The organism is Kineobactrum sediminis (genome assembly GCF_002868715.1).
GTDB classification, from domain to species: domain Bacteria; phylum Pseudomonadota; class Gammaproteobacteria; order Pseudomonadales; family Halieaceae; genus Kineobactrum; species Kineobactrum sediminis.
This window is the reverse complement of the sequence record NZ_PKLZ01000008.1, coordinates 459,633-517,303: the sequence shown is the minus strand read 5'-3', so window position 1 is coordinate 517,303 and position 57,671 is coordinate 459,633. Positions and strand designations below refer to the sequence as shown.

Below are 57,671 nucleotides of genomic sequence, written 5' to 3'. Positions count from 1 at the left end.
CGGTACTGGAGGTGGTGAGGAACAGACCATCACCACCACATGGGTTACGCTCGCGCATCACGGCATGGTGATTGTGCCTATCGGTTACGGAGCGTCCGAACTGTTTGATATTTCAAGCGTTAGTGGGGGTACACCCTATGGCGCCACCACTCTGGCGGGCAGCGACGGCTCGCGGCAACCCGATGAGCGGGAGCTGTCCATCGCCCGTTTTCAGGGCAAGACTGTGGCCGAGCTGGCGGTGAAACTGTTTGGCTGATAGGGTATACGGGTTGTCCCGGGTACTCGATCCTCTTGAATGCTAACGCTCCTCATTTTGACCGGACTCTTTGTTTCCGCGTTCGGTGCTGCAACTCTTTTCCCCTTTCAGTCCGAGGCCGTGCTCGTCGGCCTGCTGGTCCAGGGCACCTATCCGGTGGCTGTTCTGGTTGCCGTGGCGACGCTTGGTAATGTGCTGGGCTCAGCTGTTAACTGGTGGCTTGGCCGTTATATAGAACGCTGGCGTCACAAGCGCTGGTTTCCCGTCAGCGAGCGTAACCTCAACCGGGCGCAAGCCGGATACCATCGTTACGGCCGCTGGTCACTGCTGCTGAGCTGGGCGCCGTTTATCGGTGATCCGCTGACCCTGGTAGCGGGTGTCATGAAAGAACCTTTCTGGAGTTTCCTGTGGATTGTCACCCTGGCCAAGGCCGGGCGCTATCTGATTCTAACGGCGCTGACCCTGGGGGTCATGCAGTGGGGATGACAGGCGGATCAGTGCTGTCCATTTTTTGTTAAGAAATTTAGTGAAAGAGATCATCGACGCAGCATCCAGCGTCTAAGCTTGTTCGTAGGAGTTTATACGCTCATAAACTGTTTACGAGGTGACGATCCATGAAAATGCGTAATTTTCTGGCTGCTTCGGCGGCTGTGCTGGTCTTGTCTGCTTGCAGTGATAGCGATGATAACTTTGACGTCCCTGATGTTATCCCGCCGCCCCCCGTCATTGAACCCGCTGAGCTAAGGATTACCCATGCTGCCCCCGACGCTCCCAATGTGAATGTATACGTTGATGGTGAACTGGCGCTGGATGACGTGGCCTTCAGGCAAAGTTCCGGCCTGATCGTGTTTGATGAGCCGGGTTCATTTGAAATAGAGGTGAGGGGATTACTACCTGATGGTTCCGAGGTGTCGGTGATTGGCCCGGTCGATCTCGATCTGGAAGAAGGGATCAGGACGGATGTGGTCGCCTATGACACCTTGTTTGACGCCAATGGCGACCTGAATATCAAGGCAAAAATACTGGAACCGGTAGCAATAGAAAGTGATATCACGGATGTTCGTTTATCAGTGATGCATGCTGCACCCGCCGCGGCCGAGGTTGATATCTATGTAACGGCACCGGAAGATGCACTGTCTTCGGTGGACCCACTTGATGCAGCTTTTGGTGACGCCCTCGGCCCCCTTGCACTGGAACCGGATACCGATTATCGGGTCCGCATTACCGGCGATGGCAGTGATGCTGTGGTGTACGACAGTGGAACACTAAGTTTCACGGCTGGAACCGAGCTGCTGGTGCTGGCAGTCAACAACACCTACAAAGTGGGCACCAACCCGGTCAACCTGCTGGCGGTGGATGCCGAAGGTGCAACCGAAGTGGTTGATCCCACAATGGGGGTTGAGGTGCGTGTGGTGCACAATTCGGCAGACACCCCGGCTGTTGATGTTCTGGTAGATGATACCGCCGTGCTGGAGACAGTACCCTTTCCCGTAGCGAGTAATTACGACGATATCCAGGTGCAGGAAGGTACCTACAATGTCGTGGTTGCCGCGAGTGCAGACAACAGCATTGCGCCAATTGATACAGACCTGACTCTTGTAGAGACACAGAGCTATACCGTTCTGGCGATAGGTTCGTTTGCGGAAAACTCGGTTCAGGCACTGGTGACAGTCGATGATCGGCGCAGTGTTGCCTCGGAGGCGAAAGTAGAGGTAATACACGGATCATCCATTGTTGCGGGTGAGATCCCCGTTGATGTCTATCTCACCGCGGATGGTGTCATCGCCGACGCCGAGCCGGCGATAGAGAACCTGGCCTATGCCGACACTACCGGACAGCTGCCCGTCACACCCGGTGAATACTGGGTCACGGTTACCGCTACTGGCGACAAGTCGGTTGTCGCCTTTGACAGCAATGGTCCGATTGCGCTTGGTGGTGGCGTCAATTACACGGTGATTGCGAGAGATCCATCTTCCGCAGAGGTGTCGGGCAGCCCGCTGATTCGCCTGACAATACTGACCGACTGAGGAGGCCCCGAAGCTGACTGAAACCTCGTGAGTGGGCGGCTGTTACGCCCACTCACGAGGCAAGCGTTTTCAGGGTCCTGGCGGGCAACCCTGTCATCGGTTCGCGATCTGCTCCTTTTGCAGACCTGGTTTACCGTTCCTGCTGGCGTGCAAGTCCCTGAGGCCCTGATGTCCCACGTCATTTACTGCAGCGTCCATCGCTCGAGCCTGGCAACCTTGATAATCACGGTGCATGGGCGGATTTCGGCTATCCTCTCTGGGGGCACAGACGGCGCGGGATGCCTGTTCGAGGCGAAGGTAGAGCTGGTTCAATCCAGCCGGCCTGGCCAGGTTAAGATCCTCCCACGACACAATGGTTGATTGTTCCCGGGTAGCCTCAGCCAGCGCCTGTCCCGCGGTAAGTGGCATGGCCAGGGCCAGTATCAGGGCTACCCAGCCAGGTAGGCTGTTTGTGCAACCTCTCTTTCTCTGCAACGTTTTCATGGCTATTCCTCACTGTTGGTTGTCGATGTACGGCTTTTTGCCGCCATTACTGAACAGGGCCTATGGGGTGGCCCGGTGAGAAGCTAAGCATTGCCTGCAGTATTTGCCGGGATGGATTTGTGATGTATGCCTGATTTCTTTGTGATGCCGTGTAAAAACAGGCGGTTAGGCAGGAGCGTGGCATCTGGCGTATTCCCTGACTACCTTTAGGGATGTACCGCAGAGGTTGCGGGAGGGACTGTGGTATGAGTCAGCAAGTCCGATTCGGCGACTGGAGCTTTTGCCCTGACAGCTATGTGCTGGAAAGATCGGGGGTGTCAGTGGTACTGGAGCCTCGAGTTGCCCGTCTGCTGGAATGCTTCCTGGCTAATCCCGGCGAACTTCTCACCCACCAACAGCTGACCATTGCGGTCTGGGATGGCCGCGTCGTATCGGTTGACGCAATTCGCCGGGCGGTATCGTCACTCCGGCATGCGCTGGCTGCGGACGGTACCGATAAATGTATAACAACAGTGCTGAAAAGGGGCTATATCGCCCATTTTCCGCCGCCTACGATAACGGCTCCACAACCGCCTTCGGGTTTGCATCGCCTGGCGCGAGCGCGCCCTGTTCTTCTGCTGGGAATACTGTTGATTGTCCTGGTGTTGGTCGCTTTCGGTGCCTGGATGAGCCGGAGCGTTATTATGGATGACCCCGCAATCACCACCTTGAAGCCACCGCGGGGCGAGGGGAAGTATTAACGTCGTCGATCGTGATCGACGCTTAATGTATCATGTCTCTTTCTGCGCTGATCAGGGTCCGCATCGTTGCTGCTGGTGATAACGCGACGGTAGCGAGCACAGGCTGGTGCTGTTGCCGGATCAGCCCTCAAACAGAGAGTGAATCGTATTGATTATGATAACTGACATCCCGCGTTTTTTGCGTATTACCATCGCCGGCATGCTGCTGGTGTTCGCCCACAACGGGCTTGCCGATACCCGGCCGGATACCGGTCTTACCCCGGCCAGCATTGACCATGCCCGCCAGCTGCGGGATCTGGCGATGGGTGGCACCATGGCCTGGGATATTGTGGAGTCCCTGACCACAGAGATCGGGCCGCGCCTCGCGGGTTCCGAGGCGGAAGCCCGGGCGCGGGCGTGGGCGGTACGGCGGCTTACCGCAATGGGCTTCGACAAGGTGCGGATTGAACCGTTTGAGATCCAGGCCTGGACAAGGGGAGCAGAGCGCGCGGCATTGCTGGCGCCATTCCCCCAGCCGCTTGAAATCACCGCTTTGGGTGGGTCCGTCGCAACGCCGGAGAACGGAATAACCGCTGAGCTGGCGCTGTTTGAGGGGATCGACGCTCTCAAGGCGGCTGCCCCGGGCAGTCTGGAGGGCAAAATTGCCTACGTCAGCCACGCCATGCAGCGCAGCCAGGACGGTTCCAGCTATGGATTTTTTGGCAAGTTGCGCAGGGAGGGTGCCAGTATAGCGGCACAGAAAGGTGCCCTGGCAATCATGATCCGCTCCATCGGAACCTCCAGCCACCGTTTTGCCCATACCGGGCAGATGCGCTATGCCGAGGATGTTGCACAAATTCCCGCCGCGGCGCTGTCCAATCCGGACGCGGACCAGATTGAACGTATTGCCCGCCGTGGCCAGCCCGTCCAGGTCTACCTGAATATGAGCCCGGAGAGTCTGGGTACGGTCTCCAGCGGCAATGTCATCGCCGAAATAACCGGTCGCGAGCGGCCGGAGGAAGTGGTGATCATTGGTGGCCACCTGGACAGCTGGGACCAGGGCACCGGCGCAATAGACGATGGCGCCGGCGTGGCCATTACCACCGCCGCTGCAAAAATGATCCTTGATGCAGGCAAGCGGCCCCGGCGTACCATTCGCCTGGTTTTGTGGGGTGCAGAAGAGGTGGGATTACTGGGCGGTAAGGCCTATCTGGAGGCGCATCGCAAGGATCTTGATAAGCAGATTATTGGTACCGAGAGCGATTTTGGTGCGGAACGGGTCTGGCAGATGACCGCGCAGGTATCGGCGGAAGGGCAGCAAGTGGTCGATATAATGGGTGAATTGCTGGCTCCCATCGGCGTGGCCCGGGGCGACATGGATAAATCGGGCTCCGGCCCTGATCTTACCGCACTGGTAGAAGCGGGCCTGCCGTCGTTGCGCCTGGTTCAGAATGGAATGGACTACTTTGATTTGCACCATACCCCGGATGATACCCTGGACAAGATTGACCCGGTGGCACTGGACCAGAACGTGGCTGCGTATGTGGTGTTCAGTTGGTTGGCCGCGGACAGTACCGTCAATTTCCGCTCCGAATAGGTTGTGGCACCCATTTCATAGGGCTTTACGTGGGAAATATGTCGAAGGAAAAGGCGGAGCCGACCGCAGACGGGCGCCGCCTGCGCAGCGAGCGGAGCCGGCAGATAATACTTGATGCCATGCTGGCGCTTATCGAAGAGGGTAATCTGGTACCTACTGCCCAGCAGGTGGCGGATCGGGCAGGGGTTGGAATCCGCTCCGTGTTTCGACATTTTTCCGATATGGAAAACCTGTTCGCGGCGGCGGATGAACAAAGCCGGGAGTGGTATTTCAGCCTGTTTTCGGGCGGCGATCGCCGCGGTACCCTGAAAAAGCGTATCCGACATGCAGCGGAACGCCACGCCAATGGTTATGAAGCAATCTGGAATACCATTTTATCCACCCAGGCCCAGATGTGGCGCTATGAGCTTCTGCGCAAGAATTATGCGCACTACCAGCGCGGGCTGCGTAACGATCTTGATGACTGGTTACCGGAGCTGAAAACACTGTCCCGGTCCAGCCGCGATGCGGTTGATGCCATTGCCTCCTTCGAGATGTGGCACCGGCTGCGTGAATACCAGGGCCTGAGCAAAAAACAGAGTGTTGTAATTATCGTAGACCTGCTGACGGAACTGGTGCCGGCATCCTGAGCCAGAAGGAGGGCACTGAAACGTGAAATTCATTCATACGTCTGACTGGCAGATCGGCATGACCCGCGCCTTTTTGAGTCACGAAGCGGCTGCGCGTTACAGCCAGGCTCGTATCGACTCCATACGCACACTGGGTGAGCTCGCGCAGGCACAGGGTGCCCAGTTCATGGTGGTGGCGGGGGATGTGTTCGAATCCAACCAGCTGTCCCGGCAAACCCTCAGCCGTGCGCTGGACGCCCTCAATGCCGTGCCGGTTCCGGTGTTTTTATTGCCGGGCAACCACGACCCGCTCGATGCCAGCTCGATCTTTCACAGCGAGACCTTCCGCGGCAAGGCTGGTGACCACATTGTGGTTATTACCGACAGCCAGCCTGTTGCCGTGCCCGGTGTGGCCAATGTGGAGATCGTTGGAGCCCCCTGGTTCAGTAAGCGCCCGGCGGCGGATCCCTGTGCCCGGGCCCTGCAAACGCTGGTGCCGGCCCCGGGGGTAAGCCGGATACTGGTTGGGCATGGCCAGGTAGACAGCCTGGCGCCGGACAAGAGCCAGCCCGGTGTCATTGAGCAGGCGCTGCTGGAACAGGCCCTGGCCGACGGCACGGTGAATTATGTGGCGCTGGGGGATCGCCACTCCCTGACGAATGTGGGCGGCAACGGTCGCCTGTGTTATTCAGGTGCCCCGCTGGTGACCGACTTCGACGAGGTTGATCCCAACAAGGCGCTGCTGGTTGAGCTTGAGGGAGGCAGTTGCAGGCTTACAGAACTGGTGACCGGTCACTGGCAATTCCAGGCGCTGCAGCAACCGATCAACAACCGCGACGACCTGATCGTATTCGCGCGCTGGCTGGATGGTTTTCAGGCAAAGGAGTGCACCGTGCTGAAGGTCGGCTTCACCGGCAGCGTAAATCTGGCGCTGGCGGCTGAGCTTGATATCCTGATGCAGGAACAGGCGGAAGTGTTTGCCAGTCTCAAGCGCCGAGATCGCACCACGGATCTGGCGGTAATCCCCGACGCCCTGGATGACAGTACTATCTCCCTGAGCGGTTACGCAGACAGCACATGGAAGGCATTGCTGCGGCGGTCAATGGAGGACGAAACCGCCACCGATGCCCTGCGCCTGATGTATCGCCTTGCCGGTGGCGGGAGAGCCCCGTGAAGCTACTGGAACTGACGCTCAGGAACTGGCGCGGTGTGAGCGAGACATCCATTCGCTTTGCCGAGGGCGTTACCCTGATTGAAGGTGATAACGAAATCGGCAAGTCATCCCTGGTAGAAGCGCTGCGCATGCTGTTTCGCGAACAGGACTCCTCGAAAAAGAAGGGCGTGAAAGCAGTCCAGCCCGTGGGCACCGACGTCGGCAGCTTTGTCGAGGCGGAAGTGCGCTGTGGCGAATACCACTTTATTTACAGTAAAACCTACAACAAAAAAACCGCCACTGAGCTGCGCATACTGGAACCTGTGCAGGAGCAGCTGGTGGGCGGCGATGCCCATAATCGCGCCTGGGGTATTCTGGAAGGTGCTATTGATATTGCGCTGTGGGATGCGCTGCTGGTGGAACAGGGTAAAGAAATTGGCGGCGTTAAACTGTCTGATTCGGACGGTCTTGCGCGAGCGCTTGATAGCGCTGCCGGTGGTGCCGGCGCCAGTGGGGAAGAGAGCGCACTATACGACGCCGTACAGGCCGAATACGGTCGCTATTTCACCAGGACGGGCAAGCCCAGATTCGGCAGCGAACAGGAACAGGTTCAGGAATATGCAAACCGGGTAGAGAGGCTTGGCGAACAATTGCGGGAGCTGGAGGACGACGTGCACCGGTTCGAGAGTATATCCGCCGATATACAGCGGCTGCAGCGCTCGCTCCCGGTTCTGGAGCAGTCCCTGGAGGAACAGGGCGTTCGCTGGCAGGCGATCAGCAGCCTGCAGGCACGGCTGGCGGCCAAAGAGGAAGAGGGCAAGCCCCTGCGGCAGCTGCTGGCGAATGCCGAGACCGAGCTGGCTCGCCGGCATCAGGCGGTGGCGGATATCAGTCGGCGTCGAGCCGTGCTCGGCGAGCGCCGCGAGCAGCTGCAACCGCTGGCGCAGAAGGTGGCCGAGCTGGAGGCCAATGTGAAGGCAGGGGCCGAGCTGCTGAAAACCCTTCACGGCCAGCGCAGTAGCTTGCGGCAAACCGTGGCTCAGGCCCGGCAGGATGCAGATTACCTGAGCGACAGTGCGGAATTGTCGCGATTGCAGCAATTGCTGGAGCAGGTAAGTACCCGGCGGAAGGAAGTGTCAACGCTGCATAAAGCCCTGGCGGATGTCCGCATTGACAGTGCCGGTCGCAAGGCCGTACAGGCCGCTGCGAGCGCAGTGGAAGTGGCCTGTAAAACCCGTGACAACGCGGCTACCCGGCTCACGATTGCCGCCTACCGCGATGCGCAGTTTGTCTTGAATGATGAACCTGTGAGCATTGTCGCGGGTGAGCAGATCAGTCGCAGCCTGGCGGAAACCCTGGCTATTGATATACCAGAGCTGGCGCTGATGACTATTGCTCCCACCGCCGGCACCAGTGAGCTGGCGGCAGAGGTGGCCGCACAGCAGCGGCAGCTTGACGAGTTGCTTGCCAGGTACCAGGTGCCCGATGTGGAGGCGGCCATCAGTGCGGACGAATATCGGGAGGATGCCAGTCGTTCATTACGCGCGGCCCGGCAGCGCCTGGAAGATACCTTGCAAGGGGCCGATGAAGAGATATTGCGCGACCACGTCGTGCGTCTGCGACAGGCCTGCGAGGGTTATCCGGGTCTGCGTGGCTTGGCTTCCCTGCCCACCAGTTCGAGCGATGTTGCCAACCGTCTCGAGCAGGCGAACGAGGCACTGGAAGCTGTGGACGCAGAGCTTGAGCAGGAAAATACCCAACTGGAACAGCAGCGAGAGGCCCTTGCGCAAGAGCAGGCTGCGCAGCTTGGGGCCAGTACCGAAGTGAATGCGCTGGACAGTGTGCTGCAGGAAAAAGAGACAATGCTCGCCAGCGAGCGCAACGCAGCGCCCGATGCCGCTCTGGAAGAACGGGTTGCCGCCCATGCCGAAAAAGTAGACGCCATCAATCGCGAGTTGCAGGAATTGCGACAGCAACTGCGGGTGCAGGACCCGGACACTGCAAAGGTATTGCTGGATAATGCTACCCAGGCCTGCCGGCGCGCCGGAAAAGACCTGATAGACCGGCAACAGGAGCAGGCGATAATTAGAAGCCGGCTGGACCGTGCCCAGGCCAACGGTCTGTTTGAAGAACGCGAGGCAGCCGAGCAGGCATTGGCCGAAGCCCGGGAGCAGTTATGCGCCACCGAGCGTCGGGCCAGCGCGGTACAACTGTTGTGGCGCACACTCAATGAGCATCGCGATGCGTCCCGCCAGGCCTATGTGCGACCTTTGCAGGAAGGCATTCAGAGCCTCGGGAAAATCGTGTTTGGCCACGATTTTGAAGTCGCCCTGGATGAAGACTGGACAATACTCAGTTGCACCCGCAACGGCCGAACTGTGCCTTTTGAATCCTTGAGCGTGGGCGCGAGGGAGCAGCTGGGGATCATCACCCGCCTGGCGGCGGCGCGAATCATCGCCGACAGCGGGGGCGTGCCGGTGATCATTGACGACGCCCTGGGTTTTGCAGACCCCACCCGCCTGCAGGGAATGGGCGCCGTTATCGCAGCCGCGGGGCGGGATACCCAGGTGGTGATATTAACCTGTACACCGGGGCGTTTCATGTATGTGGGCGATGTGGGTGTGGTGAGACTGTAGCGTCTACCTGGACGGCACAGACTCTTTCTTCAACAACAGCCACGCCTGGGCATAATCTCCCCGATGGCGATTGGCTGCGTGATAATCCTCCCAGCCGTGGTAGTAACCGCTCAGCCAGTCCAGTTGATAGAGGTTATCGTGAAAGGCACCGCCGGTATCGGCCAGCACCGTCAGCCGCAACACCGGCTTTCCGGCTTCTTCGGTGCGCAATAAAATCAGCCGCCCAAGCCCGAGTTGGAAGATATCCCCTGCTACTGTTACCAGGGGCTTCACCGGGATTTTATAATCCGCATCCTTGCCATAACCCAGCACGCCCGGTACCTCCTTGAAATACCAGTAACGCTCCTGTTCTTCAGGTTTGCGGGTGCGGTCATAAGCTACCCCATTATTGCGGTGCACATTGAAATAGCGGCGCCGGCCGTCCTCATCATTAACGACTGCAGTGCCCTGCAACAGGGCGCCTTCCAGGTCTGCCCGGTTAAGCCAGACCAACGGTGGCGCCAGTCTGGCGAGGTGGCCTGCGCTATCGGCATTCTTCTCCAGTTCAATGATACGCTGCTTGCCATGGGCGTAGCGGGTGATTGTGTCCTTGCGGGCGTCGGCGACGCTTAATGACAACCCCGCTTCATCGTGGGGCAAACCATACAGGGCATGGGGCTTACTTGTGGTTTGCCCTGGGCTGCCTTCCGCCAGCCGCACATAATACTTGGTAAGTAGTAGCTTATCGGCGGGAAGCTTCTGCAAAAGCGGCTTGGCATCACTGAGCGCCGCGGCCCCGGCCTGGTCGGGGTGCCATTTTACCAGGTCAAAATGCTGTTCAATAAAGGTGGGGTCGACAAGGCGCGAGGTTTGGCCGCGGCTGCTGTCCTCGTCGTGGACGGCACAGATAAATGCCAGCGTATCCCGAATACGCTCGGCCGGCACCCGGCCAGCCTTGTAGGTGCCACCATGGATGGCGGCCGGGTCATACGCCTGTCCCCGGGCCAGGTAGGCGCCGGTTTCGTGCGCAACATCGCACAGTGCACTGGAGTGGTCCGGCCAATCGCCTTTGGGAATGGTGGCAGCCGGGGCAAAACCCGGGGCGGCAAATGTGTAAGCGCTGGCCAACAGGGTGGTACAAAACGCGAGCGGGGTAGCGTAACTCATTCGGGGCAATTACCTTTAAAAGGACTGGATAAACAATAGTCTACGCGATTACAGTACAAGTTGAGGGATAACATATAATGTTATCCGGAGATATTTGCTCAGGCGATAGGATTCTGTCCCAGGCGGCCTGGGGTCGTGACCGGAGACCATAATGCCCTCGCATTCAGAAAAGAATGACGCAACAGCCCAAGCTTCCACGGAAGGGAAAGAGTCTGAAGCCAGCCCTTTCCCGATTGTCGGCATCGGCGCCTCCGCCGGCGGACTGCCTGCATTTGAAGCCTTTTTTTCGGGTTTTTCGGATGGCGCCGTCCCAGGTATGGCTTTTGTGGTGGTGCAGCACCTGGATCCCACTCACAAGAGCATGCTCACCGAACTGGTGGGACGCTATACCAACATGCAGGTACTCGAGGTTGAGGACGGCATGGCGGTTAAGGTCAATAGCGTTCATATTATGCCGCCAGGTCGCGATATGGCAATAAATAACGGCGCTCTGCAATTGTTTGAGCCTTCTGCGCCGCGCGGTCAGCGTTTGCCCATTGATTTCTTCTTGCGCTCTCTTGCCGCTGACCAGCGGGAGTGGGCGGTGGCCATCATCCTCTCGGGGACCGGCTGCGATGGCACCCAGGGTTTGCGGGCCATCAAGGGCGAGGGTGGGATGGCAATGGCGCAAAGCCCGAATTCCTGTGAGTTTGATGGCATGCCGCGCAGTGCACTGGCTACCGGTCTCGTCGATTACGAACTGCCGCCCGGAAAGATGCCCCAGGAGCTCATGGCGTACGCGGAACGGGCATTCGATAAACTGGCCATAACGACTGCAAAGGCTCCGGGAAAGGCCCAGGCTTCACTTAAGAAAGTCTTTGGCCTGCTGCACACTCAAACCAGGCATGACTTTTCGCAATACAAAACCAGTACGATTTACCGACGTATCGAGCGGCGTATGGCGGTACAGCAGTTCGAATCGATCGACCGCTATGCGGCATACCTGAAGGAACATCCTGCGGAGGTAGAAGCCCTGTTTGGGGATCTGCTCATCGGGGTCACCAATTTTTTTCGAGATCCCGCGGTATTCGAAACCCTGGCAGCGAAGGTTATTCCCGCATTATTTGCCGACAAGTCTTCCAAAGCCGCTATTCGGGTGTGGGTTCCAGGTTGTTCAACCGGTGAAGAGGCTTATTCGCTCGCGATGTTACTGGTTGAATACATGGAAACGCTTAACACCGGGCGTACACTGCAGGTTTTTGCAACCGATATTGATCCACAGGCCGTTGCCACTGCTCGCACCGGTCTCTATCCCGCCAGCATTACCGCGGACGTATCAAGCGAACGCCTGGCCCGTTTCTTCAGGTATGACGAGGAAAATGACGGATACCGTATTAAAAAGGATATCCGGAGCCTGCTGATCTTTTCAGACCAGAACGTGATTCGCGACCCACCGTTTTCGAAAATGGATCTGATCAGCTGTCGCAACCTGCTGATTTATATGGGCGCAGAACTGCAGAAGAAGGTCATTCCCCTGTTTCACTATGCGCTGAAGCCCGGTGGTTGGCTGTTCCTGGGTACTTCGGAGGGGGTGGGAGAGTTTGAAACCCTGTTCGATGTGGTTGACCGTAAAGCTAAAATCTATCAGCGTAAAAGGTCTTCCAACGGTGGGGAGTTGGCAGCCTTTGGGCGCTTTGTGCCGTCAATCGACTCGACTGAACCGTCAGCCTCTGCACCGCCGATAGAGCACAGTGAGCCCAGGTCTTCTTTTGCGCCACGCGGTTCCCTGCGGGAGACTACCGAGCAGGCCTTGCTGCAGGAGATTGTTGCGGCGGGAATCCTGGTGGATAAGGAGGGTGATATTCTCTACCTGCACGGTCGTACTGGCTTGTTCCTGGAGCCGGCACCGGGTGAGGCCGGGGTTAATAACATCATCAAAATGGCCCGACAGGGTCTGCGTCCCGCCCTTGGCCCGGCCCTGCACCAGGCGGCAAAAAACAGGGACAGGGTTATTTCACCGGACCTGCGGGTCAAGACCAATGGCCATTTCACTACGGTTAACCTCACGGTGCGCCCGGTGACCAGCGGTTCCGGTGCCAGTCGCGAAGAGCCGTTGTTCCTGGTTATCTTGCAGGAGACGCAGCATCCTTTGCCGCTGGGGCTTGCGGCGGAACCGGTCGATTCCGCAACGACTGAAACGCCGGAGGCAGAGTCCGGGTCCGCCAGTGCGAAAGCGCGTATCGCGGCTCTCAAACACGAGCTGCGCAGCAAGGAGGAATATCTCCAGAGCACGATTGAAGAGCTCGAGACCTCCGGCGAAGAGCTCAAATCCTCAAATGAAGAAATGCAGTCTGTCAATGAGGAGCTACAATCTGCCAATGAGGAGCTGGAGACGTCCAAGGAGGAGCTGCAGTCGGTGAACGAGGAGCTGGCTACCGTCAATACCGAGTTGCAGACCAAAGTGACCGATTTGTTGCGAGCCAACAATGACATGAACAACTTGCTGGCCGGCACTGGTATCGGTACGGTATTCGTTGACCATGATCTGCGCATTCTTCGTTACACGCCGACGGCCAGCGTGATTATCAACCTTATTCCGTCCGATGTGGGTCGGCCGGTGGCGCACCTGGCATCGAATCTGGTCGGCTATGACAGCCTGGTGCGGGATGTGCAGTCAGTGCTCGATACCCTGGTAAGCAAGGAGGTGGAAGTGCAGGCCTCAGATGGTCACAGTTACACCATGCGTATTTTGCCCTATCGGACACTGGATAACGTGATTGAAGGGGCGGTGATTACGTTCCTGGATATCACTGAAATTAACCGCGCGCGCAATGCCCTGCGCGAGGCCAACCGTGAGCTGCAACGTCTGGCGGTCGTGGTGCACGACGCTCGCGATGCGATCACGGTTTACGATCTGACCGGCAAGACCCTGGCCTGGAACCCGGGCGCAGAGAAGCTTTACGGTTGGACGGAAGCCGAGGCACTGGTGATGAACCTGCGCGATCGTCTACCGTTGGGCCTGCGCGACGAGGTATTGCAGACCCTGGATCGCCTGAGTCGGGCTGAAACGCTGGAACCCTACCGTACCCGACGGCTGACCAAAAGTGGCGAGGAGGTGGAGGTATCGGTGATTTCCACCGCGCTATTCAACGATGCCGGAGAGATGTACGCTATTTCAACCACGGAACGCGCTATGGGGAGTGTTCCGTAATCTTCTGTGTACCGTATGAGTTTTCTGATGCCGGAGTTTCCGGGGTTGGCTGCGCGGGGTGCGCTCAATGACAGACGATGACAGGCAAACACCAGACGAGAAAGCCGAACTGCGCCGCCGCGCGGAGCGGGCTCTGGAGCAAAAGTCCGGCGAGCCGCCGGCAAGCTGGACCGAGCTGAGTCCGGAGACGATGCGCTCGCTGTTGCACGAACTGCATGTGCACCAGGTAGAGCTGGAGATGCAGAACGAGGAGCTGAGGAAGATCCAGCATGAACTTGCTCTATCCCGGGAACGGTATTTCGAGCTCTACGATGTCGCCCCGGTAGGGTATGTGTCAGTCAGTGGAAAGGGGCTGGTTCTCGAAGCGAACCTCACCTTTGCCAGGTTAGTGCGGCTAGCGCCGGAGGAGCTGGTCAATCGCCCTTTTTCCCGGTTTGTTCTCTGGGATGACCAGGATGCATTTTACCTGCTGCGCAAACAGGTACTCGATACCCCGGCCAGAGTGATATCCCGGGCCTTGAAGGGAACCGGCTTTGGTTTGGGCGGTATACGGAAGCCGGAGGAGTCGCCCTCCTGCGAGTTGCGTATGGTACGCAGCGATGGCAGCGAATTTTGGGCCAAGCTCATTGCTACGGTTGCCAAGGACGGCGAGCCGGAGGACAGTATCTGGGTCGTGGTGACCGATATTAGTGGCCGCCACATGGAGCGCAAGCTGCGCTGACAAAGTTGCAGGTAACAGTGTGTCGCCGACCGGTGTGGCACCTGTCGTTAATATTCACATCTTTACCATGAAAATATTAAAAAACTATAAAAAACAAGGCGTTAAAGTTCTTTTTTAGCGCTTTGACATGTCTGATATTAGCTTTTTATCTCATTATGACAAATCCTTCATGATCCGAAACGCGCGGGTTTCGGTATATGTGTTACCATTTGTGAATTGTGGTAACACTTAGGGTGCAGGCCGGGTTGTCCGGTGCTGGCCTCGGCAAGAGAAGGAGAACGGTAATGAGAAGGTTGGCTGGAATAGCCATGTACGGCGCACTGGCAGTCGCGGCTGCAACAAGCGGCATGGCCCTTGCGCAGTCCCCCGCGGCAGCTGAGTCTGCTCTGCAGTTGGCAATGAATGATGCCCCGGTAACAACGACCTGGCGCAAGCTGCAGGTGCGGATGAATGATTCGGTACCAACCCGGGTAATTGAGGTCCAGTTGTCCGACGCTGCCTTAGAGTTGACGGAAAAGCTGGATGCGCAGCTGGAAGCCCGACTTGCGCGCGAGCTTGATGTATCGATCTGATGTGATGTAACCATCCGTAACCCGGCGCCCAACGGCTCCGGGTTTTTTTTCGCCTGCTATATTCAGTAGTCATCAACGCAAAGGAGATTTGACATGCTGGAACCCCTGGGGGTGGAAGATGTTTACCGAGCCTGTTCAGAGGATACGCTCAACTTCGAAATCACCAGCGAGCTCGAATCGCTTGATCTGCTCTGTGGCCATGATCGAGCGCGGGATGCCCTGGGTTTCGGCAGCTCCATCAGGAGTGATGGATTCAACCTCTATGTGCTGGGTGACCCCGCTCACGGCAGGCACGATCTGGTGGGGCAGTTTCTGGCGGATCGCGCCCGGTATGAGACAACGCCCGGTGACTGGGCCTACCTCTATAACTTCGACAATCCCTCCAAACCCCGATACCTGGCGTTGCCACAGGGACTTGGCAGCAAGCTGCAGGCGGACATTGAAAAGCTGATTGACGAGTTGCGCACCGCGATCCCGGCCCTGTTTGAGAGCGAGGAGTACCAGAATCGTCTGCAGGAAATGAACCAGAGCACGAGCCAGCGGCAGCGTGAAGTGATAGAGGAGATTCGTCGCGACGCCCGTGAGCAGGGCATTCTGCTGGTATCAACCGCCAATGGGTTTACCTTTGCCCCGATTGATAACAAGGCGGATGACAAGGGTAATAACGAGGACATGATGACCCCGGAAGTTTTCCGTTCGCTGCCAAAGCAAGAGCGAGAGCGGATAGAGGCGACCGTTGAGGCGCTGCAACGCCGGCTCACCCAGGCTATCCGCCAGATGCCCATGCTGGCCAGGGAGCTGCGCGAAAAAATGGAGGCACTGAATGCGGAGATGATGGAAGCGGTAATTGGCGCACCGCTGGCAGAACTGGAGCGGCGGTACGCGGCCCAAGCGGAAGTACTTGCGCATTTCAAAGCTTGCCGCCAGGCCATCCTGTCCCACGTCAACATTTTTATCAGCGAATCACCCGAGGTGGCACCGGAGGGGTTGTTCAGCCGATTCCAGGTCAACCTGCTGGTTGATAACGCCGATACCACTGGCGCACCGGTGGTTTACCAGGATCTCCCCAGTCACCAGCATCTGGTGGGGCGTATAGAGCACCACGTACACAACGGTACACTCATCACCGACTTCTCCCTGATCCGCGCCGGTGCCCTGCACCGGGCCAACGGTGGTTACCTGGTTATTGATGTGCGCGCCCTACTGACCCAGCCCGGGGCATGGGAGACGCTGAAACGGATACTGCGAGCCAATGAAATCCGTACCGAGTCACTGGAACAGGCCTATGGCCTGATCAGTACCGTGAGCCTGGAACCGCAACCTATCCCGCTGGATGTGAAGGTGGTTTTGCTGGGTGAACGCCTGCTGTATTACCTGCTGTGCGAACACGACCCGGAGTTTCTCGAGTTGTTCAAGGTGCAGGCGGACCTGGAAGACCAGCTTGAGCGCAATCCGGCCAACCAGGGCTTTTACGCACGCATGTTAGCCACACTGGCGCGCGAGTCGGCGTTGCGGCCATTGGATCGCGGGGGTGTGGCTGCCGTCATCGAGCGCGCCAGTCGGCTTGCCAGCGACCAGTGCAAGCTCACTGCGCGACATCGCGAATTGCGCGATCTGCTGCTGGAAGCGGAGCACTGGGCCTGTGAAGCGAATTCTCCGGTGATTGGGCGCCCGCATATTGAACAGGCGGTTACCCAGCAATTGTGGCGCGCCAGTCGCCTGCGCGAGCGCAGCCACGAACTGATCCATCGCGGCACGGTAATGATCTCGACTACCGGTGCCGTTATAGGCCAGATCAATGGGTTGTCCGTGCTGAGCCTTGGCGATTTCGCTTTCGGCCAGCCTTCCCGGATCACCGCCACGGCGCGCCCCGGTAGTGGCCAGGTGATGGATATAGAGCGCGAGGCGCGAACCGGTGGCCGTATCCATTCCAAGGCGGTCATGATTATCTCCCGCTACTTCGCCAACCGCTATTCCGCAGACAAGCCCCTGTCCCTGTCCGCAAGTCTTGCCTTTGAACAGTCCTATGGCGGCGTTGAGGGTGACAGCGCCTCGGTGGCCGAGGTCTGCGCACTGATATCGGCGATTGCCGGAGTGGAGCTGAACCAGGCCTTTGCCGTGACCGGCTCTATCAACCAGCATGGGCAGGTGCAGGCAGTCGGTGCAGTCAATGAAAAAATTGAAGGCTTCTTTGATGTTTGCGCGGCGCGAGGTGATATCGAGGGTCACGCTGTACTGTTGCCCGCCACCAACGTGGAGCATCTGATGCTGAAATCGGAGGTGCGGACCGCGATCTCCAATGGGTCTTTCAGGGTTTACGCCATCGATAATGTTGACCAGGCCCTGACGCTGCTGACCGGCCTGGGCATGGACAGCATTGATGAAAAGGTGCGGGACCGGCTTGCTGCCTTCAGTGAAGCCGTAAAAGAGGCAAAGACCGATAACGGCGGCAAAGACCGGGAGGATGGCAATGACGAGTGAGATTGAACCCGCGCAACGCTCTGCTCGCAGAGTGCTGGCCCTACTCGATGCATCGCGGCACAGCCTGGCGGCGTTGCGTGCGGCTGTGGAACTCGCGACGCTACGCCAGGAAGAGCTGGTAGCGTTATTTGTTGAAGATATGGATCTGCTCCATTCCGCCGGATTTCCGTTTGCGCTGGAGGTAGGGGGACACTCGGGGCTGACCCGGCCGCTGTCACCGGAACAGGTGGAATCCAGCCTTGGCCGACAGCGCGAGCGAGTCACACATGCCCTGGCCGAGGCGGTGAAGGGCCGTCAAATTCATCACTCATTGCGCGTAAGCCGGGGCAGAATCGTGACCGAGGCCTTATCCCTGGCGGCGCCCGGTGATCTGGTGGTGCTCGGGAAAGCCAGTAGTGCAGGGCATTACGGCGGTGTGCGCCTGGGGTCAACGTGTCGTGCCCTGATTCTGCAGGCGCCGTGCATGGTGCTTATCTGGGATGAGCGCCGGCCGCTCAATCACGGCCCGTTACGGGTATTGTCGGATCATGTTCCGGAAGGCTTGCTGGGATTGCCGCTGTGTGATCGGGTGGAGCAGTTGCCAGCGCAAAATGCAGCCTCCCTGGAGCGCACTCTGGCGGACGCCCGCAGCGGCGCTCTGCTGCTGCATCGCGCGGAACTCGACCGTCTCTGCGGGCAGGACCCCGACCTGCTGGCGAGAATACCGGTGCCCATTATCGTGGTGCCGGATCCGTCGTAACATCGGCCATCCGCTGCCTGTAGTCCCAGGTGAACAGGCGTTCAGGTGTGATGGTCAGTAGCATTTCCTCGTCCTTGCGGGATAACAGCCAGTTGCCGACTCTGGACTCCTGGTCACCCAGGTAACGATCAAGCAAGGCCTCCAGCACATCGCTGTCGCCAAGGGGTGCCATGCTAACGCGCCCCTGGCCCCTGACGCCGTGATAGGGCGGATCGTTGGGTGCCAGCTCAAAGCCGGTGCGGGGGTCCCGCTCGATCAGTCGCACAAGTGCGGAGTTGCGGTGAGACACGCATTGCAGGGTGCTGTTATGGAAGCGGTACCAGACGGACACTACCCGTGGGTAGCCATCAGCGCCGGTACAGGCCAGGCGCAGCGGCCAGGAGCAGTTTTGCAAAAAGGCATCAGTTTCTGCCCGCGTCCACGGGCCTTTCAGTTTTACAGACATGGTTTTACAGACATGGTTTTTTTCCCGGGAGCTGGAAAAGGGCCGCATTATTAACGTACGGGATGCTGGACAGCACAGTAATGATCTATTAAATATTGATCAGGGACAATGTTATTCATTGGTTGAATGTTCATAGTGGCTGGAGCGAGCCTGGTTTTCCAGAATATCCGATAAAAATGGAGTAGTACTGATGAAAGCAGCACCTGGCTGTAATCGGTTTGTTAACAAGTCCCCCATGGTGTTGGCCCTGCTGGCCGCTTCAACAACCCTGCCGGCTGCCGCGGTGACGTTCGACCTGGGCCCGTTTGAAGGCAACCTGAGTTCTACCCTGTCGGTGGGCGCGAGCTGGCGAACGGAAAGTGCGTCCCTGGGAGTGCTCTCGCCGGGAAACACGAATGGCCGCGGCAGTGCCTCATCCAGTACGGCCGACGATGGCAACCTGAACTATGACAGTGGCGATATGTTCTCCCTGCTGTTCAAGGGTGTCCACGATCTTGAATTGAGCAAAGACAACTACGGGTTCTTTACCCGGATTAAGTACTGGTACGACTACGAGCTCGATCAAAGCACGGTGCCCCACGGCCATGCCGCCAATGATTACGTGCCCAATGCCACCCTGGATATGTCCGGCTTTGAGAATCTTGCCCAGGAACAGGGCATTGAATTCCTTGATTACTATCTTTACGGAGGCTTTGATCTCGGCACCATGCCGCTGGAGTTGCGGGCGGGCAATATGGTGTTGAGCTGGGGGGAAAGTACCTTTATCCAGAACGGCGTCAATGTTATCAACCCGTTTGATGTCACCGCACTGCGCAAACCGGGGTCTGAGGTCAAGGAAGCGCTGCTGCCCGTGGGCATGGTATATGCCAATCTGGGCGTTACTTTCGATCTCAGTGTGGAAGGCTTTTACCAGTACAACTGGGAGCGTACCATTCTGGACGAATGCGGTACGTACTGGAACTCAGCTGACCCTTACGGTGGAGGCTGTGATTACCTGACCATTTCGACTGCCGTACCCGACGGTGCGCAACAGGATCTGGGCCTGACTTTACCGCGGGGAGATGATCGGGAAGCGTCGGACTCAGGGCAGTGGGGCCTGGCCCTGCGTTATTTCGTGGAGCCCCTGAATTCCACGGAATTTGGCCTTTACTACATGAATTACCACAGCCGTACGCCAATCCTGAGTGCAACCAATGCCACGGAGAACTTCGGCCTGCCGGTAAACTTCGGCGCCAACCCGGACTTTTTCTTTGAGTTTCCGGAAGATATTGAATTGTGGGGCCTCACCTTCGTTACCAACCTGGGTAGCTGGGCGATATCGGGTGAGCTGAGCCACCGCCCGGACTTTCCCCTGCAGATCAACACCACCGAGATTCTACAGGCAGTCTCCCTGGGCACGGCAGCGGAGTGGTCACGGGTATTGCCGCGCTCGCTGGAAGCGGGCCCGGGCGGCACCTTGTCGGGTTTTGACAATGTCTCCTATACCCAATACCAGATGACCTTTATCCAGTTCTTTGACCAGGTTCTTGGCGCCCAGCGGCTGTCCTTCGCCGGCGAAATCGGTGGGGTATGGCTGGGTGGCATGGACAGCAACCAGAACTATGGCCGCTCACCGGCTTACGGTGTTGGTGAATTCGAGCCGTTTGAAAGTGACTTCTTTCTCTGGCCAGGCTCACCGGTAGCGTGTGACTCGCACCCGGCCGCCGAGGCATTCGCCGGTATACGCCCGAATACAAACAGCAGTTATTGTAATAGTGACGGCTTCACCGATGATTTTTCCTGGGGCTATCGCGTTCGCGCCAGTCTCGATTATACGGATGTCTTGGCGGGCATTAACATGACCCCGAATGTGGCGTGGTCCCACGATGTGAGCGGTAATTCACCGGCACCCAATTTCATTGAAGACCGAATTGCGGTGAGCGTCGGGGTGATCGCCGACTACCTGAATATTTATCGCGCGGAGATTTCCTACACCAGCTTTTTTAACGCGGACTATGATGAACAGGAAGATCGGGATTTCCTCTCACTGAGCTTCTCGGTAGCGTTCTGAATGGTAACAACTGGAGTGCATGCATGAATAAGACACTGGTAACCCTGGGACTTGGCGCGTTGTTGGGGCTCGGCAGCGGGCTGAGTCTGGCGAAGATCAGCCCGGAGCAGGCGGCAAAACTGGGCGGCGATGAACTCACCCCGGTGGGCGCGGAGCGAGCGGGTAATGCGGCAGGTACAATTCCTCCATGGGAGGGGGGGCTTCAGGAGTTTCCGGCGGCGTACCGGGAGGGGCAGCGCCTGATCGATCCGTATGCCGATGACGAAGTACTGTTCACCATTACGGCCGATAACCTTGATGAATATGCCGACAAGCTGTCCCCCGGGCAAATGGCGTTGTTCGATCGTTACCCCGACACCTACCGCATGCCGGTCTATCCCACCCGCCGTAGCGCCCGGCTGCCGCCCAGTGAATATGACCTGATCAAGGAGTGGGCAACCAAAACAGACCTGGTGGCGGGTGGCAATGGCCTGGTGGACTTCAAGGCCAGTATCTCCTTTCCCATTCCGGCCAACGGCCTTGAAGTGATCTGGAACCACATTACCCGCTATCGTACCCCGCTGGGTGTGAAGCGGCGTTATATCCAGGCCCCGGTACAGGCGGGGGGTGCCTTTTCCCCGGTGTTGTTCGAGGAAGAGGCGCTGTTCGCCAACCGGGTTCCCGACAACCCATATCCCAACCGCCTGTTCGTTTTTCTACAGAGAGTTCTTGCGCCTGCGCGTCTTGAAGGGGATGTGTTACTGGTACACGAAAACATCAACCAGGTTAAGGAGCCTCGCTCGGCCTGGGTTTACAACGCCGGCCAGCGCCGTGTGCGCCGGGCGCCAAACATCGCCTATGACGGCCCCGGCGTAGCCGCCGATGGCCTGCGCACTGCTGATGATCTGGACATGTTCAATGGTGCCCCGGACCGCTATAACTGGGAACTGGTGGGTAAGCAGGAGCTGTATATTCCCTACAATGCCTACACTCTGCGCCGCGGTGACCTGAAGTATGATGACATCATCAAAGCCGGACACATGGACCCCCAATACCTGCGCTATGAACTGCACCGTGTATGGGTGGTAGAAGCAACATTGAAGGACGACGCTCGTCATATCTATGCTCGTCGCACCTTTTATGTTGATGAAGATACCTGGCAGATAGCAGTCGTAGACCACTATGACGGCCGCGGTGAATTATGGCGGGTGAAGGAAGGTCACAAGGTTTTGCATTACCAGGTTGCAGTGCCCTGGATTGCGGCTGAAGCCCTGCACGACCTTATCTCGGGTCGTTACATCGTCATTGGTCTGGATAACGAAGAAGATGGATACCAATACGAATTTGATTATGCGGCCAGCTTTGAAGATTTCACCCCGTCTGCCCTGCGTCGTGCCGGTCGTCGCTAGGGCCCGGCGCCTGGTGGTATGCTGCAACATCCGCCGGGTGACGCTGACCCAGTTGGCTTGCGTGTGGATGGCGGTGTGCCTGCTGCTGTCGCCACGGTTGCAGGCTGCAGAGGATTTTGCCTTCCTGCCGGCCATTGCCTTTGATGAACCGGCCCAAATGCACCTGCTCGATATTACCCGCGCCGGCGATCGCCTGGTGGCGGTGGGTGAGCGGGGCCTGGTGATTATCAGTGATGACCATGGCCGCAACTGGCGCCAGGCCGACGTACCGGTCAGTATCGCGTTGACAGCCGTTCATTTCCCCCGCCCCGATCACGGCTGGGTTGTGGGTCATGCCGGAACGATCCTCCACTCCGCAGACGGTGGTGAGAGCTGGACTCTGCAACTCGACGGCAACCAGGTGAACGCGAAATATGTCGAATATACCCTGGCGGAGGTTGAGCGGCTTGAGCAGGCCCTGATGGAAGCCACGGACGAAAGCGTCAGGGAAGCCCTGGAACTGGCGCTTGAAGATGCGACATTTGCGGCAGAGGATGCAGCGGACGCCGTGGTCATCGGCCCCGCCGATCCCTTTCTGGATGTGCTGTTTACCTCCGCCGAGGCCGGGTTTGCGGTAGGTGCCTACGGCATGCTCTACCGCACCGCCGATGGCGGGGCCAACTGGGATATTGCGATTGCCGGCATAGACAATGCCTACCGTTATCATTATTACGACATTGCCTCGGCTGCGGATGGGCGTCTTTATCTCAGCGGTGAAGCCGGCTTGCTCTATTACTCAGGCGATAACGGTATTACCTGGGAGCGGGTAGAAGGTGTGTACGACGGCACCCTGTTCGGCGTACTGGCGCGTGCCAAAGACGTGCTCGCCTTCGGTTTACGAGGTCACATATTCCGCTCCCTCGATGGCGGCCGGAGTTGGGTGGAGCTTGAAAATCCCGGTCGCTCAAGTTTTTATGGTGGCACCCTGCTCGAGGATGGCAACGCGCTGTTAGTGGGAGCGGGTGGCACGATCCTCGTCCCCGATACGGAAAGCAGGACCGTGCAGCGCTGGCAGCATCCCTCGCGAGCAACCCTGTCATCGGCGGTACAAAACGCCCAGGGTGATGTCCTGTTGGTCGGGATGGGTGGACTGGTACCCCTGGCAGAGGCAGAACCGCTGTGACGGAACATGAAAGTATCAAAGTAGAACCGGAAGACGGGCGTATACGGCCCTGGCTGGGCACACTCCTGATGCGGGTGCGGTTGCCGCTTATTATATTGCTGGCTGTGGTTACCGCTTTTTTTGCCTGGCAGGCCAGCCAGCTGAAGCCCGACGCGAGCTTCGAGAAAATGCTGCCGGTACTGCATCCCTATATCCAGAATTTCCTGAAGCGTCAGGATGAGCTCAAAGGCCTTGGCAACTCGGTGAGGATCATCGTTCAAACCACCGAAGATGATATTTTCACCGCCGAATACCAGGATTTGCTTAAGCGTATCACCGACGAGGTCTTTTACGTTAAAGGCGTCGATCGCTCGGCCCTGCAATCCCTGTGGACCCCCAACACACGCTGGATGGAAGTCACCGAAGAGGGCTTTGTGGGTGGTTCCGTCATTCCCGACGACTACGACGGCACTGAGCGAACCCTGGAGAAGCTACGCCAGAATGTACTCAAGTCCGGACAGATAGGGCGCCTGGTAGCCAATGATTTCAAGTCCACCATCATTGTCGCACCGCTGCTCGAGATCGACCCGGAAACCGGCGAGCGGCTTGATTACCGCCGGTTCTCGCAGGATCTCGAAAAAATGGTACGGGATAAGTACCAGTCCGACACCATCACCATTCGTATCACCGGCTTTGCCAAACTGATTGGTGACCTGATTGAAGGCGCCACCCTGGTGGGGTTGTTCTTCCTGGTGGCTTTTGCCATCACTGCGATCATGCTGTTCATTTACTCCCGCTGTGGCTGGCTGACCTCGGCGGCCCTGCTGTGCTCAACGGTTGCGGTGGTCTGGCAGATGGGCCTGCTCAAGGTCATGGGAATGGGGCTGGACCCTTACTCGATGCTGGTGCCGTTTCTGGTGTTTGCCGTGGGTGTCAGCCACTCGGTACAGATCATCAATCGCTTTGGCCATTTCATATACCATAAAGTGTCGCGAGTTGAAGCGGCGCGGTTAACCTTCATCCGGCTGTCCAAGCCGGGATTTATCGCCCTGGTGAGCGACGGTGTGGGGTTTTATACACTGCGCGTCATCGAGATTCCGGTGATCCAGGAGCTGGCCGTGGTAGCGGCTACCGGCATCGCCGTGCTGGTGCTGACCAACCTGATACTGCTGCCACTGGTGCTGAGCTTTACCGGTGTATCAGATCGCTGTATCAGCTATCGTTCAACCAAGGCGCATACCCGTTTCAGGCACTGGGAACTGCTGGCCAGGACCACACGGCGAGGCCCCGCGCTCACCATTATCGGCGTCTGTGCCGTGCTTTTTGCCGGCGGTCTTTACTACGGTCAGTTCCAGAAGATAGGTGACCTCGATCCCGGGGCACCGGAATTGCGTCCGGACTCGCGCTATAACCGCGATAACGCTTTTCTCACGGAAAATTACTCCACCAGTACTGATGTTTTTGTAGTGATGGCCAGCACCGGGGTCCAGCAATGCAGCAGTTACGAGTTCATCTCGGCGGTCAATTATTTCCAGGGCGTGATGAACACCGTGCCCGGGGTGCAGTCGGCGATGTCGGTGGTGGACGTATCCAAGCTGTCCATCCAGGGCATGAACGAGGGTAGCCCCAAATGGCACGAGATCAGCCGCAACCGGTTTATCCTCAATAATTCCCTGAGCAATGCGCCCAACAGCCTGCGCAATACCGACTGTTCAATGGTGCCGGTGATCCTGTTTCTGGATGATCACAAGGCAGATACCCTGAGCGGAGTGGTCGCCGCGGTGGAGGATTTTGCCGAGCAATACAATACCGATGCTCACCGCTTTGAAATGGCGGCGGGTAACGCCGGAGTCGAAGCGGCTACCAATATTGTTATCCGCGATGCCCAGACCAAAATGCTGTTGTGGGTCTATGGCGTAGTCATTGCGCTGTGCCTGCTTAATTTCCGGTCACTGAAAATCACGGCCTGCATCATTGTGCCTCTGGTGCTGACATCGGTGCTGGGCCAGGCGTTGATGGCCGCACTGGGCATAGGGGTAAAAGTGGCTACGCTTCCGGTTATTGCCCTGGGGGTGGGTATTGGTGTGGACTACGGTATTTACATTTACTCCGCATTGCTGACACAGATGCGTAATGAAAACTCACTGGAAAAAGCCTATTTTTACGCGCTGAAGTACAGCGGTACGGCGGTGGCTTTTACCGGCCTTACCCTGGCGGTAGGCGTGGGCACCTGGATGTTCTCACCCATCAAGTTCCAGGCTGATATGGGCCTGATGCTTACCTTCATGTTTTTCTGGAACATGCTCGGCGCACTGCTGTTCTTGCCGGCGCTGGTATGGCTTTTCAATCACCGCCAGCTGGAGGCTCAGTCAACTACCCGGTAGGCCAGTAGCAGGTTGCCGGGCAGCTGCCCGAACATGCTGTAACCGGATGACACATAGAGCCAGCGGCCGGCGACTATCTGGCCGCCGACATCGATGGCGCCACCGTGCCCCTCCAGACCGTTGCTGGCCCTCACGGGCACTGCGGTGGCTGTCTGCCACAATATGCTCCCGTCGCGCAGGTCATGCGCGCGAATCCTGCCGTCCAGCGCACCACTGAAGGCCAGCTCCGGCGTTACCGTGAGGGCGGCTGACAGCCCGTAGTAAAAAGAGCAGCGGTATTGTTCCGCCAGAGGCTGGCTTTTGCCCGAGCGTACCTGGGCCAACCCAACCAGGGGCCGGTGTTCCTGGGGAAACTCACAGTCCCGGTTAACCGGTTGTTGCCACAGCAGTTCACCGTTGCTGATATCCAAAGCATAGAGCCCCGGCGCTGGTGTATAGCCAGGGCGCTCCCTTTCAGGGTCGGCCACCGGAATGACCAGCCGGGTGCCGGACAACCCCATACCCCAGTGAATGCCGCCGTTGGTGGTACCAAGGCTCACCCGCCGACGCCAGACCAGCTCACCGGTAGCGCCAGCCGGGTCCGGGTCAAGGGCGAATACTTCACCCGATTTTTGCCCCGCCAGTAGTAGCTGACGGCCATCCGGCTGGTCGGCGATGATAACCGAAGCACCAAAATCGAAGTCGGGGCCGGGATCATCAGGGCAATTGGCGCCGTCATTCTGGCAGGCGGCGTTCCAGACATCGCCAGCGGTGGCCTGAAACTGCCACACCAGTTCACCGCTGGCAAGATCCAGCGCAATGATCGCGTCGCTGGTATCCGTGGCCGGTTCGGACAGATTCTGGCCGGTGCCGACGTAAAGGCGGTTGCGCACAGGGTCAATGGTTGGAGTAGACCAGACCACGGCGCCTGAAGGACCATACCAGTCCACGCCATCGGCGTTCTGGCCCTGCAGGGTGGCATCGGGCGTTGCGTGCCACTGCCACACGGTTTTACCGCTGTCGGCGTCCAGCGCCAGTACCGCGCCATGGGACCGGCAACACACATAATCCGGGCTGCCTGCCACGGCCACCTCATAGGACGACACCGGCACGTACAGGCGATTATTGTAATAACTGATGGAGCCGGTGACCACGGAGGTGTCGAACACTTTGGCCGATACCTGCCACACGGTGTCCAGGGTGTCGGGGTCAATGGCAAACAGGTTGGCCAGGGAGTCGGCAAAGACCAGCAGGTCGCGGCCATTCGCAAGGCGGGCCACAGTAATGGCGGAGCGTACGCCGGCCATGATTTCGGTGTGGTTGCGCACACAGCCGGTTTTTCGGTCGAGGGCATAGAGCATCCCCGCCCGGTCGCCCAGGTACAGGGTGTCGCCGATGATGGCCGGCTGGGAACGCATGTCGGTGACCCGCGGCAGGGCCAGGCTCCAGGCAAGTTCAAGGCGGCCAACATTATCCCGATCAATGCCGGCCACCGACTCGGTAACGAAGCGGCGGTTGGCCAGCCCCGATCCCCAGTTCCCTGCGAGAACGGTTTTATCTTTGCCTGCCGGCTCAGTACAGGCAATATCATCAGTCCAATCGTAGATGCCTTCGGCGGAGCCGGTAAGGTGCAGCGCAATCAGCCCGCGTTGCTGCCTGCTCAGGTGTGCCGCCATTGGCTGCATTTTGCCAAATTCCAGCGATACCATGATGCCCTCGCGCGACAGGTTGCCCAGGGCCTGCCGGGTAGGTGCTTTCATCGCCGGGTTATCGTGGCAGCCTGCACAATGTTGTTCATAAAGCCGGCCTCCAAAGTACTCCAGCGGCAGTTTGTCGGCATGGCGCATGGCAAAGGCCTCAAGCGACTTGCCCGGGTCCTGCAATCCCCCACTGCCGGCCAGCCACAGCGCCGCAGCACCTACGAGCAGAATCAGTAGCAACAGGGTCTTCTTCACGGCAGGCTCCGGTGTTGGCAGGCGCAGGGGATCATTCGGGCAGGGCGAAGGCGTACAGGTAATCGCCCTGGCCGCGGTTGAACATGGTGTGGCCACCGGCATTGATCACCACATACTGGCGGCCCTGGTAGCGATAGGTCATGGGTGTGGCGGTGGCATCGTTGGGTAGAGTGTGTTGCCACAGGGTGTTACCGGTGTTCACGTCAAATGCCCGTATTTGTCGGTCCATGGTGGCGCCAATGAAGAACAGCCCTCCTGCGGTGGCAATACCGCCACCGAGGTTGGGTGTGCCCCATTCAATCTGAAAGGGAGCTGTAACCGGCCCCATCTCATGTACGGACCCGAGCGCGGTTTCCCAGGCAATGGTGCCGCCATACAAGTCCACTGCCACCAGCTTGCCCCAGGGCGGCGGGTTGCAGGGCAGGCCCAGGAACGACTGCAGGCTGCCGATTTCCACGGCATACGGCGTGCCCTGCATACTCACCCGCATGCGCTGGCCCGCAGCGGGGTGACTGCCTTGTGGTATGGCACTTGCGGTCTCCCTGATCAGTTTGCCGGTAAACGCGATATTGTTGACGTTCACCAGCAGGATACCGCTATCGCCGAGTAGCGCGCCGCCGCCCCAATTGGCACCACCCAGGCTGCCCGGATACATCAGGGTAAGGGTCTCGCTGATGGGCGTGAACAGCCCCAGATTATGCAGGTTGCTCAATTGCCTGCGGCAGTCAGCCCGATCAAGCGGTGTTAGTCCCCAGGCATCCGCGGGCATCAGGAAGCCGTCCAGCAAGGGCGGTGGAGCGATGGGTTTGGGCTGCGTGGGGGCAGTGATCTCACCGGGGATTTGCGACGGTGGTACCGGCTGTTCGGTGATTTCCCACAATGACTCACCGGTAAGCCGGTTGAGCACAAACACAAACCCCTGTTTGGTAAGCTGGGCAAGTGCGGGCACGGGAGTACCATCGCGCGTCCAGTCGAACAGGATAGGCTGCGCCGGGGTATCGTAGTCCCACAAATCATGGCGTACGTGCTGGAATTGCCAGCGCAGCTTGCCGGTGGCAAGCTCGAGGGCGACGACGCTGTTGGCAGAAGGATTGGCGCCGGGGCGGTCAACCCCGTAATAGTCCGGTGATGGTGCGCTGGTGGGTAGAAACACCAGGCCATGTTTGGCATCGGCCGACATGGGCGCCCAGACATTGGCACTGCCGCTGTGCGCTTGGCCCTGCAGGGGATCAAACTGCCATAACAGGCGGCCGTCGCGACTGGCGAAGGCCTGTACCGTGCCCCGGGGCGTTGTGGCCCGGGCAAAATCGATAATGCTGGAGCCGACGACGATAACGCCATTGGCGATCACCGGGGCAGAGGAATTGCTGACCTCACCAGCGGGCGTGTCCACGCTGCCGTGCAACGCTATTCGGCCCTGATCGCCAAAGCCTGCGCAGGGGCGGCCGTCGCGGGCGTCAATGGCCCAGAGCCTGCGATCATGGGTGGCCATATACAGGCGATGGCGACAATGGCTTGCCGCGGGGGCTGAGGGCTCTTCGGCGTAACTGACTCCACGGCAGCGAAACGGGCGCTCGCCGTCGCGATCAATGCCCGGGTCAAAGTCCCAGCGCTGTTTCCCCGTACCCGGGTCCAGGGCGATAACACGGTTATAGGGTGTGCAATAGACCAGGCTGGCACCGGCAGCCTCGGGCAGCAGGATGGGAGTGCTCTGGGCCGAGGTGTTGGCCAGTTCAGCACCAAAACGTGCGGCATCGCCACTGCGAAAAACCCAGGCCACATCAAGGTCGGCAACATTCTGCCGGTTGATCTGGGCCTGCGTGGAATAGTGGCGGCCACCAGCATCACCACCGTAGAACCCCCAGTCCTGGTCTTGCCCGGCAGCCATGGCTGGGTGTAGTGCCAAAACCAGTGCCAGCGCCAGGCGACAGCGCTGCAATGCAAGCGAGCATCGCATTCCTGTCAATCCCGGCGCGGGGTAATCCGTAGCAGGGTGGGGGTGCCACCCTCGGATTGCCAGGTGGGGAAGTGGGAATTACTGGTATACACCGCACCGTCGGCTTCGGAGATTTCAACATCGCGGGTGAAAAATCGCTGCCGCGGCATGGGATATACCTGCCACTGCCTGCTTTCGATCTCGAACGAGAGCAGCGTGTCGGACTGGTTACCATTGACCCACACCATGCCCCGCTCGCGGTCCACATTCAGTGCATAGGGGATTTCGTTGACCACGGGCAGTGGATAATCGGTGTAGGTAGCGCTGTTCGGGTTGTATTTCACCAGCAGGGAATCCTGGAAGGCGACAATCCACAGGTTGCCATCGGCATCGGCGCGCAGGCGGCGGGGGCCTTCATAGGGAAAGTCCACCATGCTCACTGTGTCCGTCTTCGGATCAATGACCGCCAGGTCATTGGCATACAGCCGCGCCACCCAGACCCGGCCGTCCGGTGCAACGTCGATACCGTAGGGCATGGGCAGGCCTGTGCCATCGCGGTCCGGGGAGGGCTGTGGCCGGGTTTCCGGGTCCAGCCAGAACAGCAGTGGCAATGCCTTGAGTATCAGCCACTCGCGGATGCTGCGTGCGGGCAGATCATAGACTGTGAATGCGCGGGTACCCCGGTCAAACATGGCCACCTGGTTCGACAGTGCCAGGGTAAACCAGACCCGGTCCTGGTCATCGGTGCGGATAGTATGCGGATAGTAGCCCCGTGGCATGTCGTGAATGGTGAACGCCTTGGTGACCGGATCAAATTCCAGCAGGGCTTGCTGCATGGAGGGCGTAATGAAAATGGCGCCATCCTTCTTCGAGTAGGCAAACGAGTGCACCCCCATGTAGTTGTCCATTTTCGGGAATACGGTGAAGCGATTGCCCAGGATGCCGCCAACCCTGGCACCCTCGTGATGGGGTACCTTGTACACGGTGTAGGCGCCCGTTTCCGGATCCACCTCATAGATACGATCAAACAGATTGTCGCCCACATAGACGTAGCCGTTGGGGTGCAGCAGGAAGTCGTGCATCTGCGAAAAGCCGTCACCCAGGGGCCATTCGGTATACTCCACCTGTGCCAGCTGCGCATCCCAGGGACGGGGCTCCGGTACCTGCCCCGGATGTTCCCGTAGCTCGCGCAGCTCACGCTGTAACAACTCGGCAATGGGCTTGTGGTCGGGCTCCGGCAACCTGGCGCCATAACTGTTCATGCGCTCCATGACGCTCACCCACTGGTCGACGGTACGTTCATTGCGCATGAACGGGGATGCCTGCTGATGGCAGAAAGCGCAGTTGAGCTGAAAGGTCTTCTTGAGTTCGGCATCGCCGCCAAAGTGCAACTGGGACAGCCAGACATTGGAGGGATAGCTGGCCACTTTCTGTGCCGGGGTCATGGGCTGCAGAACAACGGCAATATCCTGCTGATCGAGTGGTACCTGGATATGCGCATCCACATAGCCCTGGGCGCGTATCCGGATGCTGGAAGCTGTAGCGGTGTCATCAATGGTGACGCTGCCCCCGGCATCCGTGAATGCAGTTGTGGCTACCGCGGCCTGGTTGCTGACACCGTGAGGTGGGTAACCGTTATCGCTTGTGTCAACTTCGGGTACGACCAGCGGGGTACGGGTGACCATGGCGGGGTTTATCGGTTGCCCCTCGGGATTGGTCACCCTCAGGGTTACGGCCTCGGTGCCAACGGCGAGCAGGCCCAGCAGTAATAGTACGAAGGAGTAGCGGGTTCTCATTATTGTATCCACCAGTGCAAGTGTCTCGATTATACCGTGTGGCGACGGTATCGTCATGGCGTGCCTTTGTGGCGCTGTGACCACAGCGGTATTAAGCTGAAAGGTGATTCCCACAACAGGAAGGATTCCGATGCCCGACAAGAATGCGTTTCACAGCCAGAAGGTGGACGAAGTACTGGAGGCACTGGATTCCAGTCCGGAAGGGATTACGCCCGGGGAGGCAGAAAAGCGTCTCGCGGACCTGGGCCCCGAACGGGAAGCACCCGCCCGGGCCAGCGCGCTGCGGCGTTTTCTGGGTCACTTTCATAACCTGCTGATCTATGTGTTGTTGGTATCCGCGGCTATTACCGCGGTGCTGGGTCATATGATTGATACGGTGGTGATCCTGGCTGTCGTGATCATTAACGCGGCGATAGGCTTTATCCAGGAAGGCAAGGCCGAAAAAGCCATGAACGCTATCCGCAATATGCTGGCGCCACGTGCCGAGGTGCTGCGCGACGATCATCGAACCAGTATTGATGCGAGTGAACTGGTCCCGGGTGACGTGGTACTGCTCGAGGCCGGTGACCGCGTGCCCGCCGACCTGCGCCTGCTGCGCAGCCGCAGCCTGAGCATCCAGGAAGCTATCCTTACCGGGGAATCCGTAGCCACCGACAAAAATACCGAACCGGTGGCGGAGGATGCTGCTCTGGGTGATCGCAGCTGCATGGCTTTTTCCGGCACCATGGTGGTTGCGGGGCAGGGCCGCGGCGTGGTGGTGGCTGTTCGTGAACAGACCGAGATAGGGCGGATTAGCCATATGCTGGAAACGGTGGAGCCCCTGACCACGCCGTTACTGAACCAGATGACAATATTCTCCCGGCGGCTGACCGCGGTGATTCTCGTCATCGCAGGCGCGCTGTTCAGCTATGGCTACTGGGTTGGCGGCATGGGCTTTGGCGAAACCTTCATGGTGGTTGTGGGGTTGTCAGTGGCCGCAATTCCCGAGGGATTACCGGCAATTCTGACTATCACCCTGGCGGTCGGCGTGCAGGCCATGGCCCGGCGCAATGCCATTGTCCGGCGCTTGCCTGCGATGGAAACGGTGGGCTCGATTTCGGTGATCTGTAGCGACAAGACCGGCACGCTCACTCGCAATGAAATGATGGTGACCTCGGTAATGACCGGGGAAAATGAATTCACCGTTACCGGTGAGGGCTATGACCCGGTGGGCGATGTACTGCTGGATGACAACCCCGTTCACGCCGGGGATCACCCCCAGCTGAAGCATCTTGCCCTTGCCGGCCTGCTATGCAATGACGCCGAACTGAATAAACACGAGGATGACTGGCAGATTTCCGGAGATCCCATGGAAGGGGCTCTGCTGGCACTGGCCTGCAAGCTTGACCTCAGTAGCACGACGGAGTCAAGGAACTGGGAGCGAACCGATGGTATTCCATTTGATTCCGCCGAACAGTATATGGCAACGCTGAACCACAACCATGAGAACGAGGCCTTTATCTTCGTCAAGGGCGCCCCGGAGCGTCTGTTGCCGATGTGCAGGGACCAGCGCAAGACCGATGGTGGCAATGAGTCGCTGGACCAGGACAGATGGGATCAGTGCATGGAGGCGATGGCGGAATCGGGCCAGCGAATGCTGGCGATCGCCTGTAAGCCGGTGCCTCCCGAGCACACGGTGCTGGAGCGCAGTGATGTCGAGGAAGGGCTGGTACTGCTTGGATTGACGGGCCTGATCGACCCCCCGCGAGCAGAGGCAATCGACGCCATTGCCGAATGCTACACCGCCGGTATCAAGGTTAAAATGATCACCGGCGACCACCCGGGTACCGCGGCCGCGATTGCCCGGCAGATCGGGATGCAGAATCCCGACAAGGTACTCACGGGCAAAGAACTGGAAGACATGGATGACGATGCCCTGGCGGATGTCGTGCTCGACTGCGACGTGTTTGCCCGCACCAGTGCCGAGCATAAACTGCGGCTGGTAGTGGCCCTGCAGGGCCACGGCATGTCAGTGGCCATGACCGGAGATGGGGTTAACGATGCGCCGGCCCTGAAGCGCGCGGACGTGGGTATTGCCATGGGCCAGCGCGGCAGCGAGGCGGCCAAGGAAGCGTCTGAGCTGGTGCTTGCCGACGATAACTTTGCGTCCATTGTGGCTGGCATACGCGAGGGCCGCACGGTCTATGACAATATCAAGAAGGTGTTGGCGTGGACGTTGCCGACCAACGGCGGTGAGGCGTTTACCATAATCGTCGCGATAATGCTGGGTATGAGCCTGCCGATAACGCCGGTACAGATCCTGTGGATTAACCTGGTTACCGCAGTCACTCTGGGGATCGCGCTGGCGTTCGAGCCCACCGAACCGGGCACCATGGAGCGGCAACCACGGTCTCGGGACGAGCCCCTGCTCACCGGCGATCTGGTGTGGCTGATAATCCTCATCTCGAGCCTGTTTGTTGCCGGTGTGTTCAGTATGTACAGTTACGCCATCGAGCGCGGCTACTCCATTGAACTGGCCCGGACCATCGCCTTGAACACCCTCGTGGTGATGGAAATATTCAACCTGTTCTACATTCGCACACTGTACGGCACCTCTCTCAGCTGGCGCGGCTTGCGTGGCACACCGTTTGTCTGGCTGACGATCACGGTCGTGGTGCTTGCCCAGTTTGCCATTACCTATGCGCCATTCATGCAGGCTATCTTCGGCACCGAGGCGGTGTCTCTGCGCGATGGTGCAATAATTGTCGCGGTGGGTGTGGCCCTGCTGTTCATTATCGAGATCGAGAAACAGCTTCGTCTGCGTCTGATGCGAAGACGGGCCCGTTAGCTGCCTGTTTCTGCAACAGCCCCGAGGCAGCGCCCGCCGCGCTTGGGTATTATCGATTTTTTCAACGCGCCCGGTTACCCTGTCGGTTGATGGCAAAAGGAATATGACGTGATCGACCTCGCTGTTGTGCACAGCTCACAATTTTATGAATGGGCTGCTCTGTTGTCACTGGCTGCGGCCGTGGGTTTTATCGGCCTGCAGCTGCGCCAGCCCATGGTCGTAAGCTTTATTGCGGTAGGTATCCTCGCCGGGCCCTCTGTTCTCAATATTGTGCAGAGCCAGGACAACATTGACCTGATGGCCGAACTCGGGATTGCGGTGCTGCTTTTCCTGGTGGGCCTCAAACTCGACCTCAAGCTGGTACGCTCTCTTGGCCTGGTGGCGCTGGCAACGGGTCTGGGTCAGGTACTTTTCACGTCGCTGTTCGGTTTTTTGCTGGCGCGTGCCCTTGGCATGACGACGATCGTATCGATTTACGTTGCGGTGGCGCTGACATTTTCCAGTACCATTATTATCGTCAAGCTGCTGTCCGACAAGCGTGAAGTGGATTCCCTGCACGGGCGCATTGCGATCGGTTTCCTGATTGTCCAGGACCTGGTGGTCGTCCTGGCAATGATGCTTTTATCCTCTGTAGGCGTCGGTGCCGACAATGCCGACGGTGGTGCCCTGGGGCGTATTGTCGGTACCGTCGTCAACGGTGTGGGAATGCTGGTATTTGTGTTGCTGTTTATCCGCTACCTGGCAACCCCCCTGGTCAAGCAAATTGCCTACTCTCCCGAGCTGATGGTGACATTTACCGTTGCCTGGGCGGCGCTGTTCGCTGCCGCCGGCCATTATCTTGGCTTCAGCAAAGAGCTGGGCGGATTGCTGGCGGGGGTTTCCCTGGCCTCTACGCCCTATCGCGAGGCGATTGTTTCGAGACTGGGCTCCCTGCGGGATTTCCTGCTGTTGTTTTTCTTCATCGCCCTTGGTGCCAAGCTGGATCTGGGTTTGCTCGGTGCCCAGATTGGCCCGGCAATGGTGTTTTCGGTGTTTGTCCTGGTGGGTAACCCCCTGATTGTCATGGTAATTCTGGCTATTCTTGGTTATCGCAAACGCACCGGTTTTCTCGCCGGCCTCACAGTTGCCCAGATCAGCGAATTCTCACTGATCTTTATGGCCATGGGCATGACCCTGGGCCATGTCGATGCCGAGGCACTGGGGCTGGTTACCCTTGTCGGGCTTATCACTATCGCTATATCGGTATACATGATTACCTGGTCACATGTGCTTTACCGGCTACTGGAAAGCGCGTTGGGAATATTCGAACGCAGCAACCCGACCCGGGAAAAGCTGATTGATGAGCAATCCTTCGGAGCCCGCCATTACGATGTGATTCTATTTGGCCTCGGGCGCTATGGCAGGGCGATTGCACACTTTCTGGGAGAGCAGAATCTGCGGATACTGGTGGTGGACTTCAATCCCGAAGTGGTAAACCGCTGGCGCGAGCAGGGTGGTGACGCCGTTTTTGGCGATGCTTCGAACCAGGAATTCCTGGCATTACTGCCAATAGATAATGTGAAATGGGTAGTGAGCGCGTTGCCTCAGCACGATCTGGGTATCACTCATGAAGATCCCAGGCTGCTCGTCATCAATGGTCTCAGGGAGCGCGGCTTCAAAGGGCGTATTGCAGTAGTCAGCCATTATGTCAGCGATGTCGAAGGCCTGAAAGATAAGGGCGCGGACCTGGTGCTGGCACCGTTCACCGATGCCGCAGAACTCGCCGCTGCCAGGTTAATGGAGCAGATGCCGCGATGAGCCTTTTATCGAACCCTCCGGTGACTCTATACTGGGCGCTTTTGGCGAAGTGCTGTGACACTTTGTATGGAAAAGGCGAGGGTAACAGGCTTGGGAGATAACAAAGACGATCAGGGGCCGGGCACACCGGACGAGGATGCCACTGAGCTGAATCCGGATGAGTCTTTGCCGGGTGAAAAGAGCGCTGCTCCGGCGCCCCCTGGAGAGTATACCGAGTATAAGCCTTCCACCCTGACCTCTGCCGGGTTCGATCACGCGCGCCAGCTTGCGCAGAAAGCCCGCACCGAGACAGGCCGTCTGCTTAAAAAGCGCTTCGTGCTTGAGGATGTGCTTGGGGAAGGCGGTATGGGCCTGGTATACAAGGCTCGAGACTTGCGCAAGGTCGAGGCCGAGGACCGCAATCCGTATATCGCGGTCAAGGTGCTGGGCCAGAATTTCAAGGATCATCCCCAGGCTTTTGTTTCACTGCAACAGGAGGCCGTGAAGTCCCAGAAACTGGCGCACCCCAATATCGTTACCGTGCACGATTTCGACCGCGACGGTAATACCATTTTCATGACCATGGAGCTGCTCAAGGGTGACCCCCTGGATAGCTTGCTGAAGCTGGAGGCGCCGTTCGGCAAGGAAGTCGCATTGCGCTACTTCAAGGATCTTTGCGCCGGACTCGATTATGCGCACAAGCGCGACCTTATTCACTCCGATTTCAAGCCGGGTAATATTTTCGTGACCACCGGTGGTACGGTGAAAATCCTCGATTTCGGCATTGCCCGTGCAGCGGGCAAGAGCGCGATGAATAGCGACTATGATGCAGGTGATCTCGGTGCCCTGACGCCTGCCTACGCCACCGTAGAGATGGTAAACGGTGAGCCGCCGAGCTTTAGTGACGACGTTTACGCCCTGGCCTGTGTGTTGTATGTCATGCTGACCGGGGAACATCCCTATGACCGCAAGAGTGCCGCCGATGCGAAGGCCGGCAACCTCAAGCCGGCCCGTCCGGCCTGCCTGAATAATCGGGAATGGCAGGCTCTCAGTGCAGGGCTGGCCATTGATAAAACCCGGCGTCCGCCAACGGTTGACGCCTTCCGCACTTTATTGCTGCCGCAAAAACGGCGCGGTGGGTTTAAAAGTATTGCGGCGCTGTTGGTGTTGGCGCTTGGCGCCGGTGGCTGGTTTGTTTACCAGCAGCACCAGACCGAGCTGGAGCAGCAACGCGCAATAGATAATCGGCTCCAGGTCGCCAAAGACTGCCTGTACACCGATGATTTCAAGTGTGCCATTGAAAATGCCCTGGTGGTGAGAAGCCTGGTTCCGGAAAATATGGAATCCGGCCGGCTTCTGGAATTGGCGGAACAGGGGCAGGCCGATGCGGAACAGGCCCGGGTCGATGCGGAGCGGGCGACGCAAATTATGGGCCATTTACAGGAGGCCCAAAGTTGCCTGGACGAGGCGCAGGTTGACTGTGCGCGGGCAGCCCTCGCTGAGGCCCGGGAGGCCGGGGCGCAACCGGCAGAGCTATACCCGATCCAGCGCGCGGTTGATGCGCTGGATGATGAGCTCATGGCCTCTGCACGTGACCGTGAACAGCGCCTCGATTTGCTGCTGGAGGAAGGGCGTGCCTGCCTGGAATCCGGGAACTTTGACTGCGCTGACGACCGCGTAGCGCAGCTGCTGGCAGCTAATCCCGACAGTTCCCGTGCCACGGAATTGCGGCGATCAGTAGCCAGCGCTCGCCAACAGCAGCAGTTTCGTGAGACAACAGTGGCTGGCTTTTTGCAGGAAGCGCAGGACTGTCTGGAGCGGAAGAATTATAGTTGCAGTATTGCCAAGTCGGAGTCGGCGCTGGCCATCATACCTCGCCACCCTGACGCCAGTGCCATGATCAGGCGCGCTGACGAGGCACAGCAAAAGGCGAAAAAGAATATTGCCATTGAATAGGTTGTTGTGGCCACATACCGTGACCACGATGGCCCTGGGGAGCTTTACAATGAAAAAATTAACAACCGTATTTTGCCTTACCATGGCAGCCGCCAGTACCAGCCAGGCCAGTTTTTTCAAGGACCTGGCGGAGTCCGTGCAAAAAATCGCCCAGGACAGCGCCAAAGAGATGGTGGTCGAAACTACGAGCCAGTTGGTGCGGGACATGATTATTGGCTACACCACGGTTCAGGTAAAAAGCGATACCGAAGTGCTGGATGACTTTGCGCAAGAGAATGAGGATTTACCTGTCAATCCCCGGGTGACGTCTTATCGTTCTGAAATATTGCCGGGGTCTTCGGTGCGGCCGGGTACCAGAGTGCGGATTAAATCTCACATGGAGGTGGTGCCCGGCAGCAGCGGCACCAGTGCCGACATCCAGGAGCGTCTTACCATCTGGGATAATGACGACAATAGCGTCGCGCTCAACAGCATGACTAAAAAGCCGGGAGATAATGCCGGTAAAGGCGGCGCGTTCACCACTGAATTCAGCTTCGCATTACCCGAAGGATTACCCCAGGGAGTCTATCCGGTGAGTACAGACCTGATGCTCAATGGCGACCGGGTAGGCGACCAGCGCCATGGTTTGCAGCTGGTATTGCAGGTGGGTTCCGATGGTAACGGTCAGCTGGTGGCTCTGGCTCGCCGTTGACAGGAGTTCCCGGATGCGCATCAGGCACCGGGCAGTTCAAATCGCTCTCTCAGGAAATGGGCAATGCCGTCTTCGTCATGGTGGCCAATAATGGCGCTGGCTGCGGTTTTTACTTCAACCTTTGCATTTTCGGGCGCATAGCATTCGTCAGCCAGGGCGAACATGCTGAGGTCGTTGTCGCTATCGCCAAAACAAACGACTTTGTCGATGCCCAGTTCTGCTTTCAGCAGGGTAACAGCGCTCCCCTTACTGGCTTCGCTGTGGTGTATGTCAATCCAGCTGAGCGTGGGGCCCTCCAGGGCGTCCCCGCTATAGGCCACCAGATTTTCTTCCGAGTCCACCAGTGTTGCGATTGTCCGGATAGCCTGGGGCGCCCCCAGCGCGCTGATATTGGTAATATCGGCCGTGGCGGGCATCTGTTCCACCGGCAGTACCGCTACCTCTGAGCGCTTCGCAAAGTCCGCTGCCAACCTTCGTTCGGTATCGTTACGCAGGGGCGTGTGGTAGACGGCATGGCGATTGCCCGGTTCCAGGGTGAAGATAAAGGGCGTTACCTCCTGCGCCAGGACGGCTTCCAGCACATGCTGGATTTCGCTCTGGGTCAGAAAGGATGTGAAGCTGTAATCGATGGTTTTCGGGCACCAGATCATTACCCCGTTCTTGTAGATCTGGGGCAGGGAAAAACCGTGGCCGTCCAGGATGTCTCTGGCGGCATGCAGTGTCCGGCCAGTCGCTACCGTGTAGGCGATGCCTTGCTCTGCAAGTAGTTGCAGGGTCTCCCGTGTATAGGGACTGATTTGTGAGCGTTTATCCAGTAATGTGCCGTCAAGATCAAAAACAACCAGTTCCACAGTATCTCCAGGTATGTGCTGCCCCGTTCAGCCGGGGCCGAAAGCGTACTCGCCGCCTCTTGCCAGGGCAAGTTTATAAGCGGGCCTGGCATGGATACGGTCGCGGAACGCAGCCAGATTAGGGAAGGGGTCAAGTGTGTGCAGCAAGGGGGCAATTTCGACAACAAAAGATAGCTGAACATCCGCGCCACTGAAGGCATTGCCAACGAACCAGTCAGTGCCCTCCAGTGCCCGATTGAGATAGCCCAGATGCCGGTTCAGTTCATCGTTGATGCGCGGCTGAAGGCCCGCGCCACCATCCGCAAGACGGGACGTGTACATTTTCAGCATCAGCGGCAGCATCGCGCTACCCTCTGCATAGTGCAGCCATTGCAGGTAATCTTCGTATTCATCGCTGCCCGTGGCCGGTAGTAATTTGCCACCGCCATGGTGGCGTAGCAGGTAGTCGATGATCGCGCCTGATTCAATCACGGTGCGGGTACCGTCTCCCAATACGGGCGATTTGCCCAGTGGATGCACGGCTTCAAGCTCCGGTGGTGCCAGGTTGGTTTCGGCATCACGCTGGTAACGCTTTATTTCGTAGGGTAGTGCCAGCTCTTCCAGTAACCACAGTACGCGCTGGGAGCGTGAATTATTTAAATGATGAACAACGAGCATATCTTTCTCCAGTTTTTATTTATGATCCGAGCCTGGCAGCAAATGCACCGGGGGTGCAATTAATACCTCGCGCAGTGCTGCCAGTTCCTCGTCAGACCAGTCCGGACCTGGCGGCAGGTTACCCCAGATCGGTTGCGGCCAACAGGGGTCGCTGTGTCGGCGGCCGATGATATGCAGGTGCAGTTGCGGCACCACGTTGCCGAGCGCCGCGAAATTGACCTTAGGGTATGCCAGCGTCTGTTTGAGGCAAGCCGATACTTTCCGGCAGTCGGTCATCACCGCTTCGAGTTGCCCGGGGGGGAGGTCCAGCAGGTCTGTTGATGTGGTGTCTGGCACCAGAATGAACCAGTGCAGGGCAGCATTGCGCGACAGCAGCAGGCTGCCGCTGGGCACTGTGCCCAGCAAGTGGCAGTCTGCCAGTAGTTGCGAATGCAGTTCAGGTGCCGGCATATTTGTTGATGACCATTTTCCCCAGCGCCATCTGGTGGACCTGGTCCGGGCCATCCGCCTGTCGGCACCAGCGAGCGTAGTTGAAGGCCTCTGCCATACAATAGTCCTCGGTGAGGCCACCGGCGCCATGCATTTGCATACAGCGGTCGATAACTGTTTGCATCATCAGCGGCACTGTACTCTTACTGGCGGCAATCATGTCCAGGGCCCCCTGGGGTGTCATCTCATCCATTTTATGGCAGGTTTTCAGCAGCAGCAGGCGGGCCATTTCAATTTCGGAAAAACAGCGGGAGATGTCTTCACGAACCGACTGGTGTTTGCTCAGTTTCTTGCCAAAGGTACTCCGTGACTCTACCCGTTCACAGGCGAGTTCCAGCGAGCGCTGGGCGGCTCCGATCAGGCGCATGCAATGGTGTATTCTGCCTGGCCCGAGGCGCCCCTGGGCAATTTCAAAGCCCCGGCCCGCCCCGAGGAGCATGTTTTCCGCCGGTACGCGAACATTATCAAAATGCAGTTCCGCATGACCCAGGGGGGCATCATCATACCCCAGTGTAGTCAGTGGGCGTACTACTGTCAGGCCGGGGGTGTCCTTTTCAACCAGGATCTGGCTCTGCTGCAGGTGACGGTTTGGCTTGTCGGGGTCGGATTTACCCATCACGATAAAGATGCGGGTGCGTTCATACATGGCACTGGTAATAAACCACTTGCGGCCATTGAGTACCCACTCATCGCCATCGCTCTCTATTAGCAATTCCACATTGGTGGCGTCCGAGGAGGCCACCTGGGGCTCGGTCATGGCGTAGGAGGAGCGGATCTTACCATCCAGAAGCGGGGTCAGCCAGCGTTCGCGCTGGGCCGGGCTGCCATATTTCATCAGCACTTCCATATTCCCGGTATCCGGCGCATTGCAGTTAAACACCTCGGGTGACCACAGTACGCGACCCATGAGCTCGGCCAGTGGTGCGTAGTCGAAATTACTGAAGCCGCCATGGTCGCAATACTCTGCGTGGTCAGGCGATACAAACAGGTTCCACAGCCCGACGGCCCGCGCCTTTTCCTTGAGTTCGTCCATTATCGGCAGAGCGGAGAATCGGGAAGATGCTTGATGTAGTTCGGCTGCATAGCGAGCTTCATTGGGAAAAATATGTTCATCCATGAAGGCTTGAAGACGGGCCTGGTAGGCCAGGGATTGTTCGCTGAAGGTATACACTTGGGGCTCCGTGTGGTCTGTTTTACAGTGCGCGCATTGTAACGTTTGTCCGCTCGGTTCGGAAATTGCTTTCTGACGGTAATTGACAGTTTCAGGTAGTGCTGCTTATGGTGGGTTAATAAACGCGCAATCATACCCGACTTTGGATGGCGGGGCGCGAGAGGGTTATAATAGATGATTTGCCAGGGGGCCGAGCATGCTCAGGGTTTTAGCGGTAATGCGTATTATCGCCTTGTTGATGATGCTCTCGTCGGCACAGGCGGGAGAGCTTCGTGTGCAGCTCAACGGTGATGATGGCCGTCCGGTGCCTTTTGCTGTCCTTACCCTGCCGGGTATGTCAGCGGATTCCGCCGCCCATCCAACCCGGGCCACAGTTGACCAGCAGGAGCGTCGATTCGTACCCCATGTCAGTACCGTTACTCCGGGTACTCAAGTATTTTTCCCCAATAGTGACGATACCAGGCATCACGTCTATTCCTTTTCAGCAGGCAACAGCTTTGAATTGCAGCTGTATCGTGCCAATGATGCGGCCCCGGTAACCTTCGATAATGCAGGGATTGCGACGGTGGGCTGCAATATCCACGATAATATGAAGGCTTATGTGTATGTGAGCGATGACGCCACTGCCAGGGTAAGCGATCTTGATGGCCGCGTGCATCTGCAATGGCAAGGCACCACACTGCCAACGCTGCTGGAGATCTGGCATCCGCAGTTGCAGAGCTCAGTGCAGCTATCCATTGCACCGATCGACGACAAGATTCTGCAGATCAATCTGCCCGTCGTCTGGGAAGATCCGCAGATCGGTAAAAGCGAACTGGAACTGGAAGAGCTGCTGAAACGATTTTCCCTTGATGCGAACTAGCTTTCGAAACAAGCTGCTACTGCTTATTGTTGGCTTGTTGGCGGTCACCCTGTCTACCAGTCTGCTGGCGGTGCTGCGGGCTTCCAGCCACGCGGTCGAAAATATTGTGCGTGAGGAATTGCAGGTAGTAGAAAGGGTATTTCGTGCTTTGCTTCAGGATGATCGCGAGCAGCTGCGTAACCGTGCCCAATTGCTCGCCGGAGATTTTGCCTTCAAGCAGGCCATAGCTACCGGAGAAAAAGCGACTATCGTGAGCGTGCTGGCCAATCACGGCGAGCGCATCAACGCAGACTTTGTTGTCATGCTCTCATCTACTGGCGATATCCTGCTGAGTACTCACAATATTGACCGTTTGCCAGCTAATGTTCTTGAAACTGCGCAGGGTCCGGCAACTACCGCCAGGGCCATGCTCACACTCTTCAATGATCAGGCCTATCAGCTGGTGTTGGTGCCGGTACTGGCACCGGATTTGCTCGGTTGGGTGGGGCTTGGCACAGCCGTTGACCAGGCAATGCTGAATGAGCTTCGCAATATTACTAATGCCGATATTACCCTTGTTGCCTCTATCTCGGGTAATGTCTCCGCGGTTGTGCAATCCACACTTGCCGACGGACTTACTCTGGATGGTGGCGACCGACAACAGACAGATGACGTGGCAGCGCAGCTGGCGGATAGTCTGGCTACGCAGAGTTGGTTGAGCCGCAAGGTGGTTCTGTTGGAGGACGACGGACAGCAGCTGATAGCAGTACTTTCACAGTCACTGGAGCAAGCGCTTGCCAGCTACGAACCATTGCGCCAGCAGATGGTAATTATTGGATTCGTAGCCCTGTTTCTGGCCGGTATTACGGCATTGGTCATCGCTCGCAGTGTCACCCAGCCGATTTACCAATTGGTGAATGCGGCGCGACGCATAGCAGACGGAAACTATTCTCGCCGTGTGAACCTGAGGGCCGGAGAAGAGTTTGGTCAGCTGGCGGATACCCTGAACCTCATGCAAGACACAGTATCAGAGCGGGAAGCGCGCATTCGCTACCAGGCCCAACACGACATGCTCACCAAGCTCCCCAATCGTGAATATATCTATTCTGCATTTAACACCCGCATGGCTGAAAACCCTCAACGGGACCAATTCGCCATGGGGCTGCTGGAACTGGCGAATCTGCAGCAACTTACCGACCTGTATGGTAGCGAATTTAGCGATACGATTCTGCAGCAGATGGCCGAACGTATTATTGACAGCCTCCGGCGCGGTGACATGGCCGCGCGAGTAGCCGATTCCCAGATACTACTGTTTTTTGACGACCTGACCCATGACGGCGTCGCCGTTGTTATTGAGAAATTGCAGGAAGATTTTGCAAGCCCGGTTTTAATTAACGGTATCCCGGTTCGGCTTGAGCCCTTGATAGGGTTTGTATTCGCTCCCCAGCACGGGCGAAAGTTCGAAGAACTCCTGCGCCGTGCCCAGATCGCTCTCGCAAACGCACGTGCAACCAGCAGTGGCTATTCTTTTTACCAGATTGGCCAGGACGAGACCCATCTGCGGCAGATTACGGTAGCGCATCGTTTGCAAACTGCGGTGGAAGGCAAGCATTTCAATATTGTTTTCCAGCCCAAGTATGACCTGAGAGCCCATGACGTGTTGCAGGTTGAAGCCCTGATGCGCTGGACGGATGATGAACTCGGTGAAGTGTATCCGGATGAGTTTATCCCGGTTGCGGAGCAAACCGGTATCATCACCGAAATCAGCATGATCATGATAAAGCAGGTGATAGAGCAAATTTGTGCCTGGCGGCGCGGTGGTTTGAATCTGGCCGTTTGCGTCAACCTTTCGGGAACAGATATTCTGAAAACAGACTTTGTACGCCATACCGTTGCCTCATTGCACGAGTCCGGGTTGGACCCGGCCTCAATGGTCATGGAAGTGACGGAAACAATGATGATGACTGACATGAAGATGGCCCTGGCTAATATCAAGCTCTTTGAAGATGCCGGCATCCAGCTGGCCATTGATGATTTTGGTAGCGGTTTTTCCTCTCTTGTGCAGCTCAAGACCCTGCCGGTCCAGGAGCTTAAAATCGATAAGAGCCTGGTTCTCAGACTCGATCAGGATACTGATGATCAACAGATCGTTCGCTCCACCATTGAAATGGCGCACTACCTGGGTTTGAAAGTGGTTGCCGAAGGCGTTGAAAACAAGGCCTCGTTGCAACTGTTGCAGCAAATGGGGTGCGATGCCGTGCAGGGTTTTTATGTGGCCAGGCCGATGACAGCGGCTGCGCTGGAGAGCTGGCTTGGGGATCTGCCGACGAATGTGCGGGCTATCAGGGATGCGGATGTCTTTTCCGTATAACCAGGGGCACTGGCTGTGTGTGCTCGCCTTACTGGCGGCACAGGTTGTGCACGCTGACAGTAAACTGCTTGCCACGGGTGGGGCATCGGGTATTGAAGGCCAGGCAGGTGGGGGAATAGTACCCTGGGCGGTTATCAGCGGTTATGGTGATTTTGGCGAGTGGGGTGGAGCCACTGCCCTGACCCGGGTGAACCTGCCTGACTTCCAGCTGGATGTGAGCTCTTTCAGCATCGCTTTTGATAATCGTTTTGAGTTCAGCGCCAGCCGACAGGAGCTTGAGGTGAAGCCCCTTGGTTTAACTATAAACCAGCAGGTGTTGGCCGTTAAAGTGAGGCTGGGTGGTGATCTTATTTACACCAGCCTACCTCAGCTGAGCCTGGGTATGCAGCATAAACGCAACCGTGACATGGCTGTCCCTATGGCTTTAGGGACCGATAAGGATAGCTCGACAGATGTCTATCTGGCGGGCAGTAAGCTGTGGCTGAATGGCCTTATGGGGCGAAATGTATTTGCAAACCTGACCCTGCGGCTGACCGAAGCACATCAGGCCGGGTTGTTGGGCTTTGCTGACGGTTATCAACTCCAGGCCGAGGCCAGCACCGGGATTTTTCTTAACAGGCACTGGATAGTGGGCGCCGAATACCGACAAAAACCTGATCGTCTGGCTTCGGTTAACGAAGACGATTGGCTCGATGTGTTTGTTGGTTGGTTTCCGAGCAAGCGTTTTTCCCTGGTCCTGGCCTGGTCCGATCTGGGTGACATTGCCGGGCTAGCGGATCAGGATGGCCTTTACCTTTCGCTGCAGTTGAGCCAGTAGGAGATTTATCGTGTTGTTGCGGTCCTTGTTGGCGATGTTCATAATTTTACAAGGAGGCTGTGCAGGTACGACCGAAGATAATGTTCCTGAACAGACGCTCTATCACCAGTTGGGTGGCATGCCGGGGATTGACCGGATTGTTGCAGGCCTGTTGTGGGAAATTGCGGAAGACTCAAGGATATTACCCTTATTTACCAAAACCAATATCACTCGCTTTCAGGAGAAATTGGCGGAGCAGCTGTGTGATATTGCCGATGGGCCCTGCACATATACCGGTGATACCATGAAGGAAGCACATCGGCGTCTGGCAGTTACGCCGGCCCAGTTTAATAACCTGGTAGACGGTCTTATTCGTGTTATGGAACGCGAAGGTATTTCTGTAGGTGCGCAAAATGCATTGTTGCAGCGGTTGGCGCTTATGCACGGTGACATTGTTTTCTCTTAGTTTAAAAGCGGTCTTTACTGAGCGCTCATTGATGTATACCCTCGAAGAGTCCGTTTGGGCATCGTGAATAATTTAATCGAAGGAGTGATCTTATGAGAACACAACAGGTTTTAGGTCTTGTACTCGCGACGCTGATGGTTTTTGGTGTCACTGCCTGTAGCAAAGATGATACCGAACAAGCAACAGAATCCGTATCCGAGACGGCGACCGCGGTCAGTGAAAAAGCTGAAGAAATGTACGATGACGCAGCGGACGCAACAAAAGATGCCATGGATAACGCATCGGATATGACTGAAGATGCCATGCACGATACGAAGCAGGCGACAGAGGATATGGCCCACGATACGGAACAGGCCGCTGAAGACATGCAGCACGAAGCTGAGCAGAGCATGGATAACTGATCGTCGTATCATGGATGATGCCCGTCTTATCGAAAACCTGATCTACGAATACGCGGAGCGTATCGATGCGGGCGATCTGGCGGGTGTCGCCGAAATGTTCCGGCACGCGGTTATTCGCGCGCCGAAACAACAACACTCTTTTAACGGCTATGATGAAGTTCTGGCGATGTACCAGAGCTCCTGTCGCCTCTATCCTGAGTCGGGAACACCGGAGACCCGCCACTTAACCACGAATGTTGTTATTAATGTCGAGGGTGATAAGGCTGCGTCACGCGCTGTGTTTACGGTGATTCAGGCGACTCCCAGCTTTCCTCTGCAGCCGATTATTTCAGGTCGCTATCGGGATAGCTTCAGCCGGGTTAACGGCAGTTGGCGTTTTACCGAACGCAGCATGTTGGTGGATTTTGTAGGAGATTGCTCCGCACACCTTCTCTACACTTTATAGAAGCTATCTAAGCCATGCTGGTTACGCATGATTTCCGGCTTGATACGCACCCGTCACATTATGGCGCCCGGTTCCTGCATCCCTGACGATTCTGGGCTATGATGGCGTAGTTGAACCGATTTTGAAGGGGGAGTGCCATGTTGCGAACAGTGGTAAGTTATCTGGTCTTTTCGTTCACCCTCGTATTGGCGTTGCCAGCCAATGCCCAATCACTTGGCGCCGAAACAGGCTGGCTAGACCTGGTGAAGGGCCATACTGATAAAATTTCCGGGACAAACGTGCGCGATGTGCAACCCGGTGACCAAGAGGGATCCACGCGCGTCACCCTGGCGATTCCCAAAAAAGCGCTGTCGATTAACCCCAGCCGGCTGGAAGAGGTTCGCGTTATAGGTCGCCGGCCCGAGCCCATAGACCTGTGGCCGGATTTTCGCTATGAGTGGGTTGCCGATTACGATAACGATAACTACGGGCTGATCATTCATCTCCGTGATGACGGTACCTTGCCGTTGCGCCTGTACCTGGATTCGGAAACGGGCTTTCTGGAGTGACGCTTTCCGCCAACGAACAGCCGGATACGTTGGCGCATCGTCGCGAGCTGTTATTCTGGGGCTGGGGGTATGCGGACCAGCATCTTTTGCCCCAGGAGGAAACGCTTCTGCGGGAGCTGGTCTCTACGGTCGGCGGTGGCGCTACTGCGGTTACGGCACCCAGGCTGGACGAATTCGCCCTGCCCGCACCTCGCGGCAAGCCTCCAGCCGCACTTGCGGGCCTGTTTTCCTCCTCTGTTTATGATCGCCTGACCCACGCCTACGGCAAGTCCTTTGCCGACGGTGTGAGAATGCTACAGCGCGCGGTGGCGCGGCCACCGGACTGGGTAGTATTTCCCAAAAACGAAGATCAGCTGGAAATGTTACTGGAATGGGCTGATATCTCCGGTGCGGCACTGATTCCTTTTGGCGGCGGCACCAGTGTATGCGGCGGTGTTGAATCGGCCGTTGAGGGCGACTATTCGCTGGTTGTTTCAGTGGACCTGCAGTATTTCAACCGGGTGCTGGAGGTTGATCCGGTCAGCCGCGCGGCGCTTATTGAAGGTGGTGCACTCGGGCCGGAGCTGGAAACGGCTCTCAGGCCGCACAATCTTACTTTGCGCCATTTCCCCCAGAGTTTCCAGTTTTCGACGCTCGGTGGCTGGATTGCAACTCGCGCCGGTGGCCACTACGCCACCCAGTACACCCATATTGAGGACTTCGTAGAGAGTATTCGCACGCTCACGCCCAGCGGCCTGATGGAAAGCCGCCGACTGCCTGGTTCTGGCGCGGGTCCCTCGCCTGACCGCCTGGTTGTCGGGTCTGAGGGTACTCTTGGCTTTATTACCCGGGCATGGCTGAGAGTGCAGGACCGACCCCGGTTCCGTGCTTCCGCCAGTATTCGTTTTGGCGATATGGCTGCCGCTTGTGCGGCAGTGCGTGCAATCAGCCAGGCGGCGTTGTTCCCGAGTAACTGTCGTTTGCTCGATCCTTTGGAGGCTATGCTGAACGGCGTTGGTGATGGCCGCAATGCTGTGCTGGTACTGGCTTTCGAATCCGCTGACCATCCGCTTGATGCCTGGCTGGCACGTGCGCTGGAACTGGTTGCCGATCATGGCGGTCGCTGGGATGCCGATGCCGCCGAGCGCTCCCTGCACTCTTCAGAGACTGATCAAAATCAAGCACAGCACCGTCAGGGTACAGCAGGGGCCTGGCGGAACCAGTTTCTGCGTGCACCCTACTATCGGAATTACCTGACCCCTCGCGGTGTGATCGCAGACACCTTTGAAACCGCAATTACCTGGGATCGCTTTGATAACTTTTATACGGGTATCAAGGACGCCGTATCGAGGGCTATTCGGAGGGAAACCGGGGTTGATGGCATGCTCAGCTGCCGCTTTACCCACGTCTACCCCGACGGCCCGGCCCCGTACTTTACCTTTTACGCCCGGGGCACCGACTCGGGCGATATGCCGGCCATGTTGTCCCGCTGGCGCCAGATCAAGCTGGCTGCCAATACGGCCGTTACCGAACTGGGCGGTACCATCACACATCACCACGCTGTGGGCCGCGATCATCGCCCCGGAGGCTATGATCAGCAGGCGCCGGCCCTGTTTCGCGCCGCCTTTGCCGGCGCCCGGGAGGTACTGGACCCTCGGGGCATGATGAACCCCGGTGTTTTGATAGATACTCCTGCCAGGGGCGCAACGGGTGGCGGCATTTTGCTCAGCTAATGCTGATTTTTTGCCGCTGCACCCTTGACTGGGACAGGCTTGCTATCTATAGTATCGCCCCTCAACAACGCGCCTGTAGCTCAGCTGGATAGAGTACCTGGCTACGAACCAGGCGGTCGCACGTTCGAATCGTGCCAGGCGCGCCATACAAATCAAGGGCTTAGCGATATCCTCGCTAAGCCTTTTTTGTGTGCGCAGGGAATGTGCAATGCTCCCCCAGCCTGGTACCTGTTTTCAGCGACACCGAGCCAGTTCGGCCAAGGCCTGCCCCGATAATTTCATCCCATAGTAGTCCCCTGTAGATAGCCAGCTTGTTTAGGTTTTGCAGGCAGACTGCAGTATCATCGACACGCCAGTATGTAAGGTGAACAGGGCCGATGGTGTGTTGATCCGGGCAGGCGTTCCTATGAGCTTGTTATCTTTCCAACCTCATAAAATACCAACTCATGTATAAGCGAAAACTCTTTTATTTTGGATTGACGACGGCCTTTATTTTGCTGGTAGCGCTGCTGAGCACTGCAATATCAGCACACCTGACCCGTGAAAATCTCAAACAAAGTACGATTGCCCAATCTTTACTGGTGGAGCACGAGAAGCTTTCAAGTATTTCATATCGACTATTCAAACAACTGACTGATGAAGTGATTTTTGGACGCACTGCCAACCAGGCATTCGTGCGCAACAAGCAAGCCCTGATCGAACAATCACTGGATAAGATCAGGCAGCTGGAGTTGGAGCAACGCGAGGCGTTGGGCATCAATATTACCCAGGGTAGCGTTGAGGATACCGACGAGCTGGTGCAATTGATTAACAAAATCATTGGTGAATTCCAGGCCGTGGTAGTCAGCAGCAACGGCATGCCACTCAATCAGCAAGAAGAACTGCGCAGTCTTCTGGAGGTCACCATTGATGACCAGTTCAGGGAGGCGATAAATTCTGCCGTATCACGCCAAAGCCGGGTAGTTGCTGCGATAAATGCGAGAATTGACACCTTAAATACCGTCATAGTCTGGTTTACCATCGGTCTAGGGGCACTGTCTTATCCACTGATTATCTATGGTTGCTACTGGCTCTTTAATCAACTTTATCAGCCACTTATGTTGATTCAGGGGGCAACGGACGCGATCGCAGCGGGGCACTACGGTCATTCAGTTTCCGTGCCGTTGGACGACGAGTTTGAAGCACTGGCCATGTCGATTAATCAACTGGCCAAACGGTTACAGGAGCATGAAGCAAACGAGTCCAAGTCACGGAAACAGCTGGAGTATGATGTCAAGCAAAGAACCAGTGAATTGACCGATGCAAATCTTCAGCTAACGAAAATTGATTCCCGTCGTCGTCAGTTCATTGCCGATGTGTCGCATGAATTGCGAACACCTTTGACCATCATTCGCGGTGAGGCACAGGTAACCCTGAGGCTGCAAGCGGCCTCCGAGGTGGACTACAAAGAGACATTGCGCTCTATCCTGGAGCAATCAGTCAACCTGAGTCACCTGGTGGATGATTTACTCCTTCTGACCAGAGCGGAAATGAACCAGCTACACCTTGAGATAATGCAAGTCCGGATCAAGCCCTTGCTGGACGCTGAAATTGCCAAATGGCAGAGGCTTCACCCGGACCGTACGTACACGCTGGTAACCGGCCAGAAAATTGACAATACCGCTGTTATGATCGACAGCGCCCGCATTCAACAAGTTGTTTCCATTCTATTGGACAATGCCACTAAATATTCAACCGCAGGTCAGCCCGTAGAAGTGAGTATCAGTAACACAGGCGCTTTTATGACGATCGCGGTCAAGGATTCCGGAGAAGGAATTTCGGCGGCTGAGGTTGAAAACATATTTGAACGTTTTGTCCGTTTCAGCAAACGTAATGAGGGTTTGGGTCTCGGGCTGTCCATCGCCAAGGCTATTGTGGAGGCGCATGGAGGCCAGATAGCAGTTGAGTCGGTGCAGGGACAAGGCTCCACCTTTTCATTCACTTTGCCGGCTGAGCGATCCGTATGAATATTTTACTGGCAGATGACGAAAAACCGCTGTTACATTTTTTATCTCGCGGTTTGCGTGCAGAGGGACATGAATGTACGGCACTGACTGAGCTGCACGAGGTGATACCGTTTATACGTAAAAATGCGCCACATATTCTCGTGCTCGATCGTTTGTTTGGCTCCCAGGACAGCTTGACGATTGTGGAGGCTATCAAGGCGTTACCCAATCCGCCCATGATATTAATGCTAACGGCGTTGGACGAGGTTGGTGAGAGGGTCAAGGGCTTGCAAAAAGGGGCCGATGATTATCTGTGCAAGCCCTTTGATTTTGACGAATTATTGGCACGTATTGCAGCCCTTCGCAGACGCATGGGCCCGCAGCCTGCCACAAATGGTGAAGACACGATTGCACTGGGTACCCTGGAGTTGGTGCTCGCGGAGCGTACGGCGCGCTTGAACGGCACGGAAATAGCGTTGACGAAAATTGAATATGAACTGCTGTTGTACCTTACGGAAAACCAGCAGAAAGTGTTGTCGAGGGAACGTATTTTAAATCGTGTCTGGAAGACGCACAGTGACCCTCAGACCAATATTGTCGATGTATATATTAGCAGGCTCAGGCGAAAACTGGATGGCGATCCCGAGATCGCCATCCAGACATTGAGGGGAAATGGGTATCGACTGACATTGAGCCCGAACGTGGTGGGTTGAGCACCACGTTCGGGTGATCTCAACTGCTGATGGGAGAAAGTAATTTCGGATTCGTTACCAGGTTGCGTACGCCGTGGGCATGATCCTCATCAAACACATTATCGTTACACCAGTCGGCTACGCTATTGATATCCACAACAGCAACCTCGGGTCTGACACTCCAGCTCACCTGAAGTGGTGATCCCTGTTCATTATAGGAGGGGCCGGTGGTTGATCCAAGATATTCAATGGGTACACCGGTATTCCAGGGGATATTGGGTGCCTGGAAATAGCCGTTAATATTCTCTACTTTTGCCAGCGCATTAAAATCAATCGCGTTCCTGTCATTGGCCAATACGATAACCTGTCCCTCTACACGAAGACCCGGATTCATTGTGCTGTCAGCCAGGCAGGCACCCAAGGTGGGGCCGGGCTGTATTTGTGCCGATGAAAATACGTAATGGACTTCAAGCGTATCGCCTGCTTGCAGTGTGTCGCCTTTTGCCGCGCAGACCTTGCCTCGAACAGGCTTTAACTGAGCTGACGACAGTTTTCCGTTGTATACAAACCCGGTATTTGATCCCTTGCCGTCGCCGTTTCCGGCATAAGCAGTGTATTCACCGCCGCGATGCTCCGCATTTTTATGGAAATGGATATTACACAGATTCAGCTGGCTACGGTTGGGCGCCATACCAAAGCTTCGCTCATTCACGCCATAGGTCTGTTCGATATCACGAGGAGACTGTGGGCCAAATCCCTGGCCATTGGTGTTGGCTTCAAGCGCGGCGCGCTGTTTTGCCACTTCAGCATCGCTGGCTGTTTTGGCGCTGGCTGCGGTGGAAAATACGGCGACACCTGAGAGTGCGAGCGCCATTGCAAATTGGTTGTTCTTCATCGTGTTCGTCCTTTTCAAAAAGCAGTTTTGAGATGAGTTATGTTTGGGAAATTTACCCGCCTGAAGTTCGGGTGCTCGGGGATTAAAAGCGATAGCCAATTGAAATGGTGTAGACCATGGGGTCGATTTCGATCGAATTTACGCTGCCGGGGGCTCCGTTAAGTGAAAAGCTTGCTTCGGTATCTATATCTACCCAGCGCACTGAGCCATTGAGAAACCATTGTTCATTCAGCATATAGTCCACGCCAACCTGTGCTGATAGACCAAACGAATCATCCAGGGACAAGCCTTTCAGGCCGGCAGCATCGTTCGCTGACGTAAACTCCTCGTCAAAGATGAAGGTGTAGTTAACGCCTGCGCCAATGTATGGTTGAAACGGGCTGGAAGGATCGTTGAAGTAATAGTTAAGGGTAATGGTTGGTGGTAGATGGGTTACCTCGCCTAGCTTGTCACCGGTTCCCAGCGGATCGCTTACACCAAAATTCACATCATGCTTGAATGGTGTTGCCGCCAGCACTTCAATATTAAGCTTGTCAGTAAAGAAGTATGCAATGTTTAGCCCCAGCTGGGTGTCGTTGTCGATCGCGAGGTCGACGCCGAGATCACTTCCCACCACTATGTTTGATGTTGACTCATCCGGACTGACTGTGGCGAGTCCGCCACGAACTATCCAATCGCCCTTTTGAAACGCCAAAGCACTCTGTGACGCGGTTGCCACGGCAAGGGTGAGCAAAGTAAGGCTGATGTTTTTCATAAAGCTCCTTTGTGAGTGATAGTTAACCAGGGCTTATGATAGTGGCGGTGCCTAAAAAAGACTTAACGTGGACATTAAAATCAGATTAACGCCGGGAAGTGTTCTCTTGGAAGTTTCAGGACGGGCGCAGTGTTTTGCCCCGTGCCGATTTACCTGGATATCAAAAAGCTTCATGCTTCGTCTAAGCGGGTTGGTATATATTGTCCATGGCTGCAAAAATGCGGCATAATATTGCATAGATAATGCCACTATATCAGAATTGCCAGGGACGACTTCAAGATCATTATGTCAAACAACGAAGATGCAGGGGTTGTAGACGGGCGACGCTTGCGCAGCGAGCGCAGTCGACTTGCAATTATAGAAGCGGCGTTGGCCCTGCAAGAAGAAGGCATACTGGTGCCTACTGCCAAGCAGATTTCGGATCGTGCAGGTGTCGGTATGCGCTCTTTCTTCCGTCATTTCGAGGATATGGGAGCCCTTTTCGAAGCGGCCGATAATCAGATTCGAGACTCCTACGAAGTGCTTTTCCTGGGAGGGAATCGAGGAGGAATGCTGGCGGATCGTATCGATCGCGCCGTGGAGCGTCACGCCGACGCTTATGAAAGCGTAAAGAATGTTGTCCTGGGTACCCAAGCCCAGCTTTGGCGTTATGATATTTTGCGCAAGAATTATGGCCGTAACCAGCGTGGCCTGCGCAGGGATCTGGAAGACTGGTTGCCCGAGCTCAAATCTGTATCTGGTGAAACGCGTGAAGCCGTGGATGCCATAGCCTCTTTCGAAATGTGGAACAGGCTGCGGTACCACCAGGGGCTGAGCAAGAAGAGCAGTATCAATATCCTGAAGGGGTTGCTGAAGAGCATGATTGATGGTGATAGGGCGGGTAGCTAACATGGCAGAACAATTTCAGGATCAGGGCGGCGCCGCAACCATGGATCCTGGTGCGCTGGTCCGGTGGCTGACTTCCAAGATGATGACTCGCTTGTCCTCGCCCGCGCGCATGGACAGGCGGCGCGCGGCGGTGGAAAAACAACGCATCAAGCAGGGAATCCCCCATCGTATGGAGTATTTTCACCAGGTTGACGACGGCTACAGCCAGCTCGCCGCCCAGGTGTTGCAGCGCCTGGTTGAGCGTTACGATATTGACCTGGAGTGCCACCTGGTTGAGGGTCCCCGGGACAAAAATACCCCTGAGCCGGAGCTGCTGCTGCAATTATCCCGCTACGATGCGTTTCATGTTGCTCCCGAATACGGACTGGATTTCCCCGAGCACCTCGCAACGCCCGATCCCGCTTTGGTACAACTGGCGTCGGAAATTCTGGCGGCACAGGAAGCCGGTGATTTTATCCGTTGTGCCGCTGGCGTTGGAAAGGCCCTGTGGGCCGGCGACAAGGTGGGCCTGGAGTCACTGGCGGCTGCGCACGGCAGTGTAACGGCGGCGGAGTGCACGGCCCGGATAGCCGCGGGAACCGGGCGCAGGGCCGTGCTTAAACATTATTCCGGCGCCATGTTTTACTACGGTGGTGAATGGTACTGGGGTGTTGACCGGCTCTACCACCTCGAGAAGCGCCTCGCGGCCCTGGGAGTCGACCGCCAGGCGGGGCAACCCATGATAGTCCCGCGGCCGGATATCGGGCCGGGCGGCCGCAAAGACACCGGTACCCTGACCCTTGAAGTCTATGCGTCTTTACGCAGCCCCTATACGTCTATCATCTTCGACCGTGCCGTAAAACTGGCCCGGGATACGGGGGTGAATCTGTCGGTGCGGCCCGTGCTGCCCATGGTGATGCGCGGCGTCCCCGCCACCCGTGAGAAAGGCCTGTATATCTTTATGGACGCCGCCCGGGAAGCACGCGAGGCCGGCGTCCCCTATGGTAAGTGCTGCGACCCCATCGGGAACCCCGCACGCCGCTGCTACTCCCTGTATCCCTGGGCGGTAGAGCAGGGGAAGGGTGTTGAGTTACTGTCCAGCTTTCTCAGCCATGCATTTGCCCGTGGCGTTAATACCAACAACGATCGCGGCCTGCGCAAGGTGGTTGAGGCGGCCGGCCTGAGCTGGGATGAGGCACAAAGGCACCTCGGGAAGCCGGGCTGGGAAGATCTGCTGGAGCAGAACCGGCTGGCCATGTATGAAGCAGGGCTGTGGGGTGTTCCGAGTTTCAGGTTACTGGATGAACGTGGCGAGCAGTTACTTGCCCTCTGGGGACAAGACCGACTCTGGTTGTTTGCCCGTGAAATCCAACGACAGCTGAGACGGCACTGACTTCGTGAGCCCCATCTCCCTGGGTTTGTGTTTCATCTTTCTTGGATAAGTAAATCTGCCCCTGAGTGTGGCTCGGGGCGATAGGAGCAAATGATGTTTAAAAAGGTATCCCTGGCCCTGTTGGTACTGCTTCTGGTGGCAGTCGCGCTCGGTTACTCGAACAAGGATCAGTTGCTCCTGGCCGTGATCAAATACAAGTCTGCCAATGAGTATGAAATCGGGCCAGCCCGTGAACTCAACTGGGCCCAGGGCCCCGCTCAGGCCTCTGCGCAGAGCGCGCAGCGGCCTCCAAACATCATCTTGATCGTCGCCGACGATCTCGGTTATAACGACATTTCCACGTTTGGTGGCGGCGTCGCTGGCGGCCGGGTACAGACACCCCATATCGACCAGTTGGCGGCTGAGGGCTCAGTGTTTAGCCAGTCCTACTCCGGGGCGGGAACCTGTGCACCGTCGCGCGCAATGATGATGACCGGACGCTATCCGACGCGGACGGGATTCGAGTTTACCCCGACACCCTCGGGTATGGGTGGGATGGTGGCCAGCATCTCGGCCGGTATAAACAATGGCCTGCCGCCGGTCCTCTACGACGCAGAGTTGGAGGAATCCAGGCCACCCTACGAGATCCAGGGCCTGCCGCCCGAGGAGATCACGGTTGCCGAGATATTGCGTGACAAGGGATACCAGACCGTCCATATCGGTAAATGGCACCTGGGTCGTAAAAATGGGATGGCGCCCCACGAGCAGGGCTTCGAGGAAAGCCTGCTGATGGCTAGCGGCCTGTACCTGCCGGAAGATGACCCCAACGTGGTCAATGCCAAGCTGGACTTCGACCCCATCGACCAGTTCCTCTGGGCGCGTTTGGCCTATGCCAACAGTTTTAATTCTGGCAATGAGGATCGCTTTGAGCCCGGTGGTTATCTCACGGATTACTGGACCGACGAGTCTATCAAGGTGATCAAGGCGAATAAGAACCGGCCGTTCTTCCTCTACCTGGCTCATTGGGGCCCCCACACACCTCTGCAGGCCACCCGGGAAGACTACGAGGCGGTCGGCGATATCAAGCCGCACCGCCTGCGCGTCTACGCCGCCATGATTCGCGCCCTGGATCGCAGTGTGGGTAGGATCACTGCGGTGCTGGAAGAAGAGGGCCTGGCTGAAAACACCATCGTCCTGTTCACCAGTGACAACGGTGGCCCGGGGTACATCGGCGTGCCGGATGTCAATCATCCCTTCCGCGGCTGGAAGATCAGCCAGTTCGAGGGGGGAATACGAGTGCCGCTGTTCGTTAAGTGGCCGGCTCGCATCCCGGCGGGCACGGTGGTGAAAACTCCCGTGGCGCATATCGATATGATGCCGACCCTGGTGGCGGCGGCCGGGGCCGCTGAACCCGAGGGCGTTGAGATCGACGGAGAAAACCTGTTGCCGCTGGCCGAGGGTGCGAGCGAGGAAAGCTGGGGTCGCAGGACCCTGTTCTGGCAAAGCGGGCACTACCGCGTAGTGCGCCACGACGACTGGAAATTACAGGTCACCGCTCGACCCGATAAGCGCTGGCTATTTAACCTGGCTGAAGATCCAACCGAGCAGGAGAACCTCGCTGACGCTCACCCCGAGAAACTCGCTGAATTGACGGCACTGCTGGACGAGCACCAGCGTCAGTCTCGGGGGCCGCTGTACCCTGCAGT

General features: G+C 57.3%; 46 protein-coding genes and 1 tRNA gene (2 of these 47 cut by a window edge). 35 read left to right on the top strand and 12 right to left on the bottom strand.

The window, feature by feature from the left end; translation table 11 throughout:
- From wrbA to CWI75_RS12120, 3 genes are all read left to right on the top strand, one after another.
- Positions 1 to 256: the end of an NAD(P)H:quinone oxidoreductase gene (gene wrbA, locus CWI75_RS12130; protein WP_101521745.1), read on the top strand. Its footprint begins 344 nt before the window's first position; the window shows 256 of its 600 coding nt (coding positions 345-600); its start codon lies beyond the left edge, outside the window; the stop codon is at positions 254 to 256.
- 39 nt (positions 257 to 295) lie between these two features.
- A complete protein-coding gene (locus CWI75_RS12125; protein WP_101521744.1) occupies positions 296 to 742 on the top strand; it encodes a YqaA family protein in 447 nt (148 codons plus the stop codon).
- Positions 743 to 870: 128 nt separating this feature from the next.
- Positions 871 to 2,283, top strand: coding sequence for a DUF4397 domain-containing protein (locus CWI75_RS12120; RefSeq protein WP_101521743.1), 1,413 nt, complete (start codon positions 871 to 873; stop codon positions 2,281 to 2,283).
- Between the two features lie 93 nt (positions 2,284 to 2,376).
- Here the strand turns inward: CWI75_RS12120 and CWI75_RS12115 are convergent, their stop codons facing one another.
- Positions 2,377 to 2,766, bottom strand: coding sequence for a UrcA family protein (locus CWI75_RS12115; RefSeq protein ID WP_101521742.1), 390 nt, complete (start codon positions 2,764 to 2,766; stop codon positions 2,377 to 2,379).
- A gap of 245 nt (positions 2,767 to 3,011) precedes the next feature.
- On the opposite strand from CWI75_RS12115, the gene CWI75_RS12110 reads away from it, so the two are divergent.
- From CWI75_RS12110 to CWI75_RS12090, 5 genes are all read left to right on the top strand, one after another.
- Positions 3,012 to 3,506 (top strand): winged helix-turn-helix domain-containing protein, encoded by a 495-nt coding sequence (locus tag CWI75_RS12110; protein ID WP_162300064.1) that lies wholly within the window; start codon positions 3,012 to 3,014, stop codon positions 3,504 to 3,506.
- A gap of 154 nt (positions 3,507 to 3,660) precedes the next feature.
- Positions 3,661 to 5,082 carry a M20/M25/M40 family metallo-hydrolase gene (locus CWI75_RS12105; protein ID WP_241521196.1) on the top strand — a complete coding sequence of 474 codons (1,422 nt, stop codon included), beginning with the start codon at positions 3,661 to 3,663 and terminating at the stop codon, positions 5,080 to 5,082.
- Between the two features lie 38 nt (positions 5,083 to 5,120).
- Positions 5,121 to 5,711 (top strand): TetR/AcrR family transcriptional regulator, encoded by a 591-nt coding sequence (locus CWI75_RS12100; protein ID WP_101521740.1) that lies wholly within the window; start codon positions 5,121 to 5,123, stop codon positions 5,709 to 5,711.
- A gap of 22 nt (positions 5,712 to 5,733) precedes the next feature.
- Positions 5,734 to 6,864, top strand: a complete 1,131-nt coding sequence (locus tag CWI75_RS12095; RefSeq protein WP_101521739.1) for a metallophosphoesterase family protein — start codon at positions 5,734 to 5,736, stop codon at positions 6,862 to 6,864.
- Positions 6,861 to 9,479 carry an ATP-binding protein gene (locus CWI75_RS12090; RefSeq protein ID WP_101521738.1) on the top strand — a complete coding sequence of 873 codons (2,619 nt, stop codon included), beginning with the start codon at positions 6,861 to 6,863 and terminating at the stop codon, positions 9,477 to 9,479. Before CWI75_RS12095 ends, CWI75_RS12090 begins: the two co-directional genes overlap by 4 nt.
- A gap of 3 nt (positions 9,480 to 9,482) precedes the next feature.
- Here CWI75_RS12090 and CWI75_RS12085 read toward each other — a convergent pair whose 3' ends face one another.
- On the bottom strand, positions 9,483 to 10,625 hold the full coding sequence (locus tag CWI75_RS12085; protein WP_101521737.1) for an MltA domain-containing protein: 1,143 nt from the start codon (positions 10,623 to 10,625) through the stop codon (positions 9,483 to 9,485).
- A gap of 151 nt (positions 10,626 to 10,776) precedes the next feature.
- Here CWI75_RS12085 and CWI75_RS12080 point away from each other — a divergent pair, with 151 nt between their 5' ends.
- The 5 genes from CWI75_RS12080 (at position 10,777) to CWI75_RS12060 (ending at position 18,328) form a co-directional block, all read left to right on the top strand.
- On the top strand, positions 10,777 to 13,815 hold the full coding sequence (locus CWI75_RS12080) for a chemotaxis protein CheB (protein ID WP_101521736.1): 3,039 nt from the start codon (positions 10,777 to 10,779) through the stop codon (positions 13,813 to 13,815).
- Between the two features lie 67 nt (positions 13,816 to 13,882).
- Entirely contained in the window at positions 13,883 to 14,536 is a 654-nt protein-coding gene (locus CWI75_RS12075) for a PAS domain-containing protein (protein WP_101521735.1), read from the top strand.
- Between the two features lie 284 nt (positions 14,537 to 14,820).
- The gene (locus CWI75_RS12070; protein WP_146003587.1) at positions 14,821 to 15,108 is read left to right on the top strand and encodes a hypothetical protein; all 288 of its coding nucleotides are present in this window, start codon (positions 14,821 to 14,823) and stop codon (positions 15,106 to 15,108) included.
- A 93-nt stretch (positions 15,109 to 15,201) separates the two neighbouring features.
- Positions 15,202 to 17,589: a Lon protease family protein gene (locus tag CWI75_RS12065; RefSeq protein ID WP_101521733.1), complete on the top strand. Its 2,388-nt coding sequence runs from the start codon at positions 15,202 to 15,204 to the stop codon at positions 17,587 to 17,589.
- A complete protein-coding gene (locus CWI75_RS12060) occupies positions 17,579 to 18,328 on the top strand; it encodes a universal stress protein (protein WP_162300063.1) in 750 nt (249 codons plus the stop codon). The genes CWI75_RS12065 and CWI75_RS12060 overlap by 11 nt, the downstream gene beginning before the upstream one ends.
- Here CWI75_RS12060 and CWI75_RS12055 read toward each other — a convergent pair.
- Complete coding sequence (locus CWI75_RS12055) at positions 18,303 to 18,773, bottom strand: pyridoxamine 5'-phosphate oxidase family protein (RefSeq protein WP_162300062.1); 471 nt, start codon at positions 18,771 to 18,773, stop codon at positions 18,303 to 18,305. The two genes, CWI75_RS12060 and CWI75_RS12055, sit on opposite strands and share 26 nt — an antisense overlap.
- 190 nt (positions 18,774 to 18,963) lie before the next feature.
- Here CWI75_RS12055 and CWI75_RS12050 point away from each other — a divergent pair, with 190 nt between their 5' ends.
- Genes CWI75_RS12050 through CWI75_RS12035 form a run of 4 tightly spaced genes read left to right on the top strand, consistent with a single transcriptional unit; the run spans position 18,964 to position 25,736 of the window.
- Positions 18,964 to 20,823 (top strand): DUF1302 domain-containing protein, encoded by a 1,860-nt coding sequence (locus CWI75_RS12050; RefSeq protein ID WP_101521730.1) that lies wholly within the window; start codon positions 18,964 to 18,966, stop codon positions 20,821 to 20,823.
- 23 nt (positions 20,824 to 20,846) lie between these two features.
- Positions 20,847 to 22,211: a DUF1329 domain-containing protein gene (locus CWI75_RS12045; protein ID WP_101521729.1), complete on the top strand. Its 1,365-nt coding sequence runs from the start codon at positions 20,847 to 20,849 to the stop codon at positions 22,209 to 22,211.
- A complete protein-coding gene (locus tag CWI75_RS12040; RefSeq protein ID WP_162300061.1) occupies positions 22,165 to 23,373 on the top strand; it encodes a WD40/YVTN/BNR-like repeat-containing protein in 1,209 nt (402 codons plus the stop codon). Before CWI75_RS12045 ends, CWI75_RS12040 begins: the two co-directional genes overlap by 47 nt.
- Positions 23,370 to 25,736 (top strand): efflux RND transporter permease subunit, encoded by a 2,367-nt coding sequence (locus tag CWI75_RS12035; RefSeq protein ID WP_175580217.1) that lies wholly within the window; start codon positions 23,370 to 23,372, stop codon positions 25,734 to 25,736. Before CWI75_RS12040 ends, CWI75_RS12035 begins: the two co-directional genes overlap by 4 nt.
- Here CWI75_RS12035 and CWI75_RS12030 read toward each other — a convergent pair.
- From CWI75_RS12030 to CWI75_RS12020, 3 genes are read right to left on the bottom strand one after another with little or no spacing between them, the layout of a single operon-like run.
- Positions 25,718 to 27,670: an outer membrane protein assembly factor BamB family protein gene (locus CWI75_RS12030; RefSeq protein ID WP_241521195.1), complete on the bottom strand. Its 1,953-nt coding sequence runs from the start codon at positions 27,668 to 27,670 to the stop codon at positions 25,718 to 25,720. The two genes, CWI75_RS12035 and CWI75_RS12030, sit on opposite strands and share 19 nt — an antisense overlap.
- A 31-nt stretch (positions 27,671 to 27,701) precedes the next feature.
- Complete coding sequence (locus tag CWI75_RS12025) at positions 27,702 to 29,627, bottom strand: pyrroloquinoline quinone-dependent dehydrogenase (protein ID WP_241521194.1); 1,926 nt, start codon at positions 29,625 to 29,627, stop codon at positions 27,702 to 27,704.
- Positions 29,628 to 29,632: 5 nt separating this feature from the next.
- Entirely contained in the window at positions 29,633 to 31,402 is a 1,770-nt protein-coding gene (locus CWI75_RS12020; RefSeq protein WP_175580216.1) for a Vgb family protein, read from the bottom strand.
- 130 nt (positions 31,403 to 31,532) lie between these two features.
- Between CWI75_RS12020 and CWI75_RS12015 the strand changes: the two genes are divergently transcribed.
- The 4 genes from CWI75_RS12015 to CWI75_RS12000 all read left to right on the top strand — a co-directional run bounded on the left by CWI75_RS12015 (position 31,533) and on the right by CWI75_RS12000 (position 38,652).
- On the top strand, positions 31,533 to 34,229 hold the full coding sequence (locus tag CWI75_RS12015; RefSeq protein ID WP_101521726.1) for a cation-transporting P-type ATPase: 2,697 nt from the start codon (positions 31,533 to 31,535) through the stop codon (positions 34,227 to 34,229).
- Positions 34,230 to 34,337: 108 nt separating this feature from the next.
- A complete protein-coding gene (locus CWI75_RS12010) occupies positions 34,338 to 36,026 on the top strand; it encodes a cation:proton antiporter (RefSeq protein WP_101521725.1) in 1,689 nt (562 codons plus the stop codon).
- Positions 36,027 to 36,116: 90 nt separating this feature from the next.
- Positions 36,117 to 37,961, top strand: coding sequence for a serine/threonine-protein kinase (locus tag CWI75_RS12005; protein ID WP_162300060.1), 1,845 nt, complete (start codon positions 36,117 to 36,119; stop codon positions 37,959 to 37,961).
- A 49-nt stretch (positions 37,962 to 38,010) separates the two neighbouring features.
- Positions 38,011 to 38,652 carry a hypothetical protein gene (locus tag CWI75_RS12000; protein WP_146003585.1) on the top strand — a complete coding sequence of 214 codons (642 nt, stop codon included), beginning with the start codon at positions 38,011 to 38,013 and terminating at the stop codon, positions 38,650 to 38,652.
- A 20-nt stretch (positions 38,653 to 38,672) separates the two neighbouring features.
- Here CWI75_RS12000 and CWI75_RS11995 read toward each other — a convergent pair whose 3' ends face one another.
- Genes CWI75_RS11995 through CWI75_RS11980 form a run of 4 tightly spaced genes read right to left on the bottom strand, consistent with a single transcriptional unit; the run spans position 38,673 to position 41,820 of the window.
- Complete coding sequence (locus CWI75_RS11995) at positions 38,673 to 39,503, bottom strand: HAD family hydrolase (protein WP_101521722.1); 831 nt, start codon at positions 39,501 to 39,503, stop codon at positions 38,673 to 38,675.
- Positions 39,504 to 39,530: 27 nt separating this feature from the next.
- Positions 39,531 to 40,160 carry a glutathione S-transferase family protein gene (locus CWI75_RS11990; protein WP_101521721.1) on the bottom strand — a complete coding sequence of 210 codons (630 nt, stop codon included), beginning with the start codon at positions 40,158 to 40,160 and terminating at the stop codon, positions 39,531 to 39,533.
- A gap of 15 nt (positions 40,161 to 40,175) precedes the next feature.
- Positions 40,176 to 40,610, bottom strand: a complete 435-nt coding sequence (locus CWI75_RS11985; RefSeq protein ID WP_101521720.1) for an HIT family protein — start codon at positions 40,608 to 40,610, stop codon at positions 40,176 to 40,178.
- Complete coding sequence (locus tag CWI75_RS11980; protein WP_101521719.1) at positions 40,597 to 41,820, bottom strand: acyl-CoA dehydrogenase family protein; 1,224 nt, start codon at positions 41,818 to 41,820, stop codon at positions 40,597 to 40,599. The genes CWI75_RS11985 and CWI75_RS11980 overlap by 14 nt, the downstream gene beginning before the upstream one ends.
- Before the next feature lie 196 nt (positions 41,821 to 42,016).
- Between CWI75_RS11980 and CWI75_RS11975 the strand changes: the two genes are divergently transcribed.
- From CWI75_RS11975 to CWI75_RS11925, 11 genes are all read left to right on the top strand, one after another.
- Positions 42,017 to 42,682 carry a methylamine utilization protein gene (locus CWI75_RS11975; RefSeq protein WP_101521718.1) on the top strand — a complete coding sequence of 222 codons (666 nt, stop codon included), beginning with the start codon at positions 42,017 to 42,019 and terminating at the stop codon, positions 42,680 to 42,682.
- Positions 42,672 to 45,032 carry a putative bifunctional diguanylate cyclase/phosphodiesterase gene (locus CWI75_RS11970; RefSeq protein WP_101521717.1) on the top strand — a complete coding sequence of 787 codons (2,361 nt, stop codon included), beginning with the start codon at positions 42,672 to 42,674 and terminating at the stop codon, positions 45,030 to 45,032. The genes CWI75_RS11975 and CWI75_RS11970 overlap by 11 nt, the downstream gene beginning before the upstream one ends.
- Positions 45,016 to 45,849, top strand: a complete 834-nt coding sequence (locus CWI75_RS11965) for a DUF3034 family protein (protein WP_101521716.1) — start codon at positions 45,016 to 45,018, stop codon at positions 45,847 to 45,849. Before CWI75_RS11970 ends, CWI75_RS11965 begins: the two co-directional genes overlap by 17 nt.
- Positions 45,850 to 45,859: 10 nt before the next feature.
- Positions 45,860 to 46,294 carry a group I truncated hemoglobin gene (locus CWI75_RS11960; protein WP_146003584.1) on the top strand — a complete coding sequence of 145 codons (435 nt, stop codon included), beginning with the start codon at positions 45,860 to 45,862 and terminating at the stop codon, positions 46,292 to 46,294.
- A 92-nt stretch (positions 46,295 to 46,386) separates the two neighbouring features.
- Positions 46,387 to 46,695, top strand: a complete 309-nt coding sequence (locus CWI75_RS11955; protein WP_101521714.1) for a hypothetical protein — start codon at positions 46,387 to 46,389, stop codon at positions 46,693 to 46,695.
- 10 nt (positions 46,696 to 46,705) lie between these two features.
- Complete coding sequence (locus tag CWI75_RS11950) at positions 46,706 to 47,140, top strand: nuclear transport factor 2 family protein (RefSeq protein WP_101521713.1); 435 nt, start codon at positions 46,706 to 46,708, stop codon at positions 47,138 to 47,140.
- 137 nt (positions 47,141 to 47,277) lie between these two features.
- Entirely contained in the window at positions 47,278 to 47,688 is a 411-nt protein-coding gene (locus tag CWI75_RS11945; RefSeq protein WP_101521712.1) for a hypothetical protein, read from the top strand.
- Positions 47,685 to 49,400: an FAD-binding oxidoreductase gene (locus CWI75_RS11940; protein ID WP_206604710.1), complete on the top strand. Its 1,716-nt coding sequence runs from the start codon at positions 47,685 to 47,687 to the stop codon at positions 49,398 to 49,400. Before CWI75_RS11945 ends, CWI75_RS11940 begins: the two co-directional genes overlap by 4 nt.
- Before the next feature lie 69 nt (positions 49,401 to 49,469).
- Positions 49,470 to 49,546: transfer RNA gene (locus CWI75_RS11935), tRNA-Arg, on the top strand.
- 300 nt (positions 49,547 to 49,846) lie between these two features.
- Complete coding sequence (locus CWI75_RS11930) at positions 49,847 to 51,406, top strand: sensor histidine kinase (RefSeq protein ID WP_101521711.1); 1,560 nt, start codon at positions 49,847 to 49,849, stop codon at positions 51,404 to 51,406.
- Complete coding sequence (locus CWI75_RS11925) at positions 51,403 to 52,098, top strand: response regulator transcription factor (protein WP_101521710.1); 696 nt, start codon at positions 51,403 to 51,405, stop codon at positions 52,096 to 52,098. The genes CWI75_RS11930 and CWI75_RS11925 overlap by 4 nt, the downstream gene beginning before the upstream one ends.
- A gap of 19 nt (positions 52,099 to 52,117) precedes the next feature.
- Here CWI75_RS11925 and CWI75_RS11920 read toward each other — a convergent pair whose 3' ends face one another.
- Together CWI75_RS11920 and CWI75_RS11915 are read right to left on the bottom strand one after the other, a co-directional pair.
- Entirely contained in the window at positions 52,118 to 53,071 is a 954-nt protein-coding gene (locus CWI75_RS11920) for a delta-class carbonic anhydrase (RefSeq protein WP_241521193.1), read from the bottom strand.
- Positions 53,055 to 53,726, bottom strand: coding sequence for an OmpW/AlkL family protein (locus CWI75_RS11915; protein ID WP_101521708.1), 672 nt, complete (start codon positions 53,724 to 53,726; stop codon positions 53,055 to 53,057). Before CWI75_RS11915 ends, CWI75_RS11920 begins: the two co-directional genes overlap by 17 nt.
- Before the next feature lie 285 nt (positions 53,727 to 54,011).
- On the opposite strand from CWI75_RS11915, the gene CWI75_RS11910 reads away from it, so the two are divergent.
- The 3 genes from CWI75_RS11910 to CWI75_RS11900 all read left to right on the top strand — a co-directional run.
- Positions 54,012 to 54,614, top strand: a complete 603-nt coding sequence (locus CWI75_RS11910) for a TetR/AcrR family transcriptional regulator (protein WP_101521707.1) — start codon at positions 54,012 to 54,014, stop codon at positions 54,612 to 54,614.
- A gap of 1 nt (position 54,615) precedes the next feature.
- Complete coding sequence (locus tag CWI75_RS11905) at positions 54,616 to 55,986, top strand: DsbA family protein (RefSeq protein ID WP_101521706.1); 1,371 nt, start codon at positions 54,616 to 54,618, stop codon at positions 55,984 to 55,986.
- Positions 55,987 to 56,076: 90 nt separating this feature from the next.
- Positions 56,077 to 57,671 carry the 5' portion of a sulfatase gene (locus CWI75_RS11900; protein WP_241521192.1) on the top strand. The gene runs 82 nt beyond the window's last position, so 1,595 of the gene's 1,677 nt are visible here — the first part of the coding sequence; it begins with the start codon at positions 56,077 to 56,079; its stop codon lies off the right edge, out of view.

Excerpts from the sequence above, each read along its gene's own strand:
- CWI75_RS12125 (WP_101521744.1), top strand. The coding sequence starts at position 296 with ATGCTAACGCTCCTCATTTTGACCGGACTCTTTGTTTCCGCGTTCGGT.
- CWI75_RS12120 (WP_101521743.1), top strand. The coding sequence starts at position 871 with ATGAAAATGCGTAATTTTCTGGCTGCTTCGGCGGCTGTGCTGGTCTTG.
- CWI75_RS12115 (WP_101521742.1), bottom strand. The coding sequence starts at position 2,766 with ATGAAAACGTTGCAGAGAAAGAGAGGTTGCACAAACAGCCTACCTGGC.
- CWI75_RS12110 (WP_162300064.1), top strand. The coding sequence starts at position 3,012 with ATGAGTCAGCAAGTCCGATTCGGCGACTGGAGCTTTTGCCCTGACAGC.
- CWI75_RS12105 (WP_241521196.1), top strand. The coding sequence starts at position 3,661 with ATGATAACTGACATCCCGCGTTTTTTGCGTATTACCATCGCCGGCATG.
- CWI75_RS12100 (WP_101521740.1), top strand. The coding sequence starts at position 5,121 with ATGTCGAAGGAAAAGGCGGAGCCGACCGCAGACGGGCGCCGCCTGCGC.
- CWI75_RS12085 (WP_101521737.1), bottom strand. The coding sequence starts at position 10,625 with ATGAGTTACGCTACCCCGCTCGCGTTTTGTACCACCCTGTTGGCCAGC.
- CWI75_RS12080 (WP_101521736.1), top strand. The coding sequence starts at position 10,777 with ATGCCCTCGCATTCAGAAAAGAATGACGCAACAGCCCAAGCTTCCACG.
- CWI75_RS12075 (WP_101521735.1), top strand. The coding sequence starts at position 13,883 with ATGACAGACGATGACAGGCAAACACCAGACGAGAAAGCCGAACTGCGC.
- CWI75_RS12070 (WP_146003587.1), top strand. The coding sequence starts at position 14,821 with ATGAGAAGGTTGGCTGGAATAGCCATGTACGGCGCACTGGCAGTCGCG.
- CWI75_RS12065 (WP_101521733.1), top strand. The coding sequence starts at position 15,202 with ATGCTGGAACCCCTGGGGGTGGAAGATGTTTACCGAGCCTGTTCAGAG.
- CWI75_RS12060 (WP_162300063.1), top strand. The coding sequence starts at position 17,579 with ATGACGAGTGAGATTGAACCCGCGCAACGCTCTGCTCGCAGAGTGCTG.
- CWI75_RS12055 (WP_162300062.1), bottom strand. The coding sequence starts at position 18,773 with ATGTCTGTAAAACTGAAAGGCCCGTGGACGCGGGCAGAAACTGATGCC.
- CWI75_RS12050 (WP_101521730.1), top strand. The coding sequence starts at position 18,964 with ATGAAAGCAGCACCTGGCTGTAATCGGTTTGTTAACAAGTCCCCCATG.
- CWI75_RS12045 (WP_101521729.1), top strand. The coding sequence starts at position 20,847 with ATGAATAAGACACTGGTAACCCTGGGACTTGGCGCGTTGTTGGGGCTC.
- CWI75_RS12025 (WP_241521194.1), bottom strand. The coding sequence starts at position 29,627 with ATGCGATGCTCGCTTGCATTGCAGCGCTGTCGCCTGGCGCTGGCACTG.
- CWI75_RS12020 (WP_175580216.1), bottom strand. The coding sequence starts at position 31,402 with ATGAGAACCCGCTACTCCTTCGTACTATTACTGCTGGGCCTGCTCGCC.
- CWI75_RS12015 (WP_101521726.1), top strand. The coding sequence starts at position 31,533 with ATGCCCGACAAGAATGCGTTTCACAGCCAGAAGGTGGACGAAGTACTG.
- CWI75_RS12000 (WP_146003585.1), top strand. The coding sequence starts at position 38,011 with ATGAAAAAATTAACAACCGTATTTTGCCTTACCATGGCAGCCGCCAGT.
- CWI75_RS11990 (WP_101521721.1), bottom strand. The coding sequence starts at position 40,160 with ATGCTCGTTGTTCATCATTTAAATAATTCACGCTCCCAGCGCGTACTG.
- CWI75_RS11985 (WP_101521720.1), bottom strand. The coding sequence starts at position 40,610 with ATGCCGGCACCTGAACTGCATTCGCAACTACTGGCAGACTGCCACTTG.
- CWI75_RS11975 (WP_101521718.1), top strand. The coding sequence starts at position 42,017 with ATGCTCAGGGTTTTAGCGGTAATGCGTATTATCGCCTTGTTGATGATG.
- CWI75_RS11970 (WP_101521717.1), top strand. The coding sequence starts at position 42,672 with ATGCGAACTAGCTTTCGAAACAAGCTGCTACTGCTTATTGTTGGCTTG.
- CWI75_RS11965 (WP_101521716.1), top strand. The coding sequence starts at position 45,016 with ATGTCTTTTCCGTATAACCAGGGGCACTGGCTGTGTGTGCTCGCCTTA.
- CWI75_RS11955 (WP_101521714.1), top strand. The coding sequence starts at position 46,387 with ATGAGAACACAACAGGTTTTAGGTCTTGTACTCGCGACGCTGATGGTT.
- CWI75_RS11950 (WP_101521713.1), top strand. The coding sequence starts at position 46,706 with ATGGATGATGCCCGTCTTATCGAAAACCTGATCTACGAATACGCGGAG.
- CWI75_RS11945 (WP_101521712.1), top strand. The coding sequence starts at position 47,278 with ATGTTGCGAACAGTGGTAAGTTATCTGGTCTTTTCGTTCACCCTCGTA.
- CWI75_RS11930 (WP_101521711.1), top strand. The coding sequence starts at position 49,847 with ATGTATAAGCGAAAACTCTTTTATTTTGGATTGACGACGGCCTTTATT.
- CWI75_RS11925 (WP_101521710.1), top strand. The coding sequence starts at position 51,403 with ATGAATATTTTACTGGCAGATGACGAAAAACCGCTGTTACATTTTTTA.
- CWI75_RS11915 (WP_101521708.1), bottom strand. The coding sequence starts at position 53,726 with ATGAAAAACATCAGCCTTACTTTGCTCACCCTTGCCGTGGCAACCGCG.
- CWI75_RS11910 (WP_101521707.1), top strand. The coding sequence starts at position 54,012 with ATGTCAAACAACGAAGATGCAGGGGTTGTAGACGGGCGACGCTTGCGC.
- CWI75_RS11905 (WP_101521706.1), top strand. The coding sequence starts at position 54,616 with ATGGCAGAACAATTTCAGGATCAGGGCGGCGCCGCAACCATGGATCCT.